39 protein-coding genes, 2 tRNA genes, 1 pseudogene and 2 riboswitches are annotated in these 41,405 nt (G+C 58.8%); of the genes and pseudogenes, 29 read left to right on the top strand and 13 right to left on the bottom strand.

The window, feature by feature from the left end; all coding sequences use genetic code 11:
* The first annotated feature begins 950 nt into the window (after positions 1 to 950).
* The 3 genes from dnaN to ACTHV6_RS07320 all read left to right on the top strand — a co-directional run bounded on the left by dnaN (position 951) and on the right by ACTHV6_RS07320 (position 4,031).
* On the top strand, positions 951 to 2,084 hold the full coding sequence (gene dnaN, locus ACTHV6_RS07330) for a DNA polymerase III subunit beta (protein ID WP_441386632.1): 1,134 nt from the start codon (positions 951 to 953) through the stop codon (positions 2,082 to 2,084).
* Between the two features lie 104 nt (positions 2,085 to 2,188).
* Positions 2,189 to 3,439, top strand: coding sequence for a DNA replication/repair protein RecF (recF, locus tag ACTHV6_RS07325; RefSeq protein WP_441386631.1), 1,251 nt, complete (start codon positions 2,189 to 2,191; stop codon positions 3,437 to 3,439).
* The gene (locus ACTHV6_RS07320; RefSeq protein ID WP_441386630.1) at positions 3,432 to 4,031 is read left to right on the top strand and encodes a DUF721 domain-containing protein; all 600 of its coding nucleotides are present in this window, start codon (positions 3,432 to 3,434) and stop codon (positions 4,029 to 4,031) included. Before recF ends, ACTHV6_RS07320 begins: the two co-directional genes overlap by 8 nt.
* A 120-nt stretch (positions 4,032 to 4,151) precedes the next feature.
* Here ACTHV6_RS07320 and ACTHV6_RS07315 read toward each other — a convergent pair whose 3' ends face one another.
* Positions 4,152 to 4,655, bottom strand: coding sequence for a YbaK/EbsC family protein (locus ACTHV6_RS07315; protein ID WP_441386629.1), 504 nt, complete (start codon positions 4,653 to 4,655; stop codon positions 4,152 to 4,154).
* 212 nt (positions 4,656 to 4,867) lie between these two features.
* On the opposite strand from ACTHV6_RS07315, the gene gyrB reads away from it, so the two are divergent.
* The 12 genes and pseudogenes from gyrB (at position 4,868) to ACTHV6_RS07255 (ending at position 13,924) form a co-directional block, all read left to right on the top strand.
* Complete coding sequence (gyrB, locus tag ACTHV6_RS07310; protein ID WP_441386628.1) at positions 4,868 to 6,943, top strand: DNA topoisomerase (ATP-hydrolyzing) subunit B; 2,076 nt, start codon at positions 4,868 to 4,870, stop codon at positions 6,941 to 6,943.
* Between the two features lie 84 nt (positions 6,944 to 7,027).
* Positions 7,028 to 9,598 carry a DNA gyrase subunit A gene (gyrA, locus tag ACTHV6_RS07305; protein WP_441386640.1) on the top strand — a complete coding sequence of 857 codons (2,571 nt, stop codon included), beginning with the start codon at positions 7,028 to 7,030 and terminating at the stop codon, positions 9,596 to 9,598.
* A gap of 15 nt (positions 9,599 to 9,613) precedes the next feature.
* Positions 9,614 to 9,850, top strand: a complete 237-nt coding sequence (locus ACTHV6_RS07300) for a hypothetical protein (protein WP_441386627.1) — start codon at positions 9,614 to 9,616, stop codon at positions 9,848 to 9,850.
* 55 nt (positions 9,851 to 9,905) lie between these two features.
* Positions 9,906 to 10,667, top strand: a complete 762-nt coding sequence (locus tag ACTHV6_RS07295) for a DUF3566 domain-containing protein (RefSeq protein ID WP_441386626.1) — start codon at positions 9,906 to 9,908, stop codon at positions 10,665 to 10,667.
* A gap of 93 nt (positions 10,668 to 10,760) precedes the next feature.
* Positions 10,761 to 10,834, top strand: a tRNA-Ile gene (locus ACTHV6_RS07290).
* A gap of 85 nt (positions 10,835 to 10,919) precedes the next feature.
* The gene (locus ACTHV6_RS07285) at positions 10,920 to 11,039 is read left to right on the top strand and encodes a DLW-39 family protein (protein ID WP_441386625.1); all 120 of its coding nucleotides are present in this window, start codon (positions 10,920 to 10,922) and stop codon (positions 11,037 to 11,039) included.
* Between the two features lie 5 nt (positions 11,040 to 11,044).
* A tRNA-Ala gene (locus tag ACTHV6_RS07280) sits at positions 11,045 to 11,117 on the top strand.
* 31 nt (positions 11,118 to 11,148) lie between these two features.
* Positions 11,149 to 11,385, top strand: a complete 237-nt coding sequence (locus ACTHV6_RS07275; RefSeq protein WP_441386624.1) for a DUF433 domain-containing protein — start codon at positions 11,149 to 11,151, stop codon at positions 11,383 to 11,385.
* On the top strand, positions 11,382 to 11,750 hold the full coding sequence (locus ACTHV6_RS07270) for a DUF5615 family PIN-like protein (RefSeq protein WP_441386623.1): 369 nt from the start codon (positions 11,382 to 11,384) through the stop codon (positions 11,748 to 11,750). The genes ACTHV6_RS07275 and ACTHV6_RS07270 overlap by 4 nt, the downstream gene beginning before the upstream one ends.
* Positions 11,751 to 11,821: 71 nt before the next feature.
* Positions 11,822 to 12,244: a hypothetical protein gene (locus tag ACTHV6_RS07265; protein WP_441386622.1), complete on the top strand. Its 423-nt coding sequence runs from the start codon at positions 11,822 to 11,824 to the stop codon at positions 12,242 to 12,244.
* Between the two features lie 284 nt (positions 12,245 to 12,528).
* The gene (locus ACTHV6_RS07260; protein WP_441386621.1) at positions 12,529 to 13,149 is read left to right on the top strand and encodes a hypothetical protein; all 621 of its coding nucleotides are present in this window, start codon (positions 12,529 to 12,531) and stop codon (positions 13,147 to 13,149) included.
* Positions 13,127 to 13,924, top strand: a pseudogene (locus tag ACTHV6_RS07255) (nucleotidyl transferase AbiEii/AbiGii toxin family protein). Before ACTHV6_RS07260 ends, ACTHV6_RS07255 begins: the two are co-directional and overlap by 23 nt.
* Before the next feature lie 104 nt (positions 13,925 to 14,028).
* Here the strand turns inward: ACTHV6_RS07255 and ACTHV6_RS07250 are convergent.
* From ACTHV6_RS07250 to thiM, 4 genes are all read right to left on the bottom strand, one after another.
* Complete coding sequence (locus tag ACTHV6_RS07250; protein ID WP_441386620.1) at positions 14,029 to 15,948, bottom strand: M3 family metallopeptidase; 1,920 nt, start codon at positions 15,946 to 15,948, stop codon at positions 14,029 to 14,031.
* Between the two features lie 227 nt (positions 15,949 to 16,175).
* Positions 16,176 to 17,039, bottom strand: a complete 864-nt coding sequence (thiD, locus tag ACTHV6_RS07245; RefSeq protein ID WP_441386619.1) for a bifunctional hydroxymethylpyrimidine kinase/phosphomethylpyrimidine kinase — start codon at positions 17,037 to 17,039, stop codon at positions 16,176 to 16,178.
* The gene (thiE, locus tag ACTHV6_RS07240) at positions 17,036 to 17,854 is read right to left on the bottom strand and encodes a thiamine phosphate synthase (protein WP_441386618.1); all 819 of its coding nucleotides are present in this window, start codon (positions 17,852 to 17,854) and stop codon (positions 17,036 to 17,038) included. Before thiE ends, thiD begins: the two co-directional genes overlap by 4 nt.
* Complete coding sequence (gene thiM / locus ACTHV6_RS07235) at positions 17,851 to 18,687, bottom strand: hydroxyethylthiazole kinase (protein ID WP_441386617.1); 837 nt, start codon at positions 18,685 to 18,687, stop codon at positions 17,851 to 17,853. The genes thiE and thiM overlap by 4 nt, the downstream gene beginning before the upstream one ends.
* Positions 18,675 to 18,774: riboswitch (TPP riboswitch) on the bottom strand. It overlaps the preceding gene by 13 nt.
* Positions 18,775 to 18,879: 105 nt before the next feature.
* A riboswitch (TPP riboswitch) is annotated at positions 18,880 to 18,969 on the top strand.
* Positions 18,970 to 19,038: 69 nt separating this feature from the next.
* Between thiM and ACTHV6_RS07230 the strand changes: the two genes are divergently transcribed.
* Positions 19,039 to 19,791, top strand: a complete 753-nt coding sequence (locus tag ACTHV6_RS07230; RefSeq protein WP_441386616.1) for a TenA family protein — start codon at positions 19,039 to 19,041, stop codon at positions 19,789 to 19,791.
* Here ACTHV6_RS07230 and ACTHV6_RS07225 read toward each other — a convergent pair.
* The 3 genes from ACTHV6_RS07225 to ACTHV6_RS07215 all read right to left on the bottom strand — a co-directional run bounded on the left by ACTHV6_RS07225 (position 19,788) and on the right by ACTHV6_RS07215 (position 22,855).
* A complete protein-coding gene (locus tag ACTHV6_RS07225) occupies positions 19,788 to 20,642 on the bottom strand; it encodes an ABC transporter ATP-binding protein (protein WP_441386615.1) in 855 nt (284 codons plus the stop codon). The two genes, ACTHV6_RS07230 and ACTHV6_RS07225, sit on opposite strands and share 4 nt — an antisense overlap.
* A 108-nt stretch (positions 20,643 to 20,750) precedes the next feature.
* Positions 20,751 to 21,809 (bottom strand): FecCD family ABC transporter permease, encoded by a 1,059-nt coding sequence (locus tag ACTHV6_RS07220; RefSeq protein WP_441386614.1) that lies wholly within the window; start codon positions 21,807 to 21,809, stop codon positions 20,751 to 20,753.
* Entirely contained in the window at positions 21,806 to 22,855 is a 1,050-nt protein-coding gene (locus ACTHV6_RS07215) for a FecCD family ABC transporter permease (RefSeq protein ID WP_441386613.1), read from the bottom strand. Before ACTHV6_RS07215 ends, ACTHV6_RS07220 begins: the two co-directional genes overlap by 4 nt.
* Positions 22,856 to 22,905: 50 nt before the next feature.
* Between ACTHV6_RS07215 and ACTHV6_RS07210 the strand changes: the two genes are divergently transcribed.
* A complete protein-coding gene (locus tag ACTHV6_RS07210; RefSeq protein ID WP_441386612.1) occupies positions 22,906 to 23,904 on the top strand; it encodes an iron-siderophore ABC transporter substrate-binding protein in 999 nt (332 codons plus the stop codon).
* 238 nt (positions 23,905 to 24,142) lie between these two features.
* Here the strand turns inward: ACTHV6_RS07210 and ACTHV6_RS07205 are convergent, their stop codons facing one another.
* A complete protein-coding gene (locus ACTHV6_RS07205) occupies positions 24,143 to 24,508 on the bottom strand; it encodes a DoxX family protein (RefSeq protein ID WP_441386611.1) in 366 nt (121 codons plus the stop codon).
* A gap of 111 nt (positions 24,509 to 24,619) precedes the next feature.
* Here ACTHV6_RS07205 and ACTHV6_RS07200 point away from each other — a divergent pair, with 111 nt between their 5' ends.
* The 8 genes from ACTHV6_RS07200 (at position 24,620) to ACTHV6_RS07165 (ending at position 33,226) form a co-directional block, all read left to right on the top strand.
* Positions 24,620 to 25,255, top strand: coding sequence for a TetR/AcrR family transcriptional regulator (locus tag ACTHV6_RS07200; RefSeq protein WP_441386610.1), 636 nt, complete (start codon positions 24,620 to 24,622; stop codon positions 25,253 to 25,255).
* A 365-nt stretch (positions 25,256 to 25,620) separates the two neighbouring features.
* Positions 25,621 to 26,775 carry an ImmA/IrrE family metallo-endopeptidase gene (locus tag ACTHV6_RS07195; protein ID WP_441386609.1) on the top strand — a complete coding sequence of 385 codons (1,155 nt, stop codon included), beginning with the start codon at positions 25,621 to 25,623 and terminating at the stop codon, positions 26,773 to 26,775.
* Positions 26,775 to 27,263 (top strand): DUF4411 family protein, encoded by a 489-nt coding sequence (locus ACTHV6_RS07190; protein ID WP_441386608.1) that lies wholly within the window; start codon positions 26,775 to 26,777, stop codon positions 27,261 to 27,263. Before ACTHV6_RS07195 ends, ACTHV6_RS07190 begins: the two co-directional genes overlap by 1 nt.
* A 74-nt stretch (positions 27,264 to 27,337) precedes the next feature.
* A complete protein-coding gene (locus ACTHV6_RS07185; protein WP_441386607.1) occupies positions 27,338 to 28,315 on the top strand; it encodes an aldo/keto reductase in 978 nt (325 codons plus the stop codon).
* Between the two features lie 633 nt (positions 28,316 to 28,948).
* A complete protein-coding gene (locus ACTHV6_RS07180) occupies positions 28,949 to 30,805 on the top strand; it encodes an ABC transporter ATP-binding protein (RefSeq protein WP_441386606.1) in 1,857 nt (618 codons plus the stop codon).
* Positions 30,802 to 31,572 (top strand): ABC transporter transmembrane domain-containing protein, encoded by a 771-nt coding sequence (locus ACTHV6_RS07175; protein WP_441386605.1) that lies wholly within the window; start codon positions 30,802 to 30,804, stop codon positions 31,570 to 31,572. Before ACTHV6_RS07180 ends, ACTHV6_RS07175 begins: the two co-directional genes overlap by 4 nt.
* Positions 31,515 to 32,546, top strand: coding sequence for an ABC transporter ATP-binding protein (locus ACTHV6_RS07170; RefSeq protein WP_441386604.1), 1,032 nt, complete (start codon positions 31,515 to 31,517; stop codon positions 32,544 to 32,546). The genes ACTHV6_RS07175 and ACTHV6_RS07170 overlap by 58 nt, the downstream gene beginning before the upstream one ends.
* A 20-nt stretch (positions 32,547 to 32,566) precedes the next feature.
* A complete protein-coding gene (locus tag ACTHV6_RS07165) occupies positions 32,567 to 33,226 on the top strand; it encodes a TetR/AcrR family transcriptional regulator (protein WP_441386603.1) in 660 nt (219 codons plus the stop codon).
* A gap of 33 nt (positions 33,227 to 33,259) precedes the next feature.
* Here ACTHV6_RS07165 and ACTHV6_RS07160 read toward each other — a convergent pair whose 3' ends face one another.
* The 4 genes from ACTHV6_RS07160 to ACTHV6_RS07145 form a co-directional block, all read right to left on the bottom strand.
* On the bottom strand, positions 33,260 to 33,733 hold the full coding sequence (locus ACTHV6_RS07160) for a carboxymuconolactone decarboxylase family protein (RefSeq protein ID WP_441386602.1): 474 nt from the start codon (positions 33,731 to 33,733) through the stop codon (positions 33,260 to 33,262).
* 2 nt (positions 33,734 to 33,735) lie between these two features.
* On the bottom strand, positions 33,736 to 34,530 hold the full coding sequence (locus ACTHV6_RS07155) for an HAD hydrolase family protein (protein WP_441386601.1): 795 nt from the start codon (positions 34,528 to 34,530) through the stop codon (positions 33,736 to 33,738).
* A gap of 72 nt (positions 34,531 to 34,602) precedes the next feature.
* The gene (locus tag ACTHV6_RS07150) at positions 34,603 to 35,946 is read right to left on the bottom strand and encodes a sn-glycerol-1-phosphate dehydrogenase (protein ID WP_441386600.1); all 1,344 of its coding nucleotides are present in this window, start codon (positions 35,944 to 35,946) and stop codon (positions 34,603 to 34,605) included.
* A gap of 73 nt (positions 35,947 to 36,019) precedes the next feature.
* Positions 36,020 to 37,576 (bottom strand): FGGY-family carbohydrate kinase, encoded by a 1,557-nt coding sequence (locus ACTHV6_RS07145; RefSeq protein ID WP_441386599.1) that lies wholly within the window; start codon positions 37,574 to 37,576, stop codon positions 36,020 to 36,022.
* A 243-nt stretch (positions 37,577 to 37,819) separates the two neighbouring features.
* Here ACTHV6_RS07145 and ACTHV6_RS07140 point away from each other — a divergent pair, with 243 nt between their 5' ends.
* The 4 genes from ACTHV6_RS07140 (at position 37,820) to ACTHV6_RS07125 (ending at position 41,267) form a co-directional block, all read left to right on the top strand.
* Positions 37,820 to 38,677, top strand: a complete 858-nt coding sequence (locus ACTHV6_RS07140) for an amino acid ABC transporter ATP-binding protein (RefSeq protein WP_441386598.1) — start codon at positions 37,820 to 37,822, stop codon at positions 38,675 to 38,677.
* Positions 38,678 to 38,719: 42 nt separating this feature from the next.
* A complete protein-coding gene (locus ACTHV6_RS07135) occupies positions 38,720 to 39,556 on the top strand; it encodes a glutamate ABC transporter substrate-binding protein (protein WP_441386597.1) in 837 nt (278 codons plus the stop codon).
* Positions 39,557 to 39,660: 104 nt separating this feature from the next.
* Positions 39,661 to 40,347, top strand: coding sequence for an amino acid ABC transporter permease (locus ACTHV6_RS07130; protein WP_441386596.1), 687 nt, complete (start codon positions 39,661 to 39,663; stop codon positions 40,345 to 40,347).
* Positions 40,344 to 41,267: an amino acid ABC transporter permease gene (locus tag ACTHV6_RS07125; protein WP_441386595.1), complete on the top strand. Its 924-nt coding sequence runs from the start codon at positions 40,344 to 40,346 to the stop codon at positions 41,265 to 41,267. Before ACTHV6_RS07130 ends, ACTHV6_RS07125 begins: the two co-directional genes overlap by 4 nt.
* Positions 41,268 to 41,405: the final 138 nt, after the last annotated feature.

Below are 41,405 nucleotides of genomic sequence, written 5' to 3'. Positions count from 1 at the left end.
CATATCGCAAGATTGATAAGCAGATGGCGCAAAAGCAAACCACGTATAACCAGGTTTCAGAGTTAACCAGCCGTATTAAGCAAGCGGCCCAGCAGCCCCAGTAAGAACCAGCAGCCCCAGTAAGAACCGGGGCTTGCTTCACCGCGCTTGCTCCTTTCTCGGGCCATCCTGTCTGAAGGGCCGTCCTATCTGAAGGGCCGTCCTATCTGATGTGATCTGCTCCGGCCACCGATTCACCACGCATTTGCTCGTTCCAAACCCGATGGACGACAGCTTGCCACTTCTGCGCGCCCGCTGTCCCACACGCGACAAAGCTCCGAGACCTCATGTTTTGGCCCCTTAACGCCAAAAGAGCGCAATCCACAGATTCTGTGCATATCTTGTGATTCGCGCACCTCTACATGCGGATAAATGACACCGTTCCGTGGAAAGTTCCTAGAGGCAAATGTTTCATCCACAGCCACTTATCCCTATCCACAGCCACCCGCACGAGTTATCCCCACTACAATGGCCGACTTTCCCTATTTATCTCGGTCATTCGAACACCCATCCACAAGTTCCACAGCCCCTATAACTACAACTAAACTAAGAGACCGAGCATGAAACATCTGATCGTGGACTGCCAGCCATTCCTCCCGTCCCTTCTTCCCACCACTCCCGGCAGCCTCATCGCCTACCCACACGCTCGATCACTCAGTTGTGTGATGCCCTCGTGTGGGGGAGGCCGTCGGCGTCGGCGTAAAAAATCCGCGGGCCCCAGCACGAGGAGAATTACAAGAAATCTGGTCCCACATCCCGTGTCATTACAACGCGCATGGAATGGCCGGAGAGAGCAAAACTGGTAATTACAAATCTGTCCTTTATCGGCTTTGACTCCCGAACCGGCATGAGTCCTGTCATTTCTCGCGTAAAGTTGGGACAGTATCGTTTCGTCAGAAAGAAGATTTACTGTGAAGCTTCGCGTTGAACATGACGTTTTTGCAGACGCTGTGTCCTGGGTTGCCCGGACCATCCCAACCCGGCCTTCCTTGCCCGTATTGGCTGGAATTCGCATCGAAGCGGAGGCGGATGGGACCGTCGCTCTGGGCTCGTATGATCCGGATATCTCCTCCCACGCGGTGATCGAGGGCGCCGTTGACGAAGCTGGAACCATTCTTGTTCACGGCCGGCTCCTTTCGGACTTCGCGAAGGCCTTGCCGAATAAGCCGATCGATTTGGAAGTGTCCGGATCCAAGTTGGAAATCGTGTGCGGCTCTTCGCACATATCGATGCAATCCATGCCGCTCGAGGATTATCCGGAGCTTCCCGCGCTTCCTGAAATTACAGGAACGGTTGATGGTGCGCAGTGGCAGGAGGCCGTGACGCAGGTTGTCTCGGCTGCATCGAATGACGATACGTTGCCGCTTCTTGTTTCGGCATGCATCGAGATCAGCGGCAAGAACGTCTCTCTCATGGCCACCGATCGGTACCGCTTGGCGGTTCGCGATTTGACGTGGGATCCGGCCGATGAAGAGTATTCGGCACGGATTCTTGTGCGGGCATCGCGCCTGGCAGACATTGCAAAGTCTTTGGGTTCTGTTGGCAAGGTGGACGTGTCCATCGATACCGCAGGGCGCGCGGGAATGGTGGGATTTGAGGCGGCCGGGCGCCGTAGCGTGGCCCGCCTGATCGAAGGCGATTACCCGCCCGTACGCAACCTCTTCCCCTCGGAGACCAACGGACACGCGGTTATTCGCCGGACGGAACTGCTGGATGCCATCAAGCGTGCGCGCCTCGTGGTGGAAAAGAATTCCGCGGTGCGCCTGTCCTTCAGCGAGGGCCAGGTTGTTCTGGAGGCCGGTCAGGGAGATAACGCGCAAACGAGCGAAGCACTTCCGGCCACCCTCATCGGCGAGGACATCGCGATGGCCTTCAACCCCTCCTACCTGCAGGAAGGGCTGAGCGCCGTCAACGCCGAATTCATCCGCCTCTCCTTCACCCATCCGAGCAAGCCGGCCGTTTTGACGGCGCAGGCCGAGGAATCTGGAGATGATTCCGAAGATTTCCGACTGCTCCTCATGCCGATTCGCGTGTACGGAGGCTAGCGCGCGAAAGTTGGCACGCGTAGGTGTGCGTTCGCGGGCGCTCACGGAGGCGGGCGCTCACGGAAGGAATCAAGCGTAGGAAAGCGTAGGTAACGGAGGCGCTGGTGTATCTCACAGATCTGGCTCTTTCCGATTTCCGCTCTTACCGGCAGGTTGTCCTCAGGCTATCGCCGGGGATTACAACCTTTGTTGGAGAGAACGGGCAGGGGAAAACGAACATCGTGGAGGCGATCGGCTATCTAGCCACGCTCTCCTCGCACCGTGTGGCGTCCGATAACGCCCTGGTGCGCCAAGGGGCCAACGCCGGGGTCATTCAAGCCAAGGTGGTTCACGGGGAGCACCCCACCACGGTGGAAGTGGAGATCTTCGCTGGGCGGGCGAACCGGGCCCGTATCAACCGAGGCAACGTGCGGCCGGCCGAACTGCTGGGACACGTGCGAACCGTGACGTTTGCTCCAGAGGATGTGGAGCTGATTCGCGGGGATCCGGGCGAGCGGCGCCGTTTTCTGGACGATCTGATGATCCAGATGAAGCCGCGCATGGCGGGGGTTAAGGCTGAATACGAGAAGGTGACGCGACAACGTTCGGCACTCCTGAAGTCTCTGGGTGCGCAGCGCAGGCGCGGGGGGACCGTTGACGCCGGAGCGCTGGACGTATGGGACGTTCAGCTGGCGAAGCTGGGTGCGCAGATCACGGCGGCCCGTGCCCAGATTATTTCCGGGTTGCGCCCGCATGTGGCCGGCTACTACCAGATCGTCTCTGGGCGCTCCGGCCTGGCGGGGGATGCGCGGATTGATTACGCGGACAGTGCCACTAAGAACATGTACTCGCCGCCCTCCGCCGAACAGATCCACGATCCACAAGGTGGGGAAGCCGCGGTTCGGACCATCATCAACCATGAGGACGATCTCACGGACGTGGAGCTGACTGAGGTCCAGATCCTTTCCGCCTTGGTTGAGCGCCGCGATCAGGAGATTGCGCGCGGGGTCAACCTCGTTGGCCCCCACCGCGACGAGCTTGTTCTGAACCTCGGGACGTTACCGGCAAAAGGGTACGCATCCCACGGCGAATCGTGGAGTTATACGTTGGCTTTGCGGTTGGGTGCGTGGAAGCTTCTGCGCGAGGATTCATCGGGGGAGTGGGCCGACGACGGCGAGCCCATCCTGATATTGGATGATGTTTTCGCGGAGCTCGATGCCAAGCGCCGCGAGCGGTTGGCGGAGATCGTGTTGGAAGCCCAGCAGGTGTTTGTCACCGCGGCAGTGGGTGATGATCTGCCAGAGGAGCTGAGCGGGGATCGCTTCCTCGTGCATGAGGGCAGCGTGGAGCCGATGAGTACCAAGAACGATGAATGACAAGGTCGAGCAGGCCAAGCGCCAAGCGGCTGAACGAAACGGGGATATTCTTGCCCTGAGCGCCCTAGATCGGGCAAGGCAGGCCGCGTTTGCTCATGGGGAGGTCCGCACGCGCCGGCCCAGTGCGGCCGCGGCTGCCAAGGAGGCACAGGATGCCTCCGAGCCACTGGGCGATGAAGTGTTCACTCCCGGGCCCGGCTGGGGTGATGTGGGATCGGGTGCCAAGCCGTCGCGCCGTGACCCCAAATCCATCAGCATGCTGTTATCGCGGGTTGTGCGCGATCATGGGTGGGGGCAGCGGCTGGAGATCGCCTCTGTTGCGGCGCGTTGGGACGAAATCGTGGGACCGAATGTGGCGCGGCACTGCGCAGTGGAATCTTTTGGGGACGATGGCGTGCTCACCCTTCGGGCCTCATCCACCTCGTGGGAAACGCAGATCAAGGCGCTACTGGCCACCGTGGATCAGCGAATTGCCGAAGAAGTTGGCGAAGGCGTGGTCAAGGAGATTAAAGTGCTCGGGCCGTATCGCCCCTCGTGGAAGCACGGAAAGTACTCTGTGCCGGGCCGTGGCCCCCGCGATACGTACGGGTGAGCAGGTGATACGTGGATCTCAGCTCGGCATACGGCAGTCGCTCGGGATTATCCGGATCTACTCGCGTATGACGAGCTGAGCACAAGCAACGGGCCGGCTAATCGCCACGGAAGCGTGGACTCAGATCTGGACAGAGGAGTACTCCGGCTGGATCGCTGCCGCGACAGCTGGCAGATCGGACACCTTGAACACCACGGTTGAATCGTTGGAGCCGGCGTGGAAGCCAGTTGTGCCCGTGAGGTCAAAGATCCCGGAATCGATCGCGAGGTGTACGTGAGCCGGTGCGTCTAACATATCGAACAGTGAAACGGCACCAGAACGTGTGCCGAAGGCATGCTCTACGGTTTCTGGCTTGGCGAAGCTCAGCCGCTTGGAACCGATTTCTGTGGCAACAAGCTTGAGATCCACGCGCTGATCGCCACGTGCGATGAGGAGGATGAGCATGCCCTTTTTCTCCTGAAGGAGCAAGTTTTTGAGGACATGGTGATCGTCCGAACCGATCTGTGCCGCTACCCCGTTCGTCATCGATTCCTCGACGGTCATGACGGGTGCGTGACGAACCAAGCGATGGTCAATCCCAAGTGTTGTGAGGAGGTTAAGTGCTTCTGTGGGCTCCGATTTCATGGAATCCATTTTAGCTATTATGCAACGTGTTTGATGTCTCATCCGAATGTGCCGATCGGACGTGTTAGGACACCCATATGAATCGGAAATGCACGGAAATTGTGCTAGAATGGAATCTGCCCTGTTTTGTGTGGGGACCTACCAGAGCGAGGTGCGCGGGCCTGACGGCCAAAAAGCGTGCCTTGTGAACCGCGGCGAAGGAGTAGCCAAGAGTGGCTGATGATGTCTCACAAGTTTCCAACACTAGTTTACCGGAATCTTCTTCCGGACATCACGTTGGAACGGTAGATCCGCACCAATCCTACGATGCTTCCAACATTACCGTGTTGGAAGGCCTAGAGGCCGTTCGCAAGCGCCCAGGCATGTATATCGGCTCCACGGGGGAGCGCGGCCTGCACCACTTGGTATACGAAGTGGTAGATAACGCCGTTGATGAGGCGCTGGCCGGATACTGCGATCACATCGAAGTCACCATTCTGGGTGATGGCGGCGTACGGGTGACCGATAACGGGCGCGGCATTCCCGTGGACGATCATCCTACCGAGCATCGGCCAGCCGTTGAGGTTGTAATGACCGTGCTTCACGCCGGCGGAAAGTTCGGCCAGGGCGGATACGCTGTTTCTGGCGGACTGCACGGTGTAGGAGTGTCGGTTGTGAACGCACTTTCCTCACGCATGGAAACCGAGGTACGCCGCGATGGCTACGTGTGGCGGATTGCCTACGAAAATGGCTTCCCAGTAGCACCCTTGGAACGCGGCGAGGCCACGGATGAAACGGGTACAACGCAAACCTTCTGGGCCAACGCAGAGATCTTTGAGACGACCGATTACGATTTCGAGACCCTGCGCAAGCGCTTCCACCAGATGTCCTTCCTGAACAAGGACCTGCGCATTACGTTGACGGACGAGCGACCAACAGCCACTGCTGCTGGTGATGAAGTCACAGGTGATGAGAGCGAAGAAAACGCTGAAGAGAAGTTCCGCAGCGTGTCCTACATGTATTCCGGTGGCCTGCTCGATTACGTCAAGCATCTCAACTCCACCAAGAAGGTTGAGATCGTTAACCCTGACGTTATCTACTTCGAAGAAGAGGATTCGGATAGGCACATTGAATGCGAGGTGGCGATGCAGTGGACGTCTGCTTACTCCGAGACTGTGAACACCTTCGCCAACACCATCAACACCACCGAGGGCGGAACTCACGAAGAAGGGTTCCGTGCTGCTCTGACCTCCGTCATGAACCGCTACGCGCGTGATCGCGGCATCTTGAAGGATAAGGACGCCAACCTCTCCGGTGAGGACATCCGTGAGGGCCTGACCGCCATCATCTCCATTAAGCTAGGCAACCCCCAGTTTGAGGGCCAAACCAAGACCAAGTTGGGTAACACCGAAGCCCGGACATTCGTCCAGCAGCAAATGGGTATTCACCTCACCGATTGGTTGGATGCGCACCCGAACGAGGCCAAGGACATCATCCGTAAGGCCAGTCAGGCGTTTGCCGCGCGGGCTGCAGCGCGCAAGGCCCGCGAGGCTACACGGCGTAAGAGCGTTCTGGAATCAGCTGCGATGCCTGGAAAGCTCAAGGATTGCACCTCCCGTAAGCCGGAGGAATGCGAGATCTTCATCGTGGAGGGTGATTCAGCCGGCGGCAGTGCCGTCAATGGCCGCGACCCTGAGCATCAGGCGATCATGCCGATCCGTGGAAAGATCCTCAACGTGGAAAAGGCCCGCTTGGATCGCGCTCTTGGATCGGACACTATCCAGAGCCTCATCACTGCCTTCGGAACGGGCATTGGTGACGATTTCGATCTTTCCAAGCTGCGCTACCACAAGATTGTGTTCATGGCCGATGCGGATGTTGACGGTTCGCATATCGCAACCCTGCTATTGACCCTCGTGTACCGCTACATGCGCCCGCTGGTGGAGAACGGGCATGTGTACTTGGCGATGCCGCCCCTGTACCGCCTCAAGTGGACGAACGCCCCTCACGATTACGTGTTCACGGACCGTGAGCGGGATGTCAAGCTTGCTGAAGGCAAGGAGAAGGGTAACCGTTTGCCCAAGGAAGAATCCCAGCGAATCCAGCGCTATAAGGGCCTGGGTGAGATGGACGCCGAGGAGCTGTGGGAGACAACCATGGACCCGGAGTTCCGTACCCTCAAGCAGGTTTCTATTGGCGAAGCCGCAGCCACTGATGAGACCTTCTCGGTTCTCATGGGTGAGGATGTGGAATCGCGTAGATCCTTTATCCAGCGCAACGCGCACGACGTCCGTTTCCTTGACATCTAAGGCTGATAAACCGTGAGTGATGAAGTGAATTCCCCAAGTATCTATAACCACGGCGCGATCACCGAGGTGGACCTCCAGCGTGAGATGGAGAAGTCCTATCTGGATTACGCCATGTCCGTGATTGTGGGCCGTGCGTTGCCGGACGTCCGCGATGGCATGAAGCCCGTTCACCGCCGCGTTCTGTATGCGATGTACGACGGCGGGTATCGCCCGGACAATTCGTTCTCCAAATCCGCGAAGATCGTTGGAGACGTCATGGGCCATTACCACCCCCATGGTGATTCGGCGATCTACGATACGTTGGTGCGTTTGGCCCAACCTTGGTCCATGCGGTACCCGCTCGTGGCCGGTCAGGGAAACTTTGGTACCCCAGGAGATCTGGGCGCCGCCGCTCCCCGTTACACCGAGGCTCGCATGGCTCCGCTGGCCATGGAGATGGTCAGGGACATCAAGGAAGATACCGTAGATTTTGAAGCGAACTATGACGGTTCGCTCATGGAACCGATGGTCCTCACCGCACGTTTCCCGAACCTGTTGGTCAACGGTTCCGAAGGCATTGCGGTGGGCATGGCCACCCGCATACCGCCTCACAACCTCCGTGAGGTGACCGAGGGCGTGCAGTGGTACCTCCAGCACCCAGAAGCCACCAAGGAAGAGCTTCTAGGCGAGCTCATGCGCCGCATCAAGGGGCCCGATTTCCCAACTGGCGCCACGATTTTGGGTACGCGCGGCATTGAGGACATGTATCGGACCGGACATGGGTCCATCACCCAGCGCGCGGTAGTGGAAGTTGATGAGATCCACAACAGGCAGTGCTTGGTCATCTCTGATCTTCCCTATCAGGTTAACCCTGATCGCCTTCTCGATCGCATGGTCGAAGGTATTCGCGACGGTCGCCTACCCGGCATTGCAGATATTCGAGATGAAACGTCGGGCCGTGCGGGGCAGAGGATCGTCGTCGTCCTTAAACGCGACGCGGTGGCAAAGGTGGTGCTTAACAACCTCTATAAGCACACTCAACTTCAAAACAACTTCCCCGCGAACATGCTTGCGCTGGTGGACGGCGTGCCGCGAACCCTTTCTCTGGATGGGTTCGTGCGCCACTGGGTCACTCACCAACTCGAAGTGATTCAGCGGCGTACCGCATACCGGCTGCGCGAGGCGGAAAAGCGCCTACACATTCTCGAGGGATACCTCAAGGCGCTGGACTTGTTGGATGAAGTGATTGCGTTGATCCGGCGCTCGCCCACCGTGGATGCGGCCCGATCTGGTTTGATGGAGCTTCTTGAGATTGATGAGCTTCAGGCCAACGCCATTCTGGAGATGCAGTTGCGCCGTTTGGCTGCCCTTGAACGCCAGAAGATTACTGATGAATTCAACGATAAGTTGGCTCAGGTTGAGGATTACCGTGACATTCTCGCCAAGGAAGAGCGCCAGCGTTCGATCATTTCGCAGGAGCTTCAGGCGATCTGCGACAAGTACGGTGACGAGCGCCGAACAACGATCCTCCCATTCGATGGGGAGATGAGTGTTGAGGACCTGATCCCCGAAGAGGACGTGGTGATTACCATTACTCGCGGCGGGTTCGTCAAGCGCACGAAGGCCTCCGAGTACCGCGCGCAACACCGTGGCGGTAAGGGAATCCGCGGGGCGCAGCTACGCGGGGATGATGTGGTGGAGCACTTCGGTGTTGCCTCCACTCACGATTGGCAGCTGTTCTTCACCAATCTGGGGCGGGTATACCGCGCCAAGGGTTACGAGCTGCCGGAGGGCGGGCGTGATGCCAAGGGCCAGCACGTGGCGAACATGCTGGCGTTCCAGCCCGGTGAAACCATCGCCTCCACGATTACTCTCAAGGATTACGCTCAGGCCGATTATCTGGTTCTGGCCACCTGTGACGGCAAGGTCAAGAAGACCCGGCTCGGGGATTATGATTCGGCGCGTGCTGCCGGGCTCATCGCGATCCGGTTGGCCGAACACGCTGATGGTGGGACCGATCAGGTGGTAGCTGCCTCGCTGGTCAATGAGGGTGATGACATCATTCTCGTGTCCCGCAAGGGGCAATCGCTACGATTCACCGCTACGGATGCGGCCTTGCGGCCGATGGGCCGAGCTTCTCAAGGAGTCACCGGAATGAAGTTCCGGGACGGGGATTCGCTGTTGGCCATGCAGGTAATTCGGCCAGAATCTCAGGTCTTTGTTGTGACCGAGGGCGGATTCGCCAAGCGCACGGATGTTGATGAGTATCGCATTCAAGGACGTGGTGGTCTTGGCATTAAGGTGGCGAAGCTGACCGAGGCGCGCGGTGACCTCGTGGGTGCCCTCATTACCGAACCCGGTGAAGAAGTTCTCAGCATCATGGAATCTGGCAAGGTCACACGATCGTCCGTTGACGAAGTGGGGATTACCGGACGCAACACGCAGGGTGTCACGTTCACGCGGCCGGATGAATCCGACAGGATCATCGCCATTGCGCGCAACGTGGAAAGCAAACTGGAAGAGGAACTGGAGACGGTTGCCGGGACCCCAGATGCTGCCGCTCTTGAGGTTGAGCCCGTAAATGGGGACAATCGTTCAGAGAGTCCCGACACGGAGGATTCTCAGACGGTACTCTCTGAAGGGAACGATACGTTCACCCAAGAGGATGCGGACTAAACAACGGAGTGAAACATGAGCCCCAAGCACCACAAGAAGGATGAGCATAACCCGACGAACGAGCAATCTCGTGAGTATGAGGGCCCCACTGGTTTGCCAAAAGCGGCCGGAGGATCTGACAAGGAGCACGAAGGTGCCAGTGGCCTGCCCAAGTATGCCGGCGGTTCGGAAAGTGGACAGCCCGGCGCTTCTGGGTTGCCGGACTATGCTGGTGGACATCAAGAAGAAACTTCAGAGGAAGATGGCGAATAAGACTTTCTGACGGCATGGACGTGATGCTGCCGGAGGCCCCAGCTACGGAGATTTGATGAGCGAAGATAACAACCAGTCCGCGAACAGCCCACAGGCACCTACCCACGTGGGTGGCCAGCCGGTGGGACAGGCAAGCAGCGCTAACCCCGCTGCGGAAACTACGCGGATCCCGCAGGATGCGGCACCGGTTGCTGCTTCCGGGGAAAACAGCTCAACAGGTGGGGCCTCCGGCGCCAACGAACCGGCCGGTGGGTCTGGGCCGGCGGGCAATGGTCAATCGGCTAGTGGTCAATCGGCTCATGCGCAACCGACAAATGGACAATCAGGAGCACCGGCTCCCACGATTCCGCCCGCCTCCCAAGGGCAGGGCGGCCATCCGGCGGCTCCCAAGAATGGGAAGAACGGCGGCGAGGCTGGCGTAGGGAACGGTGGGGCTGCGGCCAAGAAGCGGCAAGTTGGCCTGCGGCGCATTCGGATGACCATCTCCAAGGTGGATATCCTTTCCGCCGTTAAGCTGGGGTTCCTCCTTTCCGTTGTGTTCGCGTTCATGGTTGTTGTAGCCATGGCGGTCATCTGGTTTGTGCTAGATGGCATTCACGTGTTCTCGCAGCTGCAGGGCCTGCTGGAGACTCTGAACTCTGCGGAACTCCTTGAGTTCATGCAGTATCTGGAGTTTGGCCGGTGGATGAGCTTCGCCGTGATCATCGCGATCTTGGACGTTGTTCTGCTCACCGCTCTGACCGCGATCGGGGCGTTGGTATACAACCTGATCAGCTCTCTGGTTGGTGGTGTGCGCATCGCCGTGACGGACGAATAGTGATTCCTGTCGCGTTGGTAGCAACCACTTGGACATCTGAAGAGCCGGTGTTGTAACCTAATTCGGCACCCAAAAGGGAGCACCGCAACGCGGGGGCCTATAGCTCAGTTGGTTAGAGCGCAGACCTGATAAGTCTGAGGTCGATGGTTCGAGTCCATCTAGGCCCACGGTGTAGGAATCAATCAGGGCATGTGCCACTGATTGAGACTTCGCCTGTTTCGCTTGGGAGAGCGGGAACTGAGAGAGGAAACCATGAAAAAGTTTCTGATCGTTACACTGACTGCGATCGTTGGTTATGCTGCTTGGCTGCAAATCGAGCGCAACAATCAAGATCGTGCAGTGTGGACTGAGGTTACCGATCCCATCGCGTAACACTCGGGGCTATGGCGCAGCTGGTAGCGCATCTGCTTTGCAAGCAGAGGGTCAGGGGTTCGAGTCCCCTTAGCTCCACAATTTTCTGTATATTGCTGTACGGGGAGGGATGGTTATGTTTGATCGCATTACTGTGGATCCTTCCGTGATGGCTGGACAACCCACGATTCGAGGAATGCGTTTTCCTGTCGCTACAGTTGTGCGGATGGTTGCTCATGGTTTGAGTGTTGACGAGATTCTGCATGAGCATCCAGACCTCGAGGCGCCCGACATATTCATGGCACTTGAATATGCAGCAGCCGCCGTCGAGTCCGAGTCCTACTTGCCTCTCAATAGGACAGCATGAGGTTGCTTCTTGATCAGAACTTGTCTTGGCGTCTGATCGAGTTACTTGCCGCAGACGGCATTGAAGCTAGCCATGTGCGAAACCTTGGAATGCATTCTGCGACCGATTCTGAAATCTTGAGTTATGCCGCGGCTAACGGGTTCACGATCGTTTCGCAGGATTCTGATTTCAGTGTTCTTCTTGCGCAAAGCCGAGCCAGCACTCCTTCAGTCATTCTCTTGAGAATCCCGCACGTTGTCACGGCTGCGGAGATCGCGGACGTGCTTCTCACTAATCTCGGTGCATTGGTGGAGGACATTGAGGCTGGGGCGATCGTTTCGATGGGCCCAGAGCGGGTACGAGTTCGCCGATTGCCGTTTCGGTGACCAGCCAGAAGGCGCATCTAGTTTGGCTCATATCCGGAGCGACAGCAAACTATCGCGATAGGCTTACTCGCATGTGGTGGCTATCGACGACGATGTGGACGATGATCCTCGTTTTTGGCGTGTGGGGTGCTTACGAGTTTTGGGATGGCAACGTAGGTGAAGGAACGGGCGCTCTCGCAGCGATGTTGCTTGTTGGAGTGCTCCATTTTTCATCTTTCCGACGAATAGCCAAGCGTGCGGCACTCACCAAGCGGCTCCAGAAGAATGGCCGAAAGGTGTACGGCACGATCACGGCTGCCGAGCAGACCAGAAGCTACGTTGATGAGATGCCGGTCATAAAGTACACGGTCAAATACAGCCTTGATGGGGAGCAGTATGTGGTTGAGCAGCGTGATGCCATCCCACACATTCACCTCAGCAGCATGGCGGTTAACGCGTCAGTACGCATGCTCGTTAACCCGGATAAGCCGCGAGAGCTCGTGCTCGATCTGTGACCCAATCAGGTAGGCGGCGTTTGATCAAAAGCTCAACTTAAGGCAAAACCGCGGGCCTGAATGGTGCGAGCCGTGATGACAGTGGCCCGGGATCGCGAGGGTTCCCTTCCACTCGAGCCCGCCACTTGCGGTCCCCGTCTCCGTCTAGGCCCATACCCTCCACGATGCGAGCCTCTGACCGAATGATGCCAATTATCTATGCAAAACACTACCTAACAAGTAGTGTCTTGCATAGGGGGTGGTGGATTGTGCAACGCTTGCCTACAGCGATAACGTCGGCCCCCATGCGCACCGTACGCCCAGTGATGCTACGCGGCGTGTACGCAAACCCCGAGAAAGAAGTGGTTCGGATTCAACGTCAGGGATTGCTGAAACGAATCGCACCGGGGACCTACACGGCGGTACCAGACACCGTGGCGCCCGGGGACTGGTGGATCCCTGTATTTGAAGAGGCTGCTATGGCTTACGCGACGGCAGCATACGGTGACAGGGTCCCTATTCTTGTTGGACTAGGCGCCGCCCGGCACTGGCACGCCGTTCCGCGAGCCATCGGGGTTACTGTGGTGGCCGTACCGGAACAACATCGTGGTGTTGACCTACTGACCGGCGGTCACGTTGTTTTCACGACTCGGAATGTTGACAAGATCGACGCTCTCCCGGTCACTGGAAACCTCGGCACTTTTCTAGTGTCCACTATCGAGCAAACTATGATTGAGTTGATCCTTCGACCAAACCTCGGTGGTATGGCCTCTGAGGCTCTTGCCGCTGTCCCCGTGCTCCACGACCGTGCTGACCCAGAAAGACTCAGCCGGCTTCTGGGCGCACTGTCGAAGGTGACTCAGCGCAGGATCAAGATGGCACTGCGAGGTATGGGAGAGAGGCATGTCCAGAGCCCGAGTCAATAGAAATGTGCCTGCGCCAGATGAGCGAGTTTATTGGGCGAAGAGCTTTGGCGTTTCGTTTGCACAGGTGGACCGCGATCGGGCCATCTCAGTCATTCTCTCTGCTATCGCACCGCGGGCCCACGATTTTGTCTTTTATGGCGGAACTGCGCTCTCCCGCACCGCGCTCCCAGAGCTTCGACTCTCGGAAGATATTGACCTGTTGTCTCGAGGTCCTCGGCGACCGGTCGCCGAGCGGCTCGATGAGGCGATCCGTATAGGCACTGAACGTGTTTTGGGCCCAGTTGTTGCGGAACCGTGGCTGGCTGATGCCCGACGCGATACAGAATCCAGTCTGTTGCATTTCGGTGAAATTGACGTGCGCATCTAGCTGATGGACGGGCGTCAATACACACCGTGGCCTACAGAAATCTCACAAATCGAGCCTAGGTACGCTGGGATTCCAGAGACAATTCTGCGGACCTACACGCCCCTCTCATTCGTCTGTGCAAAGACGGACGCATGGATGGACCAAACACGGAACGCTCCTCGCGATCTCTATGATTTGTGGGCTTTGGCCCAAGCCGGATGGATCAATGCCGATGCAGCCCACTTGTACAAGAAGTTGGGGCCAATTGGCAGTTACCCCACCGAGGCAGCCCTGCCAAAACGCCCACCGACACAGAAAGACTGGGAAGCAGCTCTTTCCCATCAGTGTCGAATTCAGGTTGATGCTGACGTCGCATTCTCCTCAGAGATACAAGCGTGGACTGCCGCTGTCCGGGAGGCTGATCGATAGCGCGACTGTTCTCTAAGCAGTACGTTTGGCGGTTCGGTGTCGAGTACTCGCTGATTGGGGAGCATCACGGTAAATGGTTTGTGGGAACTCGGGCACTTGGTGAGTTACTCGGCAAGCCAAGCCCCGAAGGCATCGAACGAATAAGGCCGCCCGAGGAAGTCGGCTACCAAATCTGCCGCGTCGCCCGAGCCGCCGCGGGCTAGCACCTGATCGCGGTAGCGAGTGGCGGCCTTTTGGCCGAACATGTCCGTGGAGTCAAACGCTGAAAACATGTCCTTCGCAATGACCAGCGACCACATGTAGGTGTAGTAGCCGCTCGAGTAGCCCACCAAGTGCCCGAAGTTCGCTGGCAGATGCGTGTTCGGGATGTAGGGGAACAGCGAGTACTGTTCCTGTAATTCCGCGGTTCGAGCGGTGAGGTCCTCAGCCTTTTCCGTGTGGAAGGCGTAGGACAGGGCTGCGTAGAACATCTGCGTTCGGGCGAGAAAGCCTTTGCCATAATCGTCCGCATTGCGCATTCGAGCAACGAGGCTGCTAGGGATGGGCTCACCGTTGGAGTCGGTGGCGAAACTCGCCAGGACTCCCGGATCCCACGCCCACTCTTCGAGCATCTGGCTGGGCGCCTCGACGAAATCCCATTCGGTGGCTACGCCCGAGAATTCCACCCATGGGGTCTGCCCGCCAAGAAGGTGATGCACCAGATGCCCGAACTCGTGGAAGAGAGTGACGGCATCGTCGTGTTCGATTAGGCCCCGCCCGAGATTGCATCCGAGTACCCCTTCCGCGACCTGAATGCCGGTGACGCCCGACGTCAGATCAAACTGTGCGGCGTGAGAGAACTTGCCGTCCCGGGGGTGCAGATCCAGGTAGATGCGGCCAAGATATGTCTCGCCTAAATGCACGTCATAACTGGTGACATCCTCGTGCCAGAGAACCGCATCCTCGGCTGGGGTATAGGTGAGACCGAACAGTTTGCCAGTAACCTCGAGCAGACCGTCACGAACCTTGGTGAAATCAAAGTAGCGGCGCACTTCCTGCGAATCAACGCCGTACTGTTCCGTGCGGACACGTTCGGCGTAATAGGCGGAATCTGCCGTATCGACGCTCTGAGCCTGTGGGTTGTCCTGACGCATCCGCTCAAGCAGCACAGCGTAGTCCCGTTGGGCAGATGGAAGAGCCAAAGCGGAGATCTTCTCAATGAACTCGCCAATCGCCGCGCCCGAGCCGATCATCTTGTCCTCGGCATCGTATTCAGCCCAGTTGGCGTACCCCAAGATCTGGGCATACTCGCTGCGCAGGCCGAACAACTGCTTCAGGAGGGCGTCATTCACAGGCCAGCCTCGGTTGAGTGAGGCGGTTTTCAGTTCGCGGCGCGCAGCATCATCATGGGCGTAGGTGGAGAAGGGAACCAGATCTGGGTACTCGGTATTCACTCGGACGAGGCCGTCCGCACCGGGTTGATGGGAATCGATCCAGTCCTGTGGCAGCCCAACCAGCCGATCCGGAGTCAGGGCTATTTCGCGTACATCGTTCCGCGTGTTTTCCTCGATCTGCTGGCCCAAGCGCACCATCTCATTGTCGATGGCAGCCAGCCGTTGCCGCGTCTCCTCGTCCTTGTCCACGCCAGATCGGCGAAAGTCCCGCAATGTGTGCTCTAAGAGCCGAGTGGCATCATCATCCAAACCGGCAGGGTCCAATCCAGCGAATACGCGGTACAGATCAGCGTCCAGCCACAGCGCAGTGCTCACTTGAGAGGTTTCTTGATCCACTGCATCGCCCATTGCCCGAGCCTCCGCGACAGAATGTAACTGGGCGAATGTGCTCGCGGGTGCTTGGACGTTGCTTAGCTCAATCTGTAGGGCGTTCCACGCCTGCAAGACGCCGAGCGCGTCAGCGGGTGGAGCGGACTTCAACTCCTGCGCGATCTGGCGGACGCGGGCCAGTCCCTCTGTAGCTCGATCTCGCAGCCACGTAGCGGTGTCCTCAGGAGCGGGCAGGGTCAGTGGGCGAAGAGTCGATGTCATGGACCTCAGTCAACAGCAGGGTTGGGCGCTCCGCAACTTGAATCAGCCACGCTGGTTGAGTGGCCCCCTTGGCGAGTCGATCCCTTGGGGAGGAGACCCTTCTGCGAGTGGACTCCACACACTGCGAGTTGATCCCTTGGGGAGGAGACACTTTAATGCCGCTGTTGACATGTTGCAACATGTCACCTCGTGACTTAACCCGTCACCTCGCGGGAATGGTTAGCCACTTAGGCCCGCCGCAGATCAACCTGATGATCCACTGGCCCATGAGCCCCTTCAGGCTGGAGGCTTATACGCCACTCAGCAGCGGATTCAATCGCTCGGGACACATAATCCAGTGCGCTTGCCACCGCTTCGTGAAACAGACCTGCATCCAGCGCGTTGCCCGCGCCTTGGTGTAGGAGCTTCGCCACCTCGGCGGTGATTGCCGCGGAGAGGGTGCATCCCGTTCCGTGAGTGTTCGGCGTGGCCACCCGCCGATGAATGAACTGGCTGACCTCGCCGCTACCAGTCACCAGGACATCCACAACGTCTCCTTGAGGTGCATGCCCACCCTTAAGGAGCACGGCGCCGGCTCCGCGGGACACAAGCTCGCGGGCCTGCCGCACCATCTCCGGAGGGCTCGCAGCCTCCGCCACGTCATCCCCAAGCAGGAGAGCCGCCTCCGGCAGGTTGGGCGTGATCAGATCGGCAACCGGCAGCAACAGCTCGCGCACGGCATCCACAGCCGAAGCCTCCAAAAGGCGATGCCCCGACGTGGCCACCATGACGGGATCAACCGTGTAGAAGCCAAGAGAACCAGAGCGCCGGCGATCAACCACCAGCTCCACGAGTGATCGCGAGGCCAGCATGCCAGATTTTGTGGCATCCACGGGCATATCGCCCAGAACGGCATCAAACTGATCGGCAACGAAATCATCGTGAATGGGATACACCCGAGAAACGCCGTGGGTGTTTTGGGCAACGAGGGCCGTGATCACGGTGGTGCCGAAAGCCCCGCGCGCAGCAAAGGCCTTGAGGTCGGCGTGGATGCCGGCGCCGCCACTGGGATCCGTCCCCGCGATGGACAGCGCGATTGGTGGCCGGTTCATCGCGCCCCGCCTAACCGCAACGTTGATTCTTCGGCGGAAACCTTGCCGCCGGCACGGTCCGCACTAGTGAGGGGATCGCCAGCCCTTGCCACACCGGCACTGCCCGGTTCAACTCCACCAATGAGGCCACCCGGATCGAAGGCAGTAAGCAGTTCGGCCGCAGCCCGCCGCGGATCCTCTGCCATGCAGATTGCGGAAACGACGCACATCCCGATGAGTCCACAGTCCCTGATTTCCGCCGCACGATCATGTGTGATCCCACCGATGCCAACCGCGGGCAGCCCGGCTTGTGCAACCAGCTCGCCAAGATGCTCGGCCCCGAGCCCTCCCGGCGCATCGGCCTTGGTTGAGGTGTCGTAGACCGGCCCGATCCCCAGAAGATCCACCGCCCCGGACGCCCGCGCGGCCGCGAACTGGGCCGTATTGGACGCGGAGAGCCCGATGAGAGGCCCCGGCCCGAGCAACGCCCGTACGCGGGCTGGCGTGGTGTCTGATTGCCCGATATGGACGTGAATGGGGATGCCTTCGTCCAGAAGCCGCCGGGCTACGTTCACCCGATCATTGACGACGACGGGTACGTACCTCCCACTTCCGCCCATAGCCGCGGCTACGGCAGCGATAACCTCTCGCGTCAGCGAGTAAAAGCCAGCATCATCCAGATCCTTATCGCGCACCTGAACGATGCCAGCCCCACCGGCCACCGCCTCGTATACAGTTTCGGCCACACTGCGGCCAGCCGACTCGCACTGAGCGGTATCCGTCACCAGATACAGCCGGGCATCAATCCCCGCCAACCGCGGGCTGGCAGCGATCATGACGCAACGCTTTCAAGAGAACTCAGCTCAACCCGTGCGCCCGCCAGTTCCTCTGCCGTCACGGCATGGAGGGCGTCCAGAAAGGCCACAGAATAGCTTCCAGGACCGTGAGCATCGCGGCCAGCACGCTCCCCGGCAACGGCGAAGTGTGCGTGGGCGGCAACAACGACATTCAAGCGTTCCGAGGCAGTATCGGCACCCGCGAGATAGGCGGCGGTGAGCGCACCAAGCGAGCACCCGGTCCCGATGACGAGCGGCATCAACTCGTGCCCTCCATGCACACGCACAACATGGTCCGTCCCGTTGATGTGGGCAACTACGGCGTCGGTCTTCCCGGAGATGGCAACAACCGCTCCGGTGGAACGCGCCAGCTGGGCGGCGGCAGGTAGGACGGCATCCACCTCATCGGTGGAATCAACTCCACGCCCGCCAAGCCCGGCACCGGCCAGAGCCGCGATCTCGGAGGCGTTGCCGCGAATCGCGGTGGGATTCATGCCGGCAGCACGGCGAATCCTCGACGTCCGATACTCGATTGCCCCAACGCTCACCGGGTCAAGAACCCACGGGTGGCCTTCTGCAAGAGACGCCTCAATGGCGGCATCGGCGCCAAGAAATTGGTGGCTAGTGGCAGTCCCAAAGTTCACGAGCAGGCCATTCGCGATCCGAGCGAACTGCGCGGCATCAGCTTCATGGTCCAGCATCGCCGGTGAGGCACCTGCCGCTAGAAGAACGTTGGCGCTGAACTGTTGCACAACGGTATTCGTGATGCACTGGATCAGCGGGTTGGTGGTACGCAATGTGTTGTAAGCAGAATGCAGGTTGAGGTCAACCATGACAATCCCTTCGCTAGAGTTAACCAGATCAGGTTCGATGGGTGTTTTCTCAGCCCGCACTCTCGCGTGGCACCCCATGTCACGTGTAACCCTATCAAGGATCGCCCTGCCGCGAGCGTGATTTTGTAGGTTCGCGGAGCGCCGTCGTCGTCGAAATAAAAACTCTCGGTGAGCTGAGTGTGCGATACTCGTACTGCAGACACGGGGTGCCCATCTGGGCTGAGAGAAACCCGAGAACCTGATCGAGTTCGTACTCGCGGAGGAATGTCAAAGATGCGGGCGGTGCCATCATCGCCAACTCGCGCATCGCTCCCGCCCTGTGTCTATGAGACGTAGTGAAAGGGACGAGCGATGACACTGTTTGACGATCTGAAGGACGCAATTGCCCCCGAGTGGGAGGCCTACACCAACCATGAGTTTGTGCAGAGGCTTGGGGAAGGAACGCTGCCGCTCCAGGCCTTTCAAGACTACCTCGTGCAGGACTACCTGTTCCTTATTCAGTTCGCCCGCGCGAATGCCTTGGCCGCATACAAGAGCCGGAGGCTCGCGGACATTCGTGAGGCCAGCGATGCGCTCTCACTCATCCTTGACGAGACGAAGCTGCACCGCCGCCTGACGGAGCGGTGGGGGATTTCTCTGGAGGAGCTGGACGCGGCTCCGGAAAAGCAGGGCACCGTTGCCTACACGCGGTACGTGCTGGACGCCGGGATGTCCGGCGATCTGCTGGATCTGCACATTGCTCTGGCCCCATGCGTGATCGGATACGCGGAGATTGGGACCGCGCTTGAGCCAGTGCTCCGGGCGAATGGGGCTGGGTTGGGAGAAAGGGCTGGCGCGGTAGGCGGCGCGGGAGGCAGCGCGGGCAGTACGGGCGGTGACGGCGAGGCCCACCCCTACGCAGAATGGATCGAGGAATACGCCGGGGCGGAATTCCAAGCCGGAGCAGCAGCGGCTATCGCACGCCTTGATGCGCTTTCTGACGGCGGGGCGATCAGCTCGCGGCGGTTCGCCGAACTAGTGCGGGTTTTCCGCGCGGCAACAAGGCTTGAGAAGGAATTCTGGCAGCAGGGGCTGGATGCGGGTTCGTCGTCGTTACAAAACTAACGCCGTTCCCTACCCAGCGGAACAACCTGCGGAGTGCCCACGGCCGGGTCCGGGACCACGAGGCACTTGAGATCAAATACGCGTTCCACGAGGTCTGCGGAGACGATCGTGCGCGGGGTGCCTTCGGCCATGATGTGGCCGTCGCGCATGGCGATGAGGTGGCTGGCGTAACGCGCGGCGTGATTGAGATCGTGGAGGACGGCCACGATGGTGCGGCCGGCAAGGTTGAGGTCCGTGAGCAGTTCGAGGAGCTCGATCTGGTAGGTGATGTCGAGGAAGGTGGTGGGTTCGTCTAGGAGGAGGATGTCGGTTTCCTGGGCGAGCGCCATGGCTACCCAGACGCGCTGGCGTTGGCCGCCGGAGAGCTCGTCTACCAGCCGTCCCGAGAGCCCGTTAACGCCCGTGGCTTCCATTGCTTCGGCCACGGCCTTTTCGTCCGCCTCGGTCCACTGCTGAATCAGCTTCTGGTACGGGAATCGCCCGCGCGCCACGAGGTCCGCCACCGTGATGCCATCCGGGGCGATGGAGCTTTGAGGGAGGAGGCCGATGCGGCGCGCCACTTCTTTTGCTCGGTAGGAATGAATATCGCGGCCGTCTAGGACGATCTGGCCGTTGCTTGGTTGGAGAAGGCGGCTGAGGGCGCGCAGGAGCGTGGATTTGCCGCAGGCGTTCGGGCCAACGATCACCGTGAAGGATTCGTCCGGGATCGAGACAGAGAGATTCTGGGAAATGGTGCGCTTGTCATAGCCGATGGTGGCGTTTTCGGCGTGGAGGCGGTCCGAGCTGCCCGAATTCGAACTACCTTCCGACGTGCCGGCCGATGAGGGACGTTCTGTTGCGGGAACTGTCATGGGTGCATCCTTTCGGTAACGATTCCGGATGTTTGCGGGGGCCGTCTGGGGCATGTGGGGCATGTGGGGCATGTGGGGCATGTGGGGCATGTGGGGCATGTGGGCGGCTTACACACGGCGCCTCGCCTCCTGAACGATTAGCCACACGAGGTATCCGCCGCCGATCACAACGGTGACCACACCAACGGGCAGCATCGTGGAGAGCAGATGCTGAGCAGCCAAATCGGCCACCACCAGCAAGAGTGCCCCCATGCAGGCGGCGGGCGCCACAGTGATGCCGATGCTCCGGGTCAGGCGGTGCGCGATTTGCGGGGCGGCGAGGGCAACAAAGGCGATCGGGCCGGCGGCTGCGGTGACCGTTGCCGTCAGGGCCACGCCGATCACCATGATGGAGAGTCGGACCGGTTCGGCGCGCGCACCGGTGGCGCGTGCGGCGTCATCCCCCAGTTCCAGCTGCCGAAGCCCGCGCCCCAGCACGCCCCCGCCGGCCAGCAGGAGGATAACAATGAGGCCGCCCCATAAGGCTTGTTCCCAGTTGATGCCGTTGAGCGAGCCGGCGCCCCACACGGCGGCACTCAGGGCTACTTCGAGGTTTGCGGACTGCATGAGCCACGTGTTGAAGGAGCCGAGCACAGCGGAAACGGCGATGCCGATAATGATGAGACGGAAGCCTTGGACACCGTGGCGCCAGGCGAGTATGTATACGAGTCCAGCCGTGAGAATTCCCCCGATGAGAGCGCCGCCCGCCCGTTCCAGATACGTTCCGCCCATCAGGATAATGACGATGAGAGCGCCGGTATACGCGCCCGTGGAGAAACCGATGATGTCAGGGGAGGCTAGGGGATTTCGGGTAAGTGATTGGAACATGGCTCCCGCGGCTCCGAGGGCAGCCCCGAATATAGCGGCCGCCAGTACGCGGGGTAGTCTCCATTCGACGACGACGGTCCGGGCGAATCCCGCATCTGGGTTATTCGTGAGGGCGGCCCATACTTCGGTGAAAGTGAGAGGGTAATCGCCCAGTGTCAGGGTCCAGGCCGCGAGGGCGATGGTTGCACCCAGCAGGATGAGGCACACGATCACGCTGCGCAGTGGCCAGCGAACGGATATGCCGAAGTGGCGGAACGTCAGGCTGCGGTAGCCGAAATCTAGAGTGGCTGGAGCCGTCATAGTCCGCTAGCCTTCCTGCGCCGCACGAGAAGGATGAGGACGGGTGCACCGATGAAGGACGTGACCAGCCCAACGGGGTACTCTCCCGGCCACTGAACGATCCGTCCCACGATGTCCGAGGCGAGGATGAGCGAGGGTGCCAAAATCATGGTGTAGGTGAGAATCCACCGCTGGTCAGGGCCAACGATCCATCGAGCAATGTGGGGGATCATGAGGCCGATGAATCCGATGGGGCCGGCAACCGCCGTGGCGCCGCCCGCTAGGAGCGTCACCGCGAGAACCACGATCACACGGGTAAGGGCAACGTTGGCGCCGAGCGACTTGGCCAGATCGTCTCCTAGCGCGATGGCGTTGAGGGAGGAAGCGGCAATGACGGCTAGAAGAAGACCGATCACGAGGAAGGGCAATACCGGAAGCAGGATGTCCCAACCGCGATCCACGATGCTTCCCACGTTCCAATAACGCATCTCATTGAACGCCTTGGGATCAAGAAGAGTCATGGCTGTGACAAGGCCACTGAGGACGGCGCTGAGCGCCACACCCGCAAGGGTGAGTTTCGCCGGATCGGTGCCCCCTCTCCCCGCCGATCCAATGAAGTACACGGCCACCGTCACAACGAATGCTCCCGCGAACGCAAGCCACACCTGTCCGCTGATCGTGGTGACCCCGAACAGGGCAACGCCCAGTGCAACGAAGAAGGAGGCCCCTGCGTTAACGCCGAGGATCCCCGGATCGGCAAGGGGATTGCGGGTGAGAGCTTGGATGAGTGCGCCTGCCACGCCAAGAGCCATACCCACGCAGAGGCCAACGGCGGTCCGGGGGATGCGCAGGTCCCAGATGATGTGGGCTGTGTTCGCATCGGAGGCACCCGCCAAGGCGTCGAAGATCTGGGGAACTGGGATGAACTTGGAGCCAATCGCGATGCTCAGGATGACCAGCAAGGCAAGGCCGGCTAGCGCGAGGGGAAGGAAAAAGAGGCGGCGGCTGGTTGGGACGTGTTGTCCGTCCGCCTTCTTGATTCCATGAGCAGTATCCGATAATGTCACAAAAGTTAGGATACACTAACTAACTCAACGTTCTACGAATGGATCGACTCATGCGTTTACGCCGCGCCGCAGCTTCGCTTCTTGCTGTTTGTGCCTTGTCACTGGCAGGGTGCTCATCTTCATCGGACAGCGATTCCACAGATACAGAAACCACTGCGCCCAGCGAGGGGGCGGAGGGCGCCTTCCCGGCAAGCATTGAAACAAAGTTCGGGACGGTGGAAGTTGATAAAGCGCCCGAGCGTGTGGTGGCGCTCGGTTGGGGCGACGCCGAAGCGGCACTTGCGCTGGGAATTCAGCCAGTTGGGGCTTCCGATTGGCTCGAATTCGGGGGTGACGGTGTGGGGCCTTGGTCCGAGGGACTCTATGATGAATCGCCCGAGATCATCGCCACGCTAGATCCTTCGTACGAGGCGATCGCAGCCCTTAAGCCGGACCTGATCCTTGACGTGCGTAGCTCGGGTGAACAAGAACGCTACGATCGCCTGTCCGAGATCGCCACAACCGTTGGCGTACCAGAGGGTGGAGATTCGTGGCTGGCCACTCGCGATCAGCAGATGGACATGATCTCCACGGCACTCGGCCAGCCAGAACAGGGTCAAGAGATACTGGACGAGCTGGACCAGAAGTTTGCCGATACGTCGGAAGCTCACCCAGAGTGGCAGGACAAGACCGTCACGGTGGCCACTCGCACAAGCGAAGGCTGGGGCGCCTATGTCGATGACGGGCGAGTCGATTTCTTCGAGAACCTCGGCTTCGTGCAAAACCCAACCCTTGACGAGCTTCCGGTGAACGACAATGGTTGGACCGTGTCAGTCTCTCCGGAGCAGCTGGACATGCTGGACGCGGACTTGCTGGTTGGATTCCCGATTTATCTTGATATCACAGAGATCACTGAGGATTCCGGCTGGAACCTGATCCCGGCGGTGCAAGACGGTAAGGACATCGTCATCAGCGATGAACTCTCGCAGGCCTTCTCGCTGGGAACCCCCGCGGCTCTCGAGTATGCACTCGATGAATTCACGCCGATGATTGAGGATGCCGTCAAGTAGCTCTAGCTTTTTGAACGAGAAACTCCTGCACATTCGCGCCTGCCCCAACGTTTTCAAGCTCTGACGGTTTCGGAGCTGGAATCGACGGGTGCAGGCGCGAAGTGTACGAAATGGCAGTCCGTGGGTGCCGTAATATTCGTTGGTTTAGTCGCACGATGATCCCTGCCTAAGCCTCGGAGCTCAGCTAATGGGACCCAACAGTGGGACTGACACCTAGGTAGGCTATCTTCACGTGCGTTTAGAGCACCACGATGAATCCGAGAACGGCGCTGATGATCGACAAGACTGCCAAAGCGATTGGCGGTGTGGCTGCCTCGTGACGGCGGGTATGTGTGAAGATGGCGCCTGCCATCGTGATGAGCAAGCCGACGGCTGCGATCGGGGTAAGGATCGGTGCTATGTCGGTTGCCAACGGAAGGATGAGCCCAAGAGCCCCAAGGATTTCGAGCGTGCCGATCGTCTTGATCATGGCGGCGGGGAAGTCTTCTGTCCACGCCATGCCCGATTGTTGTAATTGTTCTTTGCCACGGATGATTTTGAGGGAACCCGCCCCCAGAAAAGCGAGCGCGAGAAGAACGTTGACGATCCAGAGTGCTATAAGCATGGTGTTTCTCCTAAGAAGGTGTTGCCGTGTACATGGGGCATCCGGTACATCACTTTAGTTTGTCTATTTGTTCAAACTGAGCATACACTCCTATTGATTCAGGAGGTAGAGATGAAACGAAGTGTGCGTGCAGATGGTGCCGCAACGAAGGAGCGGTTGCTCGATGCTGCCGTAGAACTGGTGGCTAGCGGTGGCCTGCCGGCTCTTACGCAACGCGCAGTTGCATCTGAAGCATGTGTTCCTCCGGCCTCGATCGTTTACCACCTACAGTCAACGGTGGAGTTACGCCGTGCTACATTGGAGCATGCTGGTGCACAGATCGGTACGGCGTTGGCTGCCCGACTCCGGGAAGCAGAAGCTGATCCTAGGCGTATTCCTGCGATTTGCGCAGATTACGCTGTGGAGCTGGTACGTGAGCGACGCTCCGAAACGGTCTGTGCATTCGAACTATTGACGGCTGCCAGTTTCGACGTCGAGCTGCGTCCGATGGTCAAGCTATTCAATGACAGGCTGGCCACTCTGCTCGTTCCGATCGCGGGTTCTCAACGTGCTGCATATGGCCTTGGTGCTGCAATGCAGGGTTGTGTTCTGATTGCGCTCGCCACCGATGCCCAAGAAGACCTGTGGCGCACCGTTTTCACCTTGGTTGCCACGCCGACGGTCGCGGATAGCGTAGAACACTGCTCCGGACAAACTTCGTCCAACTTGAATCTTGAACAATCAGTCAACGAGCAAGGTATTCGATAACGCGAGAAATATATGCATACGTTTCTCACTATCTTGAGCGGGATTGCTTGGACCATTGTGTTGCAATACCGAGCGCAACATCAACTGACCCAATCAGTGTTTGCCACTCAGATGGGATGAAAGCAGGCTCAAGTGGCTAGGTTGGAGCGTGGAGATGCTACGCCCGGCTTGGAGACACTCGAACGATTAGCGCGTGCTGGAGTAGTCGAGGTGCATCTAGATCGTCGAGGCGCTGTGGTGCAGTTGTTAGGGGATGGGTAAGGAAGAGCTGAGGTCAGACCTTCTGAATGTCGGAGCGTGCCAGTAGGATCGTAGGCACGAACGGTGCTTGACGAGCCATTCATTCCCTAAAGGAGGTGGTTGGTATGGCTATCAGAGTTCCTGTTGCTTCCGACCTTCTTCACTGGGCGGTTGAACGGGCAGGCTGGGATGAGGAGACGGTCAGGAGCCGCGCACCAAAATTCGGCGAATGGACAGCGGGTAAAGAGCCCACCCTAAAGCAGCTCGAGAAGTTCGCCAGCGATACCCACACTCCCCTTGGTTTGCTTTTCTTGCCAGAACCACCTGAGGAGCACGTGCCGATTCCTGATATGCGAACCTTTCGGAACGTTGGTGTCAGCCAACCTTCCGCAGACATGCTCGACGCTATCTATCTGTGCCAAGACCGCCAACAGTGGTATCGAAGCTACGGGCTTCAACACGGATTCACGCCGCTGGAATTTGTCGGATCTGCGACAACAAGCGACAGCCCCAATGTTGTGGCGGATCGTATTCGTCGCCTGCTGGAATTTGATGTTGCTGACCGCTCTGTATTCCGTAACTGGGAAGAGGCGCTGCGGCGCCTGATCGACAGAATTGAAACACTAGGGGTGCTTGTCATGGTCAGTGGGATCGTGGGGTCCAACACCCATCGAGTTCTTCGTCCTGACGAATTCCGTGGCTTCGCATTAGTCGATCCCATCGCTCCACTGATCTTTGTTAATGGAGCTGACACTAAGGCTGCTCAAATCTTTACGATGATCCATGAGCTTGCCCATGTGTGGCATGGCGAAAGTGCACTTTCGGATGCAGCGGTGAAGCCAGATCAGGGAAACACGGTGGAGTTGTGGTGCAATTCTGTTGCGGCCGAAGTGCTTGTCCCTCAGGCGCTCTTACGGAACGACTACACGGGCGAACCGACAATTGGTGAGTTGGAGGGCCTCGCTGCACGCTACCGAGTGAGCACGCTTGTCATACTGAAGCAGCTGTACTCTTCTCAACTGATCGATTGGGATACTTATTCTGGGCGCTATGACGAAGAGCTTGACAGGCTGAAGACGATTCTCGATGGACGTAAAGGCAGCGTGTCTGGCGGCAATTATTACTACACGCAACCGTTACGGCTCAGTCGCCAGTTCGCACGCGCTGTCTTTTCCAGTACTTTCGAGGGCACAACTGCCTACAGAGATGCCTATCGGCTGCTGGGGACGAAAAAGAATGCAACATTCTGGAATCTCGCAACCAAACTTGGGGTCTCGTGATGTACTTACTTGATTCGAATATCCTCATTGAAGCAAAGAACCGGTATTACGCGTTCGATATAGCCCCTGGCTTTTGGAAGTGGCTGGATCGTGCTCACGATCAAGCACTTGCATGCAGCATCGAAGCAGTTCGGGACGAGTTGATTGTAGGTAATGACGAACTTGCCAGTTGGGCGCAGGAGCATTCTGGATTTTTCAGGCCCCTTGATCAAAGCACTACACGTCACTTTGGAACGCTATCCACTTGGGCAGCATCTGGCCACTTTACGCAAGCGGCGATTTCAGCATTTACTGCCAATACTGCGGACTACTTACTCGTAGCGTACGCCAAAGAGCATGCGCACACAGTGGTCACCCATGAGCGACCAAACTCGAACGCGAAAGCCAGAATCCTTATCCCTGATGCGTGCATCGCTCTGGGCGTTCATTTCTCAGACACCTTCAGGATGCTTCGGATGACCGGTGCTCAACTGGAACTAGGCAGATGATCCGTCGGTGCTTTCGGTAGGTCCTCAGCCTGTGTCCTTTTGCGGGCCACGGGTGTGGCGGTACCGTAGAGCCCATGGAATACACATCCTTGGGTTACAGCGGCCTTCTTGTTTCAGCACTCGGCATCGGATGCAATGCGTTCGGAAAGCGGGTGGATCAGGATGGTGTCAATGCTCTAGTCGCCTCCGCCCTTGATCAGGGTGTGAACTTCTTTGATACGGCGGACAGCTATGGAGCTGGCACCTCCGAAACGATGCTCGGGGAGGCCCTTGGTAGCCGACGTGAGGAAGTCATTGTCGCCTCGAAGTTCGGCATGGATCTGGGAGGGCTTTACCCAGGTGCTCTACCGAATCGCGCGAGCCGTGGCTATATTCAGCGGGCGGTCGAGGGAAGCCTGAAGCGTCTGAAGACGGACCATATCGATCTGTACCAGCTCCACACGCCGGACCGCATCACCCCGATCGAGGAAACACTCTCGGCACTCACAGACCTCGTCAATGCAGGCAAAGTCCGCTATATCGGCTGCTCAAACTTCGCTTCATGGGAGGTGGCAGATGCCGCCGCCGTGGCTGACGCAATTGGTAGCGAACACTTCATCACAGCCCAGAACGAGTACTCGCTCTACAACCGCAGCGCAGAGGCCGAACTTGTTCCGGCGCTCAGCCACTACGGCATGAGTCTCATCCCGTACTTCCCGCTTGCTTACGGCCTGCTCACCGGCAAGTACAGCCGCGATGCAGGCGCACCCTCGGGCAGCCGCCTCGCAACGGAAACCGCCCGCTTCGATGGAGCGGACTGGGACATCGTGGAAGGAATCCGGGCCTTCGCTCAGGAACGTGGCATCAGTATGCTGGACGTGGCTCTTGGTGGCCTTCGGGCCCAGCCGGCTGTTGACGTGATTATTGCCGGGGCAACGAAGGCTGAGCAGGTTGCTGCCAACGCGAAGTCTGTGCAATGGGCACCAACTTTGGAGGATCTGGATGCCCTCGATGCCATTGTGCCGCCCGCTTCTGGCAAGGGATATCTGACCTACGCGACGCCACGCGGCTAGGTGGGCGAAAGGTGGGCGAAACCTGTGATCGTCCGCGGGCGATCACAGGTGGGAGACTACTTCAGATTATCTCCAAAGAAGGTAGCGGTTTCGCTCACAAGAATGTCGAACGCCGTCATATCGTCGCGCTCATGAAGTCAATCCGGATGGAGTCAATGTCGGCTTCAGCGAGATCATCAGCCATGAGGACATAGCCGTCTCCCGCCTCTGTGGAATTGCGGGCTGTTCGCAGTTGGGGGTGTAGGTGTTGGTTTCTGAATCCGGCGGTTTCACTTCCGCATGCTGTAGGAGCCATGCGTATAGGGGTGGCTTACACCAGATACGGAGCTGTGGCGGGGGTGAGGCTTCGGCGTCAGCAGCTGATGGGGTGTTCACTTCCGCATGCTGTAGGAGCCGTGCATATAGAGCTGGCTTACACCACATACGGAGCTGTAGCGAGCAAACTACAGCGAGGCACCTACGGCCGGCCACCACACCCCCAACTGCGAAGAACCGGATTGCGTCTGACTTCCCTGAGAGTATCTGATGGCCTGCCGTCCTGCGCGTCCCGTCCGGGCCGATAGGAAAGAGGACCTAATAATGAACACTCTTTAGTGTTAGGGTAGCCTAACGTACAGAAACGAAAGGTTGCCCATGTCGCAAAAGGTCAATGCTGCGGCCCCCACTGCACGTCCAGAACCGGACTCGGATATCGCAGATTCGGTTGATCCACAGGTACAGCCCGAAGCCCACGGTCAGCCGGATGCGAAGGCGAAGGCGAAACAGGACAAGGCTGCGCTGAACGCTATGCTGAGTCCGGTCAAGAGCAGGTTGTTGATCGGCCGCGTCCTTGGGGCGTGCTCGGGAATCGTCTCGATTGCACCGTATGTGGCGCTCGTAGCCCTAGGTGCTGAGCTGTTGAGTGGCAACGCTGACCCAGATCGCGTGCAAACGATCGTGTTCGCACTGCTGACGGGATTCCTGTTGCAGGCACTTTTCCTGATGGTTGGACTCGCCGTCACACATTTCGCGGACCTCAAGCTGGGGCGGTTACTCCGCGAACGGATCATTAAGCGCATCGCCCACGCCCCGCTTTCCTGGTTCAGCGATGCTACATCCGGGCGCGTGCGCAAGGCGGTGCAAGATGACGTCAAGACGCTTCACACATTGATCGCACATGCCCCGGTTGAGGAAATGGTTGCCGTTGTCACCCCGTTGGCGCTCGCGGTGTACTCCTTCATCATCGATTGGAGGCTGGGACTTCTGGCGTTCGTGTCCGTGCCGGTCTACTTGGCAGTCCAAGGCCTCTACATGCGTGGCATGGCCGCTAAAACCGCGGAAATGGATACACGGCTGGGCGATGTATCGTCCGCCGTTGTGGAATTTTCGGACGGGATTGCCGTGGTTAAGGCGTTCGGGCGCTTCGGTCAGGCCCACCGCCGGTACGTGGACGCAGCCGATGGGTTTGGCCGCTTCTATCTTGGCTGGGTGGGTCCGATGCTCAAGGGATCGTCCGTGGCCGAGGCCTTTATCAGTGTTCCGGTACTTGTGCTGCTCAACGTAGGTGTTGGTTCGCTTGTGGTCCAGTCCGGATCGGTTTCTGTAGCGGATGTTATAACGACGACGATGATCGCGCTCATCCTGCCAAACTCCATTGAAACCATTGGAAACACGCAGTGGTCCTATCAACTGGCCGGGGCAGCCGCCACGCGGTTGACTGACCTTCTTCATACGGAAGAGCTGGACGTTATCGCTGATGTACGGGGCGAGGAGTCTGAACCAGCTGACGAAACTGGCGTGGTATTCGAGGATGTGAGCTTCACGTATGGCACTGAGGGAGCAGATGCCCTCAAAGATGTGTCACTGAGGTTAGATCCTTGTACCGTTACCGCGTTGACGGGACCATCGGGTTCCGGCAAATCTACGCTAGCCCTCATGTTGGCGCGATTCTATGATCCAACCCACGGGCGGATCATGATAGGCGGCCGCGATATTCGCAGCATGGAACCGGGAGAACTATACGGGCTTGTGGCATTTGTGCTTCAGGATTCACAACTCGTCCGCGACACATTACGAGAGAATGTTCGCCTTGGCGTACCCGATGCCTCGGATGAACAGATCTGGCAGGCGCTGGAGCACGCTTATGTAGCTGATGAAATCCGGGAGCTTCCTAACGGACTCGATACCGTGTTTGGCGAAGGGATCGATTTATCAGGCGGCCAGATGCAGCGCATTGCAATCGCACGAGCCCTGCTCATGGATACCCCGATCCTCATCATGGATGAGGCAATGAGCGCCGCAGATCCTGGTTCCGAGGCGGAGATCCAACGCGCATTGTCCCATTTGGTTGAGGGACGAACGGTGTTGGTTATTGCGCATAGGCCCGAATCTGTGTTCGGAGCGCAGCAGATTCTGCGCCTTGACGGTGGCCGAATCGCAGAACGTATCCAAGGCGAGGCGGTAACCGATGATGCAGTCCGCAAGATGATGCACGTGAGGAATGATCGATGATTAACGGCGTCAAGTCTGCCACCCAGCTCCTGATGACAGAGGACGGGAGAAGCCGCCTGCGATGGGGCCTCGTCCTTGCCGTCATCGGGGGAATCCTTGAGGGGCTTTCCCTCCTGACGCTGCTGCCCCTCACGGATGCGCTGGTCAACGGGAGCTCTGGCCTGAGTTTTACCTCCTGGCTAGTTGTTCTTGTGGTTCTTGCCCTTCTTGGAGGAGTCATCAAGTACAACGAATCAATGTATGGTTACACGGCTGCTGCTGATGTTGTGCGATCGGGGCATTTGCGGTTGGGGGATCGTTTGGCTCGGCTGCCCATTGGATGGTTCACACCGCAGCGGGCGGGTGAGCTTTCACGGCTCGTGACCAGCGGCTTTATGGACGTGGGGTCGGCTCTGGCGCATATGCTGCTCAAGCTGACGCGAAACCTGCTGGCAGTTCTGAGCGTTGGGATCGGGATCTGGTTCTTCAGTGTGAGACTGGGGGTTGTGTTCCTGCTTGCCATGCCAGTTGCCGTGCTGCTCCTGTGGGTGGGAACCAAGCTGTCCGATAAGGCTCACCGCATCGCCTTTCCTACGAACGAAGAATTCTCATCCCGTGTAGTGGAGTATGCCCGTACCCAGCCCACGCTCCGCGCTGCAGGTCAATCCGCGAACTTTCGTCCCCTCATGAAGGCGCTGGACGCCAATGATCGCGCATTAGTTAAGCAACTGTGGCTCCAAACGGCAGGGCTGGTTCAGGGGGAATCGCCTCACAATCCGTTGTGGTGATGCTCGTGTTTGTTGCAGCACAGCTGGCAACGGTTGGCACGATCCCCGCTATCACGTCCATTGCCTTCATTGGGCTTGCTCTGCGATTCTCGAAGAACCTGCAGAATGTGGCAGAGCCGTTGGCTGGCCTTCAGGCAACACTGGCACCAGTGGATCAGATGGTGGAGATCATGTCCGCGCCCGTGATCGAAGAAGCTAGTGAGGAGGCGGCGCTGCTTGAGCCCGGATCGGCAGAACTTGATGACGTTACGTTTGGATACGTGCAGGGAACGCCGGTGCTCAACGGGCTGAGCTTCACAGCACGCCCGGGCACCATGACGGCGATTGTGGGGCCTTCGGGTTCTGGCAAGACCACTGTGGCACGGCTGATCGCACGATTCTGGGAGGTCAATTCCGGCCAGGTAAGTGTGGGCGGCGCTCCGATCAACATGGAGCCCACCGCTCAACTCATGAACCAGCTCTCGATCGTGTTCCAAGATGTCTATCTCTTTGATGACACTCTGGAGGAGAACATTCTTGTGGGGCGGCCATCGGCCACTCACGATGAGGTTCTCTGGGCAGCAGAGCTCTCCGGCGTCACGGAAATCGCCGAGCGCTTGCCGGCAGGGTGGAACACGCGTTTGGGGGAGGGCGGAACGTCCCTGTCCGGAGGTGAGCGCCAGCGCGTTTCGATTGCCAGAGCATTGCTCAAGAAATCACCGATCGTTCTCTTTGACGAGGCAACTAGCGCTCTGGATGCGGAAAACGAACAGAACGTGGTGGCAAGTATCGATGAGCTACGCGCTAATGCCACATTCATCGTCATTGCGCACAAGCTCACTACGATTGCTCGTGCCGATCAGATCATCGTATTGGGTGAAGACGGGCGGATCGCAGAAACCGGAACTCATGATGAGCTGTACACGGCGGGCGGCGCCTACCGGCGCTATTGGGATCAGCGAGAACAGGCGGAAGGATGGCGGCTCTCGATATAGGAGAAGGTACCCTGTTATCTGTGGGCAGCAAGACGGGACCAAAACCTCGATTTACAAGCGATGATGCGGTGGATGCTGCCCTCGTGCTGGGCGCCGGTAGTTTCACGATGGGTCAGGTGGCCCGAGACTTGGGCGTCACCACGCCTGCCCTGTATCGCGTGGTATCGAACCGAGAGGATCTGTTTCGCCTGTGCATCGAGCGGATCTTCAAGGGGTTTCCCCTGCCGGATCCCGAGCTTTCATGGGCCGATCAGCTTCGGGAATTCTCAGAGCAGGCCTGGAAGATGTGCGAGAACCACCCGGAGCTTCCCCTAGCGATTATCAACAATCCGAACGTGCACAGCGAAATGGCCCCCTACTTCATCGCCATCGAGAAGGCTGTTGAACGCTCGAATCCGCCTTTTGGTCCAGAAACGATCATGTTTGCACTGGATTTCATTGCCGATACTGTGTTCATGACCCACATCGGGATTGCACCTATGCGAGAAGTGGGCCCAGACGGACGGACCGGTTTGGCGAGAATGCAAGATGCTTACCACCTCTCCGCCGGTGCCCCGCTCTTCGGCGCGAGAGACCTTCGATGGATGGAGCGTGGTTACCTTGACCGTAAGATCGATTTCATCATCGAGGGGCTGGAGCACGGCTTGGGGGAAGGAACAGTCACGGATATCGCGGGGTAGGAATGCGCCTTCGCCGTCGTCGTGCTTAAGAACTCACCTCGCGAGCTGGCCCTCGGCATTCCGGGTGCGAACCGGATGCTCGCTCAAAATGGAAATCCGGTTGAACAGGTTGATGGTGGACGCAACCCACTCGGCTCCAACGAACGCCTTATCCCCAAGAACGCCCTGCGCCGCGGACAGATCGGCGTGGGCCTCCTCGGTCAGCGGAAGCCGGGTGGCGGCCTCGGCCACCGCAAGCACGGCGGTCTCGCGATCCGTGTAGAGGCTGGATTCGCGCCACGCAGGCAGCATATCCAGCTTTTGCGGGGTCACTCCCGCGCTTCTGGCCTGCCGGGAATGAAGGTCCAAGCAGAATGCGCAGCCATTGAGCTGGGAGGCGCGCACATTGATGAGTTCGATTTCCTCTAGGCTCAGGCCGCTCTTCTCGGCTTCCTCAGTCACCGTTGCCGTGAACTTTTGGGCGTCCTTCCACGATTCCTTCAACACCTTGTCCATGAATAGCGCCATGACTACATTTCCTCCTTGAGTAGGTCCGCCACAAACTTGGGCGCCGCATCGGTTTCGTTGTGCCCGATGCGGTGGGTGGCAATGTCCTGAATACGTTGTGCTGCATTGGCCACCGCCACGGGAAAGCCGATGCTTCCCAACCACTGGACGTCAGTCCCGCCGTCGCCAAAACCTAGAACGTTCGCGGGCGCCACGCCGATTCGGTCGAGGACTAGGCTCAACGCGTCCCACTTGGAAAAGCCCACCGCGCTGGCCTCAAAGAACCTCGGTAGGCAGCGTTCGAGGGCGGTGGCGGCGAGTTCGGGCTCCACGCGATCCAAATACTCAGCCGGGCCGGACACCATCATTTTGACCACCTGATCCCAGCGCTCGGGCATTGGGCGCGGCGTGATCTCCAGAAAGTTGCGTGCGCCCAGTTCCGTGGTGTCCGGCCCGCCCCGATCCGTCCAGATCCCGGCCGAATCCCACACGTAGGGTTGTAGATTCAGTTTGTCGGCAAGTTCGAGCATGACGTCCACGTCCCGCTCGGCAAGTGGATTCACCGCTAGCCGCTCGTGAGTAGTTGGGTCCGTGATCATGGAACCGTTGCACGAAATCACGGGTGCAGTGAGACCGGCGCGCTCGGCTATCGTGAGCGCCGCGGCTTCGCATCGTCCGGTAACGACGACGACGGCGACCCCCTCAGCCTGCACCTTCTTCAGTACGGTGTAGCCGAAATCGCTGATGTCGATACCTGAGGCGTATGAGCCGTCAATATCGATGGCGATGGCGTGAATTGGGCGGCCATGAAGCTGCACGTGTATCTCCTATCAACGCTGATACACCAAGTCTACCGGGCGAATGCGCTGCGGGTATCGTGGGAGCTCCCACTAGCTCCAGATGCCGCCGGGTGCAAACACCTCGTCCACCAATTCGTTGAACAGGCCGAGTTCGCGCGAAACATCCAGAACTGTGTATCGCGAGCGGTAGTACATGGCGCGGGGGAACGTTTCCTTGACGGCCGCGGGGGTAAGCCCGATATCTTCCGGCCGGGTGGGTGCTCCGGCGCGGCCGAGCATATTCTGAAGTTCTTTTGCAGGAAGGACTTGCTGGCGGAGTTTGTTCTGGAGCGCCGGCCACCCGGCGATGATCGGGGTGAGGCGGGCGCGAAGGCCGGCGGCATCCACGTACTTCTCCCGCGTCTCGTTGATTCCCTTGTCAATCAGTGGCCCGGTCATGGTGGATCGAATATCCGCTTCGATCTGTTCCCAACTGGGCCAAGCGGCCACCACGGCGTCAAGATCGATGGCGCCAATATCCTTCTCTAAGAACTTCTCGTAGAAGGCCGTCATAGCCAGAGTGCCGATCGATACCTTGAAGCCGTGGCTGAGCGGGGGATCCAGTTCCGCGCCTAGATGGTCCAACTCCCACAGGTGGCTGAAGTAGTGATCGGCACCTGAGGCCGGGCGAGTGCTGCCCGCCACCTGCATCGCAAGCCCGGACATGACAAGGCCCGTACACAGGCCCTCGTAGGCCTCGGGGATGCCTGCGGCCAGATCATCGGGACGGGATAGCGCTTCCTTCACCCCGCCTTGCACAAGCTTCCACGCAAGCGGGTGAATCGGGTCAACTCCGCCGGCGTCCGCCAGAATCCAATCGGCGCCGGCCGGGATCTTCGCCGAAAGGTCCCCATACCCGGAGGCGGCCATCGGGGATGGCGCGGCGGCTGCAACGTCAAGATCAAACACCACAACCCGGGGTGCGGGGCAGGGCATCGTGATCTTCAGGCCATCGCGGGTCATCGGAGCGCCGAACCCCGTGTAGCCATCCATGGAGGCGGCGGTGGCCAGAGCCCCATAAGGCTGATCGAGTTCTCCAGAGGCCAGCTTGGTCAGATCGTTGATCGTTCCCGAACCTATCGCGATGCCGAGCGCGCCGGTTGCCCGCAGCTTCTCGCGAATCTCCTCCGCGTGATCGTAGGAGGCATAAAGCGTGGGCTGGCCCGGATAGATCAGCGGTTCTGTGAGCGTGGCGCCCGCTGCTTGGAGCTGATCGTGGAGTGCGGCGCCGGCAGCCTTCCATGTGCGCTCGTCCGCCACGAGGAGGCAGGGTGAACCGCCCAGAAGGTTATCGATAAAAATCTTGCCCGCTTGAGACAGCACGCCACGGCCAACTTCGATGACCTTGGTGTATTCGGCCTGTTCGAGTGCCTCGTCAACGGCGTTGGTACTCATGAAGATTCCTTTTCTGTGGTTGTGGGGAGGAGTCTGGTGCCTGCGTGGTTGTGTGATCGCTCGTTGCCCGCGGTCACTCTTCGCTTTCGGCCATGTGATCGGCGATCGAATGCTGAATATCGCGCATAGCCGGGTGAATCTCCGTGTAGCGATCCACCCAGAATCTGTATTCCTCGTGCTTTTCCGTATCCGGGGAGAGTGTGTAGTGATCGTGAACCATTGCAGCCGCGGCTTCCTGAAGGGTGGCATAGCGCCCGGCGGCAACCGCTCCCTGAATGGCTGAACCCAGAGCCGGGCCATCTTGAACCTTCGTCACGTTCACGTCCATCCCGAGGATATCAGCGTACATCTGGAGCCACGTTGGGCTTTTGGTTGCTCCTCCGCACACGGTGAGCGAGCGGGGATCGTAGCCCAGCGATTTCATGGTGCGCAGGTTGTGCTCCACGCCGTAACAGTTCGCCTCTTGAATAGCGTGATAGACGTGCTCGCGGCGGTGGTGCAGGCTCAACCCGGTAATGGTGCCGCGGGCTCGATTATCCGTGTACGGGCTCCTGTTGCCTTGGAAGTATTCGGTAACAACCACGCCATCTGAACCGGGTGCCATGCCGGCCGAAAGGTCATTGAGCGTATCGAATGCGGAAGGTCCGCCATTCTTCTCCTGCTCCATCAGATCAAGTGCGGAGGTGCGTAGGAACCACTGCATGACCGATCCGGCAGAACCCTGTGATGCCTCAAGCGTGTACTGGCCGGGCACCACGGCGTCCGTGTGCCCACCAAACATGCCGGGGCCGTGAAGCGGCGTGGCGCTCTGAGCGAGAAGGCAGTTACTGGATCCGGTGATGAGCGCCATATCGCCGGGGGTGAGCACGTTCATGCCAACCATGCCCGCCTCGGCATCGATGCCACCTTCGCCCACCGGGGTGCCAGCGGCAAGGCCGAGTTCTTCGGCCGCTTCCGGTGAAAGCCCACCAAGCAGTGCTCCCATGGGTTGGACGTTGGTTGGAATCTTGGACAGGATGTCCTCTCCTCCCAACTGAGCGAAGAAGTCCTCTGGCCAGCCCCCATGGTCCGCGTTGTAGAAAGCCTTGATGGAAGCCGAACACGTGTTAAAGGCGATTTCTCCCGTCAGCTTCATCCCTATCCAGTCCGGCGCATCTAGGAGAAGGGCCGTTTGATCCCAGATCTCCGGCTGATTCTCCTTGAGCCAGATCGCCTTGAACGGGAACCATTCGGCAGAGGCATGGTCCTTTCCGCCTCCGTTGTACAGCCGAGCCCAGTGATCGATCTCCGAGGCGCGTGCCGCAATAGTGGCTGATCGGACATCGGCCCACAGGATCGCGTTTCGTAGGGGATTGCGGGAAGAATCAAGCGATACGGGTGTGGCCGAGGTTCCGTCATATCCGATGCCGGCAACATCTTCGCCGCGTATGCCCGCTTCTTCAACAACGCCGCGTACGGCACCAACGATGGCGCTCCACCACTCGTTTGGATCCTGCTCCACCCAGCCGGGGCGCGGGTAGAAGCTCTCTACGTGCTTTGAACAGAACGCCAATGCGCGCCCCTGTTCGTCAAACAACCCTGCCCGTGCACCGCCTGTGCCCAGATCGATCCCTAAATATACGTCGGTCATGAGATTGCCTCCTCGCAATCGCGGTCACTATCCCTCAACTCTAAAGGTTCGGGGCGTGCCCCGTCAGTAACATGCACGAAGTTACGTCACCGTGACCGCCCCCACAGGAGGTGTCACGGAACCGACGATTTTCGGAAACTCGGGCGAAATACAGATCTGTGAGTATAAGCGTCAACCGCACGAATTCTGGTGGGCCTGCACCACTCGAATGGTTAGTATCCGATATTTGGCAGGTGAGGACTTATGCACGAGGTAAATGAACCAGCCGCTGAAACCGGGAACGTGACTGAGGAGGCGCTTCCTACTTCCCCAGAACCAGCTGCGAGTGCTGGAGATGGTGCGCTCCAGAATCCTCACCGAGTAGGTGAACCTCTGGTGCAGCTGGAGGGCGTGAACAAGTGGTTCGGGGATCTACACGTCCTCAAGGACATCAACCTCACAATCAACCGCGGGGAAGTAGTGGTTGTTGTGGGCCCATCCGGCTCTGGCAAATCCACGTTGTGCCGCACGATCAATCGGTTGGAGCCGATCCAAGAAGGCAACATCGTGTTGGGAGATAAGGAGCTTCCCACGGAGGGCCGCGCGCTAGCCAAACTACGGGCCCAGGTGGGAATGGTGTTCCAATCCTTCAACCTGTTCGCTCACAAATCGATCGTGGATAACGTGACGATCGGACCCATCAAGGTCAAGAAGGTTGCGAAAAAGCAGGCGGAAACCGAAGCAATGGAACTCCTTAAACGAGTGGGCGTTGATTCGCAAGCCTCCAAGCGTCCTGCCCAGCTCTCGGGCGGACAGCAGCAACGCGTGGCAATTGCGCGTGCCTTGGCGATGAAACCAGAACTCATTCTGTTCGATGAGCCCACGTCCGCGCTTGACCCGGAGATGGTCAACGAAGTGTTGGACGTAATGACAAGTCTGGCTCGAGAAGGAATGACCATGGTTGTGGTCACCCACGAAATGGGCTTTGCCCACCGGGCCGCTGACAGGGTCATCTTCATGGATGACGGGGTGATCGTGGAAGAAGCGGCCCCCGATGAGTTCTTCGCTCATCCCAAATCGGAGAGGGCCAAGGATTTTCTCTCGAAGATCCTTGTTCATTAACCAAAACCACCCAACTGCGTGTGAACGAACGAAGGGAAAAACATGCGTCACAAGAAGTTCAGTGCTTGTGCAATGGCGGCCGTGGCCGCGCTTACGCTCAGTGCCTGCTCCTCCGGAGATGATGATTCTTCGGGCGGTGAAGGTGATGAAACGTTGACCGTTGGTATTAAGTTCGATCAGCCCGGCCTTGGCCTACAAAAGGGAAGCGAGTATTCCGGGTTTGATGTGGATGTGGCCTATTACGTGGCCGATAAGCTCGGTTACTCCGAGGATCAGGTGGAGTTCGTCCAATCGGTGACCGCCCAGCGGGAGACCATGTTGGAGAACGGGCAAGTGGACATGGTCGTGGCCACCTACACGATGAACGAAGCCCGCGAAGAGCAGATCGATTTTGCCGGTCCATACTTGGTAGCCGGTCAGGGCCTGCTCGTGAAGGAAGATGATGATTCGATCACCGGGCCCGATTCCCTTGACGGCAAGAACCTGTGCTCGGTATCCGGTGCGGTTCCGGCACAACGCATCAAGGATGAATACTCCACCGGCGTGCAGCTTTACGAAGCCTCGACGTATTCGGAATGTGTTGAGCTTCTGGGTAACGGCACCATTGACGCCGTGACAACGGATGACAGCATTCTTGCCGGGTATGCGGATGCTCCCGAATACGAAGGCAAGTTCAAGCTGGTGGGCGAAGCCTTCTCAGAGGAGCCCTACGGTATCGGATTGCCGAACGGATCTGACAAGTGCGAGCCCGCGAACGATGCTCTCAACGAAATGATCGAAGATGGCTCCTGGGACAAGTTCCTTGAGGAGAACCTAGGCGATGCCTACACGCCCGATCCGTCCACCAATCCTCCGGAGGTGGGTGGCTCCTGTTCCTAGGGGACAGCTTTCCTCAGGGTACTTAATCGGAGATCTGGCCCGGCCTATCTGTTTGCGGGCCGGGCCAGATCCGCTCATCACCAACACACGAAGGAGGTAGAGCGGTGGGTGACTTCTTTTCCAGCTTCGCAACGCTTTTCAGCGAGTACGATATCTTTCCTGCATTCTGGGTCACGATAAAGCTGGCGTTCTTTTCCGGTCTCTTCTCTTTGGCCATTGGCACAGCGCTAGCAATCATGTGCGTGTGTCCCGTCCCGTTCCTCAGGAGGTTTGGGGCGGCCTATATCAACACCGTTCGGAATACGCCGCTGACTCTCATCATGGTGTTCTGCTCCCTCGTTTTGTGGTCATCGCTGGGTTTGGAGTTCTCTGGCAATCTGGCAAGTAACTCCTTCTGGCTGGCGGTGCTCGCGCTGTCCCTCTACACGTGCTGCTTCGTGGCAGAGGGAATACGTTCCGGATTCAACACGGTGCCGCCAGGTCAAGCTGAGGCAGCGAGGGCTGTGGGGCTCACCTTCACGCAGACTCTCGGATCGATCATCCTGCCGCAAGCGCTTCGAGGTTCGATCGCCCCGATCGGCAACGCCCTGATCGCAATGGCGAAGAACACTACGGTGGCCACGGCTGCCGGTGTTGTTCAGATGTCCACCGTGATGAACGAGATGCTGGAGAACCGGCCTGACCTCATCGCGCCCATCTTCCTCACGGTGGCCCTCTTCTTCGTCATCCTCATCCTCCCCATGGGTATGGCCACGAGCTACTTCTCCCGAAGGATGGCGGTTGAACGATGAACCGAACAATCTCAGACTTCTTTGATGAACCCGGCCCGATCGCTCGGCGCCGGACGAATATCGCCACCGTCATCGGCGTGGTGATCATGGTTGGCATCCTTGCGTGGGGTATCTCAGTACTGGCGGAGAAGGGCCAGTTTGATGCGGCAAAGTGGACTCCCTTCCTTGAAACGTCCACGTGGGAGATCTACTACATCCCTGGGATCCTCGGCACCCTGAAAGCGGCCGCTTTAGCCATCGTCTTCTCGAATGTGCTTGGCCTCCTGCTAGGTGTTGCGAGGCTCGCCCGAAACAGGCTTGTCCGGCTGGTTGGCGGCGTTCTTGTGGAGTTCTTCCGGGCAGTCCCCGTGCTGATCCTTATGCTGTTCTTCTACTTCATGTTCGCGAGCGTGCTGGTCAATCCTTCTGACGCTCCATTCTGGGGAGTGGTGTGTGGCCTGACGCTGTACAACGGTGCGGTGATCGCGGAGTTGGTTGTCTCCGGCGTGAAGAACCTTCCGTCGGGTCAGCGTGAGGCGGGCCTTGCGCTTGGGATGACGGGCGGGAGAACGCTCGTCTCGATCCTGCTGCCCCAAGGCCTCATCGCCATGATGCCGTCAATGGTTGCCCAACTAGTGGTGATCCTGAAGGATACGGCGCTGGGCTACACCATCACCTACTTCGAGCTCCTCAATCTGGCAAAGAACTTCGGATCGGCCTATCAGAACTACCTACCAGCACTCTTCGTTGCGGCAGTCATCTTCATTGTCATCAACGCGACGCTCGGGTATCTGGCACGCCTACTCTCCAGAAAGCTTGAATCGGCAACGGGCCTGACAGCGCCCGCCGAACCGGGAGAACCAGAAGAAGATCTCACGCTCACGGACACCAATGCGGCCGTCACTCGGCCAACGCTGGAGCCGGCGGAGGCAGGGAGGTAGGTTGCCAGATCCGCTGGCGCGACCCGTCGTCGTCGTTATTAAAAAGTACCCGTCCTCCTCGTCGGTACTTTCTCCGTAGCCATCCACTCTTGGAGTACTTATGTGCGGGTTGGACACGGTATACCTACTCCATGTTGG

The sequence above is a fragment of the Ancrocorticia sp. genome, assembly GCF_052089425.1.
In the GTDB taxonomy this organism is placed as follows: domain Bacteria; phylum Actinomycetota; class Actinomycetes; order Actinomycetales; family Actinomycetaceae; genus Ancrocorticia.
Note: the sequence above shows the minus strand (reverse complement) of the source record. Positions and strands in the feature narration are given on the sequence as shown.

Excerpts from the sequence above, each read along its gene's own strand:
- ACTHV6_RS07150 (WP_441386600.1), bottom strand. The coding sequence starts at position 35,946 with ATGAGTACCAACGCCGTTGACGAGGCACTCGAACAGGCCGAATACACC.
- ACTHV6_RS07140 (WP_441386598.1), top strand. The coding sequence starts at position 37,820 with ATGCACGAGGTAAATGAACCAGCCGCTGAAACCGGGAACGTGACTGAG.
- ACTHV6_RS07210 (WP_441386612.1), top strand. The coding sequence starts at position 22,906 with ATGCGTTTACGCCGCGCCGCAGCTTCGCTTCTTGCTGTTTGTGCCTTG.
- ACTHV6_RS07250 (WP_441386620.1), bottom strand. The coding sequence starts at position 15,948 with ATGACATCGACTCTTCGCCCACTGACCCTGCCCGCTCCTGAGGACACC.
- ACTHV6_RS07265 (WP_441386622.1), top strand. The coding sequence starts at position 11,822 with ATGTGGTGGCTATCGACGACGATGTGGACGATGATCCTCGTTTTTGGC.
- ACTHV6_RS07220 (WP_441386614.1), bottom strand. The coding sequence starts at position 21,809 with ATGACGGCTCCAGCCACTCTAGATTTCGGCTACCGCAGCCTGACGTTC.
- ACTHV6_RS07295 (WP_441386626.1), top strand. The coding sequence starts at position 9,906 with ATGAGCGAAGATAACAACCAGTCCGCGAACAGCCCACAGGCACCTACC.
- ACTHV6_RS07225 (WP_441386615.1), bottom strand. The coding sequence starts at position 20,642 with ATGACAGTTCCCGCAACAGAACGTCCCTCATCGGCCGGCACGTCGGAA.
- ACTHV6_RS07145 (WP_441386599.1), bottom strand. The coding sequence starts at position 37,576 with ATGACCGACGTATATTTAGGGATCGATCTGGGCACAGGCGGTGCACGG.
- ACTHV6_RS07230 (WP_441386616.1), top strand. The coding sequence starts at position 19,039 with ATGACACTGTTTGACGATCTGAAGGACGCAATTGCCCCCGAGTGGGAG.
- ACTHV6_RS07260 (WP_441386621.1), top strand. The coding sequence starts at position 12,529 with ATGCGCACCGTACGCCCAGTGATGCTACGCGGCGTGTACGCAAACCCC.
- ACTHV6_RS07285 (WP_441386625.1), top strand. The coding sequence starts at position 10,920 with ATGAAAAAGTTTCTGATCGTTACACTGACTGCGATCGTTGGTTATGCT.
- ACTHV6_RS07190 (WP_441386608.1), top strand. The coding sequence starts at position 26,775 with ATGTACTTACTTGATTCGAATATCCTCATTGAAGCAAAGAACCGGTAT.
- ACTHV6_RS07160 (WP_441386602.1), bottom strand. The coding sequence starts at position 33,733 with ATGGCGCTATTCATGGACAAGGTGTTGAAGGAATCGTGGAAGGACGCC.
- thiD (WP_441386619.1), bottom strand. The coding sequence starts at position 17,039 with ATGAACCGGCCACCAATCGCGCTGTCCATCGCGGGGACGGATCCCAGT.
- ACTHV6_RS07135 (WP_441386597.1), top strand. The coding sequence starts at position 38,720 with ATGCGTCACAAGAAGTTCAGTGCTTGTGCAATGGCGGCCGTGGCCGCG.
- ACTHV6_RS07270 (WP_441386623.1), top strand. The coding sequence starts at position 11,382 with ATGAGGTTGCTTCTTGATCAGAACTTGTCTTGGCGTCTGATCGAGTTA.
- thiM (WP_441386617.1), bottom strand. The coding sequence starts at position 18,687 with ATGGTTGACCTCAACCTGCATTCTGCTTACAACACATTGCGTACCACC.
- ACTHV6_RS07195 (WP_441386609.1), top strand. The coding sequence starts at position 25,621 with ATGGCTATCAGAGTTCCTGTTGCTTCCGACCTTCTTCACTGGGCGGTT.
- ACTHV6_RS07125 (WP_441386595.1), top strand. The coding sequence starts at position 40,344 with ATGAACCGAACAATCTCAGACTTCTTTGATGAACCCGGCCCGATCGCT.
- ACTHV6_RS07300 (WP_441386627.1), top strand. The coding sequence starts at position 9,614 with ATGAGCCCCAAGCACCACAAGAAGGATGAGCATAACCCGACGAACGAG.
- ACTHV6_RS07175 (WP_441386605.1), top strand. The coding sequence starts at position 30,802 with ATGATTAACGGCGTCAAGTCTGCCACCCAGCTCCTGATGACAGAGGAC.
- ACTHV6_RS07200 (WP_441386610.1), top strand. The coding sequence starts at position 24,620 with ATGAAACGAAGTGTGCGTGCAGATGGTGCCGCAACGAAGGAGCGGTTG.
- gyrA (WP_441386640.1), top strand. The coding sequence starts at position 7,028 with ATGGAGAAGTCCTATCTGGATTACGCCATGTCCGTGATTGTGGGCCGT.
- ACTHV6_RS07275 (WP_441386624.1), top strand. The coding sequence starts at position 11,149 with ATGGTTATGTTTGATCGCATTACTGTGGATCCTTCCGTGATGGCTGGA.
- ACTHV6_RS07315 (WP_441386629.1), bottom strand. The coding sequence starts at position 4,655 with ATGAAATCGGAGCCCACAGAAGCACTTAACCTCCTCACAACACTTGGG.
- ACTHV6_RS07320 (WP_441386630.1), top strand. The coding sequence starts at position 3,432 with ATGAATGACAAGGTCGAGCAGGCCAAGCGCCAAGCGGCTGAACGAAAC.
- ACTHV6_RS07205 (WP_441386611.1), bottom strand. The coding sequence starts at position 24,508 with ATGCTTATAGCACTCTGGATCGTCAACGTTCTTCTCGCGCTCGCTTTT.
- ACTHV6_RS07180 (WP_441386606.1), top strand. The coding sequence starts at position 28,949 with ATGTCGCAAAAGGTCAATGCTGCGGCCCCCACTGCACGTCCAGAACCG.
- ACTHV6_RS07185 (WP_441386607.1), top strand. The coding sequence starts at position 27,338 with ATGGAATACACATCCTTGGGTTACAGCGGCCTTCTTGTTTCAGCACTC.
- thiE (WP_441386618.1), bottom strand. The coding sequence starts at position 17,854 with ATGATCGCTGCCAGCCCGCGGTTGGCGGGGATTGATGCCCGGCTGTAT.